The 57,671-nt window shown below is 74.3% G+C and carries 45 protein-coding genes and 1 tRNA gene (2 of these 46 running past the window's edge); 17 read left to right on the forward strand and 29 right to left on the reverse strand.

The annotated features are described in order from the left end of the window. The 3 genes from D7231_RS22540 to D7231_RS22550 all read right to left on the reverse strand — a co-directional run. On the reverse strand, positions 1-54 hold the 5' portion of the coding sequence (locus D7231_RS22540; protein ID WP_120757323.1) for a glycine C-acetyltransferase. 1,146 nt of this gene lie to the left of the window's left edge; 54 of the gene's 1,200 nt are visible here — the first part of the coding sequence; the start codon lies at positions 52-54; the stop codon falls past the left edge of the window. A 49-nt stretch (positions 55-103) separates the two neighbouring features. Further along, a complete protein-coding gene (tdh, locus tag D7231_RS22545) occupies positions 104-1,132 on the reverse strand; it encodes an L-threonine 3-dehydrogenase (protein ID WP_120757324.1) in 1,029 nt (342 codons plus the stop codon). 161 nt (positions 1,133-1,293) lie between these two features. Further along, complete coding sequence (locus tag D7231_RS22550; protein ID WP_241999858.1) at positions 1,294-2,808, reverse strand: D-alanyl-D-alanine carboxypeptidase family protein; 1,515 nt, start codon at positions 2,806-2,808, stop codon at positions 1,294-1,296. A gap of 210 nt (positions 2,809-3,018) precedes the next feature. Here D7231_RS22550 and D7231_RS22560 point away from each other — a divergent pair, with 210 nt between their 5' ends. Further along, on the forward strand, positions 3,019-3,681 hold the full coding sequence (locus D7231_RS22560) for a hypothetical protein (protein WP_120757325.1): 663 nt from the start codon (positions 3,019-3,021) through the stop codon (positions 3,679-3,681). Between the two features lie 48 nt (positions 3,682-3,729). Here D7231_RS22560 and D7231_RS22565 read toward each other — a convergent pair whose 3' ends face one another. Beyond that, positions 3,730-5,262: a glycoside hydrolase family 47 protein gene (locus tag D7231_RS22565; protein WP_120757326.1), complete on the reverse strand. Its 1,533-nt coding sequence runs from the start codon at positions 5,260-5,262 to the stop codon at positions 3,730-3,732. Between the two features lie 432 nt (positions 5,263-5,694). On the opposite strand from D7231_RS22565, the gene D7231_RS22570 reads away from it, so the two are divergent. Further along, positions 5,695-6,192, forward strand: coding sequence for a flavin reductase family protein (locus tag D7231_RS22570; RefSeq protein WP_158673798.1), 498 nt, complete (start codon positions 5,695-5,697; stop codon positions 6,190-6,192). A gap of 168 nt (positions 6,193-6,360) precedes the next feature. After that, complete coding sequence (locus tag D7231_RS22575; RefSeq protein WP_120757328.1) at positions 6,361-7,446, forward strand: polyprenyl synthetase family protein; 1,086 nt, start codon at positions 6,361-6,363, stop codon at positions 7,444-7,446. Between the two features lie 67 nt (positions 7,447-7,513). On the opposite strand, the gene D7231_RS22580 is transcribed toward D7231_RS22575, so the two are convergent. The 3 genes from D7231_RS22580 to D7231_RS22590 all read right to left on the reverse strand — a co-directional run bounded on the left by D7231_RS22580 (position 7,514) and on the right by D7231_RS22590 (position 10,742). After that, positions 7,514-8,512: an SCO0930 family lipoprotein gene (locus tag D7231_RS22580; RefSeq protein ID WP_120757329.1), complete on the reverse strand. Its 999-nt coding sequence runs from the start codon at positions 8,510-8,512 to the stop codon at positions 7,514-7,516. Positions 8,513-8,664: 152 nt separating this feature from the next. Beyond that, positions 8,665-10,176 carry an NADH-quinone oxidoreductase subunit NuoF family protein gene (locus D7231_RS22585; protein WP_120757330.1) on the reverse strand — a complete coding sequence of 504 codons (1,512 nt, stop codon included), beginning with the start codon at positions 10,174-10,176 and terminating at the stop codon, positions 8,665-8,667. After that, entirely contained in the window at positions 10,173-10,742 is a 570-nt protein-coding gene (locus D7231_RS22590) for a hypothetical protein (RefSeq protein WP_241999859.1), read from the reverse strand. Before D7231_RS22590 ends, D7231_RS22585 begins: the two co-directional genes overlap by 4 nt. Before the next feature lie 583 nt (positions 10,743-11,325). On the opposite strand from D7231_RS22590, the gene D7231_RS22595 reads away from it, so the two are divergent. Next, the gene (locus D7231_RS22595; RefSeq protein WP_120757331.1) at positions 11,326-12,471 is read left to right on the forward strand and encodes a PucR family transcriptional regulator; all 1,146 of its coding nucleotides are present in this window, start codon (positions 11,326-11,328) and stop codon (positions 12,469-12,471) included. A gap of 266 nt (positions 12,472-12,737) precedes the next feature. Here D7231_RS22595 and D7231_RS22600 read toward each other — a convergent pair whose 3' ends face one another. From D7231_RS22600 to D7231_RS22610, 3 genes are all read right to left on the reverse strand, one after another. After that, entirely contained in the window at positions 12,738-14,186 is a 1,449-nt protein-coding gene (locus D7231_RS22600; protein WP_120757332.1) for a DUF1996 domain-containing protein, read from the reverse strand. A gap of 6 nt (positions 14,187-14,192) precedes the next feature. Further along, positions 14,193-14,897, reverse strand: coding sequence for a DUF4142 domain-containing protein (locus D7231_RS22605; protein ID WP_120757333.1), 705 nt, complete (start codon positions 14,895-14,897; stop codon positions 14,193-14,195). Positions 14,898-15,119: 222 nt separating this feature from the next. Then, on the reverse strand, positions 15,120-15,926 hold the full coding sequence (locus D7231_RS22610) for an endonuclease/exonuclease/phosphatase family protein (RefSeq protein ID WP_120757334.1): 807 nt from the start codon (positions 15,924-15,926) through the stop codon (positions 15,120-15,122). Positions 15,927-16,146: 220 nt separating this feature from the next. On the opposite strand from D7231_RS22610, the gene D7231_RS22615 reads away from it, so the two are divergent. After that, positions 16,147-16,935 (forward strand): alpha/beta fold hydrolase, encoded by a 789-nt coding sequence (locus D7231_RS22615; protein ID WP_120757335.1) that lies wholly within the window; start codon positions 16,147-16,149, stop codon positions 16,933-16,935. A gap of 49 nt (positions 16,936-16,984) precedes the next feature. On the opposite strand, the gene D7231_RS22620 is transcribed toward D7231_RS22615, so the two are convergent. Continuing rightward, a complete protein-coding gene (locus tag D7231_RS22620; RefSeq protein WP_120757336.1) occupies positions 16,985-17,836 on the reverse strand; it encodes a class I SAM-dependent methyltransferase in 852 nt (283 codons plus the stop codon). Positions 17,837-17,966: 130 nt separating this feature from the next. On the opposite strand from D7231_RS22620, the gene D7231_RS22625 reads away from it, so the two are divergent. Together D7231_RS22625 and D7231_RS22630 are read left to right on the forward strand one after the other, a co-directional pair. Continuing rightward, positions 17,967-18,536 carry a helix-turn-helix domain-containing protein gene (locus D7231_RS22625; protein ID WP_120757337.1) on the forward strand — a complete coding sequence of 190 codons (570 nt, stop codon included), beginning with the start codon at positions 17,967-17,969 and terminating at the stop codon, positions 18,534-18,536. A 124-nt stretch (positions 18,537-18,660) separates the two neighbouring features. Continuing rightward, positions 18,661-19,935, forward strand: a complete 1,275-nt coding sequence (locus tag D7231_RS22630; RefSeq protein WP_241999860.1) for an MFS transporter — start codon at positions 18,661-18,663, stop codon at positions 19,933-19,935. A gap of 58 nt (positions 19,936-19,993) precedes the next feature. Here D7231_RS22630 and D7231_RS22635 read toward each other — a convergent pair whose 3' ends face one another. Beyond that, the gene (locus tag D7231_RS22635) at positions 19,994-20,971 is read right to left on the reverse strand and encodes an ArsR family transcriptional regulator (protein WP_120757339.1); all 978 of its coding nucleotides are present in this window, start codon (positions 20,969-20,971) and stop codon (positions 19,994-19,996) included. A gap of 149 nt (positions 20,972-21,120) precedes the next feature. Between D7231_RS22635 and D7231_RS22640 the strand changes: the two genes are divergently transcribed. Beyond that, on the forward strand, positions 21,121-22,365 hold the full coding sequence (locus D7231_RS22640) for an alpha/beta hydrolase (RefSeq protein ID WP_120757340.1): 1,245 nt from the start codon (positions 21,121-21,123) through the stop codon (positions 22,363-22,365). Between the two features lie 60 nt (positions 22,366-22,425). Here D7231_RS22640 and D7231_RS22645 read toward each other — a convergent pair whose 3' ends face one another. Further along, positions 22,426-24,159: a helix-turn-helix domain-containing protein gene (locus tag D7231_RS22645; protein ID WP_120757341.1), complete on the reverse strand. Its 1,734-nt coding sequence runs from the start codon at positions 24,157-24,159 to the stop codon at positions 22,426-22,428. Between the two features lie 211 nt (positions 24,160-24,370). Between D7231_RS22645 and D7231_RS22650 the strand changes: the two genes are divergently transcribed. Beyond that, positions 24,371-25,075, forward strand: coding sequence for an esterase/lipase family protein (locus D7231_RS22650; RefSeq protein ID WP_120757342.1), 705 nt, complete (start codon positions 24,371-24,373; stop codon positions 25,073-25,075). A 64-nt stretch (positions 25,076-25,139) separates the two neighbouring features. Here the strand turns inward: D7231_RS22650 and D7231_RS22655 are convergent, their stop codons facing one another. Further along, on the reverse strand, positions 25,140-25,865 hold the full coding sequence (locus D7231_RS22655; protein WP_120757343.1) for a VC0807 family protein: 726 nt from the start codon (positions 25,863-25,865) through the stop codon (positions 25,140-25,142). A 67-nt stretch (positions 25,866-25,932) separates the two neighbouring features. On the opposite strand from D7231_RS22655, the gene D7231_RS22660 reads away from it, so the two are divergent. Further along, on the forward strand, positions 25,933-26,772 hold the full coding sequence (locus tag D7231_RS22660) for a PaaX family transcriptional regulator C-terminal domain-containing protein (protein WP_158673799.1): 840 nt from the start codon (positions 25,933-25,935) through the stop codon (positions 26,770-26,772). Between the two features lie 148 nt (positions 26,773-26,920). Here the strand turns inward: D7231_RS22660 and D7231_RS22665 are convergent, their stop codons facing one another. After that, positions 26,921-28,477 (reverse strand): MFS transporter, encoded by a 1,557-nt coding sequence (locus D7231_RS22665; protein ID WP_120757345.1) that lies wholly within the window; start codon positions 28,475-28,477, stop codon positions 26,921-26,923. A 124-nt stretch (positions 28,478-28,601) separates the two neighbouring features. Here D7231_RS22665 and D7231_RS22670 point away from each other — a divergent pair, with 124 nt between their 5' ends. Continuing rightward, positions 28,602-29,624: an Lrp/AsnC family transcriptional regulator gene (locus D7231_RS22670; RefSeq protein WP_120757497.1), complete on the forward strand. Its 1,023-nt coding sequence runs from the start codon at positions 28,602-28,604 to the stop codon at positions 29,622-29,624. 342 nt (positions 29,625-29,966) lie between these two features. Here D7231_RS22670 and D7231_RS22675 read toward each other — a convergent pair whose 3' ends face one another. The 3 genes from D7231_RS22675 to D7231_RS22685 all read right to left on the reverse strand — a co-directional run bounded on the left by D7231_RS22675 (position 29,967) and on the right by D7231_RS22685 (position 31,967). Beyond that, positions 29,967-30,959 carry a MurR/RpiR family transcriptional regulator gene (locus D7231_RS22675; RefSeq protein WP_120757346.1) on the reverse strand — a complete coding sequence of 331 codons (993 nt, stop codon included), beginning with the start codon at positions 30,957-30,959 and terminating at the stop codon, positions 29,967-29,969. 65 nt (positions 30,960-31,024) lie between these two features. Next, positions 31,025-31,366, reverse strand: coding sequence for a hypothetical protein (locus D7231_RS22680; RefSeq protein ID WP_241999861.1), 342 nt, complete (start codon positions 31,364-31,366; stop codon positions 31,025-31,027). Between the two features lie 181 nt (positions 31,367-31,547). Further along, entirely contained in the window at positions 31,548-31,967 is a 420-nt protein-coding gene (locus D7231_RS22685) for a DUF7144 family membrane protein (protein WP_120757347.1), read from the reverse strand. A 126-nt stretch (positions 31,968-32,093) separates the two neighbouring features. Between D7231_RS22685 and D7231_RS22690 the strand changes: the two genes are divergently transcribed. The 3 genes from D7231_RS22690 (at position 32,094) to D7231_RS22700 (ending at position 36,572) form a co-directional block, all read left to right on the forward strand. Further along, positions 32,094-32,167: transfer RNA gene (locus D7231_RS22690), tRNA-Lys, on the forward strand. Between the two features lie 151 nt (positions 32,168-32,318). Then, a complete protein-coding gene (locus D7231_RS22695; RefSeq protein ID WP_241999862.1) occupies positions 32,319-33,086 on the forward strand; it encodes an AfsR/SARP family transcriptional regulator in 768 nt (255 codons plus the stop codon). Between the two features lie 117 nt (positions 33,087-33,203). Further along, complete coding sequence (locus tag D7231_RS22700) at positions 33,204-36,572, forward strand: NACHT domain-containing protein (protein ID WP_158673800.1); 3,369 nt, start codon at positions 33,204-33,206, stop codon at positions 36,570-36,572. Positions 36,573-36,595: 23 nt separating this feature from the next. Here D7231_RS22700 and D7231_RS22705 read toward each other — a convergent pair whose 3' ends face one another. The 8 genes from D7231_RS22705 to D7231_RS22745 all read right to left on the reverse strand — a co-directional run bounded on the left by D7231_RS22705 (position 36,596) and on the right by D7231_RS22745 (position 52,622). Beyond that, entirely contained in the window at positions 36,596-37,870 is a 1,275-nt protein-coding gene (locus tag D7231_RS22705) for a PP2C family protein-serine/threonine phosphatase (protein WP_391472968.1), read from the reverse strand. Between the two features lie 177 nt (positions 37,871-38,047). Next, the gene (locus tag D7231_RS22710; protein WP_120757350.1) at positions 38,048-38,476 is read right to left on the reverse strand and encodes a hypothetical protein; all 429 of its coding nucleotides are present in this window, start codon (positions 38,474-38,476) and stop codon (positions 38,048-38,050) included. 248 nt (positions 38,477-38,724) lie between these two features. Further along, the gene (locus tag D7231_RS22715) at positions 38,725-41,406 is read right to left on the reverse strand and encodes a condensation domain-containing protein (protein ID WP_120757351.1); all 2,682 of its coding nucleotides are present in this window, start codon (positions 41,404-41,406) and stop codon (positions 38,725-38,727) included. 44 nt (positions 41,407-41,450) lie between these two features. Further along, the gene (locus D7231_RS37705; protein ID WP_241999864.1) at positions 41,451-45,266 is read right to left on the reverse strand and encodes an amino acid adenylation domain-containing protein; all 3,816 of its coding nucleotides are present in this window, start codon (positions 45,264-45,266) and stop codon (positions 41,451-41,453) included. A gap of 53 nt (positions 45,267-45,319) precedes the next feature. Beyond that, entirely contained in the window at positions 45,320-46,501 is a 1,182-nt protein-coding gene (locus D7231_RS22730) for an acyl-CoA dehydrogenase family protein (protein ID WP_120757352.1), read from the reverse strand. Continuing rightward, positions 46,498-49,659 carry a non-ribosomal peptide synthetase gene (locus tag D7231_RS22735; protein WP_120757353.1) on the reverse strand — a complete coding sequence of 1,054 codons (3,162 nt, stop codon included), beginning with the start codon at positions 49,657-49,659 and terminating at the stop codon, positions 46,498-46,500. Before D7231_RS22735 ends, D7231_RS22730 begins: the two co-directional genes overlap by 4 nt. A gap of 131 nt (positions 49,660-49,790) precedes the next feature. Then, on the reverse strand, positions 49,791-51,137 hold the full coding sequence (locus tag D7231_RS22740; protein WP_120757354.1) for a condensation domain-containing protein: 1,347 nt from the start codon (positions 51,135-51,137) through the stop codon (positions 49,791-49,793). A 300-nt stretch (positions 51,138-51,437) separates the two neighbouring features. Next, positions 51,438-52,622: an MFS transporter gene (locus D7231_RS22745; protein ID WP_416385355.1), complete on the reverse strand. Its 1,185-nt coding sequence runs from the start codon at positions 52,620-52,622 to the stop codon at positions 51,438-51,440. 348 nt (positions 52,623-52,970) lie between these two features. On the opposite strand from D7231_RS22745, the gene D7231_RS22750 reads away from it, so the two are divergent. The 3 genes from D7231_RS22750 to D7231_RS22760 all read left to right on the forward strand — a co-directional run bounded on the left by D7231_RS22750 (position 52,971) and on the right by D7231_RS22760 (position 55,302). Next, complete coding sequence (locus tag D7231_RS22750) at positions 52,971-53,660, forward strand: ribonuclease H family protein (protein WP_120757356.1); 690 nt, start codon at positions 52,971-52,973, stop codon at positions 53,658-53,660. Between the two features lie 276 nt (positions 53,661-53,936). Further along, positions 53,937-54,584, forward strand: coding sequence for a DUF4360 domain-containing protein (locus tag D7231_RS22755; protein WP_120757357.1), 648 nt, complete (start codon positions 53,937-53,939; stop codon positions 54,582-54,584). A gap of 67 nt (positions 54,585-54,651) precedes the next feature. Continuing rightward, on the forward strand, positions 54,652-55,302 hold the full coding sequence (locus D7231_RS22760; RefSeq protein WP_120757358.1) for a DUF4360 domain-containing protein: 651 nt from the start codon (positions 54,652-54,654) through the stop codon (positions 55,300-55,302). Between the two features lie 59 nt (positions 55,303-55,361). On the opposite strand, the gene D7231_RS22765 is transcribed toward D7231_RS22760, so the two are convergent. The 3 genes from D7231_RS22765 to D7231_RS22775 form a co-directional block, all read right to left on the reverse strand. Next, positions 55,362-56,042 (reverse strand): response regulator, encoded by a 681-nt coding sequence (locus D7231_RS22765; RefSeq protein WP_277875637.1) that lies wholly within the window; start codon positions 56,040-56,042, stop codon positions 55,362-55,364. Further along, complete coding sequence (locus D7231_RS22770; protein ID WP_338419873.1) at positions 56,039-57,304, reverse strand: sensor histidine kinase; 1,266 nt, start codon at positions 57,302-57,304, stop codon at positions 56,039-56,041. Before D7231_RS22770 ends, D7231_RS22765 begins: the two co-directional genes overlap by 4 nt. A gap of 67 nt (positions 57,305-57,371) precedes the next feature. Next, positions 57,372-57,671 carry the 3' end of an acyltransferase family protein gene (locus D7231_RS22775; protein WP_120757360.1) on the reverse strand. Its footprint extends 903 nt past the window's final position, so the window shows 300 of its 1,203 coding nt (coding positions 904-1,203); its start codon lies off the right edge, out of view — the gene reads right to left on this strand; its stop codon occupies positions 57,372-57,374.

Raw genomic sequence — 57,671 nt, forward strand, 5'->3', positions numbered from 1 at the left:
CTCGCGGATCTCGTCGAGGGTGGCGCGGAGGTCGTCGCGGACGGACGCGTACATGCGGGGGACTCCTTAACGGAAGGAAGAAGAAGGGGACGGCCGGCCGGGGTCAGGCGGTCCAGTCGAGGATGATCTTGCCGCTGCGGGCGGTGGAGGCCTCGTCGAAGGCCGCGTCGAAGTCCTTGTACGAGTACTTGCCGGTGATCACCGGGCTGAGGTCCAGGCCGGCCTCCAGTAGCACCGTCATCGCGTACCAGGTCTCGTACATCTCCCGGCCGTAGATCCCCTTGACGGTGATCATCGAGGTGACGATCTTCGCCCAGTCGACGGGGAACTCCTGGGCCGGCAGGCCCAGCATGGCGATCCGGCCGCCGTGCGTCATATTCGCGATCATGTCGCGCATGGCCTCGGGCCGGCCCGACATCTCCAGGCCGATGTCGAAGCCCTCGCGCAGGCCCAGCGTGCGCTGCGCGTCCGCGATCGACGCGCCGGAGACGTTCAGGGCCAGGGTCGCGCCGGCCTTGCGGGCGATCTCCAGGCGCGGCTCGCTGACGTCGGTGATGACGACGTTGCGGGCGCCGGCGTGCTTGGCGACGGCCACGGCCATGATGCCGATCGGGCCCGCGCCCGTGATCAGCACGTCCTCGCCGACCAGCGGGAAGGAGAGCGCGGTGTGCACGGCGTTGCCGAACGGGTCGAAGATCGCGGCGACGTCGAGGTCGACCTTCGTGCGGTGCACCCACACGTTGGAGGCGGGCATCACGACGTACTCGGCGAACGCGCCGTCGCGGCCCACGCCGAGGCCGACCGTGCTGCGGCACAGGTGGCGGCGGCCGGCCAGGCAGTTGCGGCACTTGCCGCAGACCAGGTGGCCCTCGCCGCTGACCAGATCGCCGGCCGCGATGTCCTGCACGTCCGCGCCGACGGCCGCGACCTCGCCGACGAACTCGTGGCCGAGCACGAGCGGGGTCTTCACCGCGCCCTGGGCCCAGCCGTCCCAGGAGCGGATGTGCAGGTCGGTGCCGCAGATGCCGGTGCGCAGCACCTTGATCATGACCTCGTCGGGGCCGTACTCCGGCTCCGGGACGTCCATGAGCCACAGCCCGGGCTCGGCCTTGTGCTTGACGAGTGCCTTCATGGCTGCGGCTCCAGGCGTGGTGAGGCGATCTATTGCGTGTGGATCTACGGCGTGTGGATCTACTACGTGCGCGCACCAATGTGCCCAGTGATGACCGTGAAGTCCATCGAGGTTTTCTTAAGCGGGGCAACAGCAGAACTTCACACGGTGCGCGCGTGCCCTCACCCGAGGCGGGTCAGCTTGGCCCCCGCGCCCGGCGCCGCCATGTCCTTCCGGAGGGCCACCGGCACCTGCGCCCGGCCCGGCCCGGTCCCGACGGCGAGCGCGCCGACCTCCGTACCGGCCTTGGCCTCGCGCGGGATCCCCTTGCCGCCGTCGGTGAGCTCCAGCTGCGCCTTCAGCCCGCCCCAGCCCACGGCCCGCAGGTCCCGCGTCGCGACGACCGGCGTCCGGCCGCCGAGGCCGTCGTCCACGTGCCCGACGACATCACCCTTACGGACCACCGTCGCGGGGACCAGCGCGTCCTGCACCGCCTTGATCATCTTGTAGCTGCGCTCCTTGACCACCTTCAGGTGGGCGTTGGCGTCGTCGCTGCCCGCCTGCCGCTGGGCCATGGTCGCGCCGACGATCAGGCGCTCCTTGCCCTCGATCGTCCGCTTCGCCGCCCACATCAGCGCGCCGCCCGCCGGGCCGCTCGACCCGGTCTTGATGCCGAGCCCGCCCGGGTTGGTGACGAGCAGGTCGTCGTTGTTGTTGTAGATGCGGTCAGGGAGGCCGGGGACGTCGGCGTTGGGCATCTTGACGATCGTCCGGAGGGCGTCGTTCTTCATGACCTCCCGGGCCAGCTCGACCTGGTCCACGGCGGTGCTCACGGTCGACGCGTCCAGCCCGCTGGGGTCGGTGTACGTCGTGTCGTCCATGCCGAGCTCCCGGGCCGCCTCGTTCATCTTCTTCACGAACGCGTCCTCGGACCCCGCGTCCCAGCGGGCGAGCTGCCGGGCGATGTTGTTGCCGGACGGGATCAGCAGCATCTGGAGCATCTGGAACTGCGTGTAGTCCTGCCCCTCCGACACCTCCACCCGCGACTCCTCCTGGGCGCCCGCCTCCTTGGCGGCTGTGGCGTCGATCGTGATCCGCTCGCCCTCCTCGCCGGCCTTGAGCGGGTGGTCCTTGAGGATCACGTACGCCGTCATGACCTTGGCGACGCTCGCGGTCGGCACCGGCTTCCGCTCGCCGTACGTGCCCAGGCTGCCGACGCCCACGACCTCGGCGGCGGCCTGCCCTTCGCCCGGCCAGGGCATCGCGAACGCCTCACCCGTGAAGGTGTACGGGTTCCCCGCCACCACGAACTTCGGGTCCGGCAGGGGCCGGACCAGCTGGACGGTGCCGAGGAGAACGGCGAGCAGCAGGACGAGCGGCGACCAGATCTTCAGCCGCCGCGCCACGGTGCGGGACGCGGACGGCGGGGGAGGGGTGCGGTTGGTCAGCTGCGCCAGCAGGTCGAGGGGCGCGGGCTGCGCGGGGGCGTCTGCCGGCGGCTTCGGGGGCGCTTCCGGCCGGGCCGGGGCCTCCGCGGGCCGGGCCGGCTGCACGGGCTCCGGCCGCTCCGGCTGCGCGGGAGCTTCCTCCGGCCGCTCCGGGGTCCCGGTGGGATCCGGGGCTTCCGGCGCGGGCTGCTCGGGAGTCTCCGCCGGCTCCTTCTGCCGCTCCGCCGTGCCGGGGGACTCTCCTGCCACCGGTGCCTCCTCCAGATCGTCACCACTCGTCTTCGAACCGACGTGCTAGACGAGCGCGACATACCTGCTGGTTCCGTTACCAATCAACTGATCCGATGAGTATGTGTTCGTCACGGAAGCAACCCGTTGGTACCGGCTCGGTCAACGGCCCTTCACGGCCGCTCCGGCGGCAGTACGGTCCCCGTGCGCGCCGAAGCCTTGGGGGGATCCATGCGCAAGAACCTGCTCGCCGCCGCTGCCGTCGTCACCGCCGTCGGCTGCCTCACGCTCACCGCCTGCAACGACGACGACGCGAAGAGCGGCGGGGCGAGCCCGTCGCGGACCGCCGGCAGCAAGCCGGCCACATCACCGGCCGGGTCTCCGGCCTCGGCACGGCCCACCGCCTCCAACGGCCCCAAGGGCGCCGCACTCGCCTTCGGCGAGCCCTCGCGGACCGTGGGAGCGGGCACGGTCGGCATCCTGGAGATCACCCCGACGACCGTCGTCTACGCGACGGCGGCCGGCCGGACGGCCCCGCAGCACGGCACCTTCGCCGTGGTCACACTGCTGGAGAAGTCGCTGAGCGCCAACCCCGCCGACGAGGAGGCGCCCGCCAAGGGCGGCGGCTGGCGGTGGGTCTCCACGGACGGGCAGTCCATCCCCGCGGGCAACGGCAACGCCGCGAAGGTGGTCCTGGCGAAGTACCGGCACTCCGGCGGCATCGCACCGGGGGCGTCCCAGATGCGCGTCAAGGTCTTTGACCTCACGCCCGCTCAGGCCAAGGGCGGCACGATCGTCTACACGGACGGCACGAAGAGCGACGACCGCTGGACGGTCCCGGCCACGGACACCGGGCCGCAGGCCGCCGAGGTGAAGCAGCAGCTCAGGCCCTGACCGTTCACACGCCCTACCCGTCTACTCCGTCTACGCGTCTCATACGTCTCACACGTTCCGGAAGCCGGCGAGGACCTTCCCCTCCGTGCTCAGCCAGCCCCGCTCGTAGTCGAAGCGCGGGGCGTCGGCGAAGGTGAGGTACAGCCACTTGAAGTTCTCGGCGAACACGTACGCCGGGCAGAGGTCGCCCTTGGCCATCGGCCGCCGGGTGACGTCGGTGAGCACCGTGTAGCCGCCCGGCACGCGGTGATGCCGCTTCAGGTTCTGGAAGTAGCGCCACGCCGTCGTCCGGTAGTACGGATCGCCGGTCTGCCAGTACATCTGGAAGGCGCAGTTGGCGTACTCGGGGCGCAGGTCGTTCCGCGGGCTCAGGACCTTGAGCCCGCGGCCGTAGTCGATCTCCTCGGGGACGACCTCGTACTTGTCGAGGACGGCCGTCCAGGAGCGGTAGTGGCCGGCGGCCAGCTCGTTGTCGCCGCCGACCGGCAGCACGGCGACGGACAGCGCGGACGCCCGGCGGCTGATCAGCGCCCCGGTGGTGAAGTCGACGTGCTTGAACCAGAGCCGCCCGTCGACGTGCTCGGCCTGGTGGCGGCGCATGGCGGCCGCGAACATCTTGAACCAGTCCCGGCACTCCTCGTCGCCGAACATCACCCACGCGCCCCACAGGTACTCGTAGAACGAGTCCGCCGGCGGGTTCACGGCCACGCTCTCGCGGTCGGCCCACCGGCCGGTCTCCACGTCCATCCGGGTGGCGAGCAGGTCGAGCGACGACCGCCGCTGCACGACCGCGCGCAGGGCCCCTTCGGCCGCCCGCCGGTAGCGGGCGTCGCCGGTGAGCCGGGACAGCGCCCCGAACTCCAGCACGTTGGTGCCGATCTCGGCCAGCGGCAGCGTGGCCCCGCGGACGCGCCCCGTCCGCAGGTTGACGTACCGGTAGGGCATGCCGGTGGGCGACGCGGTGAAGGCGGGCAGCAGCCGGTCCGCGAGGTCCGTGCAGAGGCCGAGGAGCTCCTTCTCGCCGGTGGCGAGATAGCCCGAGAGGAGGCCTCCCACCAGCCGGATGGTGGACTCGAACACCTGGAAGTCGGCGTTCACGTCGAAGTCCAGGTTGTCCTTGAGCCAAGCGACGCAGCGCTCGACCTCGTCGTCGAGCTCCATGAGGTGGAGGGTGTCGACCGCCTCGATGATCGACAGGCCCACCGGGTGGCTCTGCGCGAAGAACTCGCGGTGGCGGCCCGACACCGGGAGCACCTCGTCGTGCCCCCAGGCGAACCGCTTGTACCCCTCCCACGCATGGCCGAACTCCGCGCGGATCTCCTGCGCCTTCGCCCGGTCCGGCCGCTCCGCGCGCCGCCGTTCCGCCCGCCGCCGCGCGCCGGGCGGCGCGGCCGGGGGCGCGGCACGGGACGTCCCGCCGGGCAGCGGCGCCACGGCGCGCCGCCCGCCGCCGGGCTCCGCGAGGACACCGGGCCCGGCGCCCGCCGTGAGCCCGCCCGTGACGGCGAGCGCGCGGAGCAGGCTGCGGCGGGCCGTGAACCCGCGCAGGGCCGTCCGGGCGCCGAGCGATGCGTACGTCATGACGGGCAGGCCCTCCTGGTCACCGGTTCCCCACCCGGACACTTGACCGCAGTATGCGTCGGCTCCGCCGCTGCGGGCGGCAGGCGCGGCGGTGCTCCTCGCGGAGCCCCGGCGCTTGTGTCCCGGATCACTCCACCGGCCCGTCCGGCCTCCATTGACCTCGATCGGCCGCCTTGGCCAGGATGATCGAAAACCAGGCCTTCGGGGGAAGGGCGTGAGTTCCGGCATGGCGCATCGCGATCCGGGCACGTGCCGCGCCCGCGGCCGCGCCGGCCTCCCCGCCCGCGGCCGCGCCGGCCCTCCGCCCGCCGCGGCGGAACCCCTTCGCCGGCACCACCGGAACCATCGGAGCGCACCTGTGAGCAGCACGAACCGTCGCACGAGGAACCCCGGGCCCGCCCGCCCGGACACCGCCCGCACCGGGGCCGTCCGGTGACCGTCGACGCGGCCACCCTGCGCTCGGTGCTCCGGGCCCACGCGTCGGGCGTGGCCGTCCTCACGGCACCCACCCCGGCCGGGCCCGCCGGGGTGACCATCACCTCCTTCGCCTCGCTCAGCGCCGAGCCGGCCCTGGTCTCCTTCGCCCTCGCCGACTCCTCCTCGACCTGGGCGCGGATCAAGGACGCGCGCTGGTTCGGCATCCACGTCCTGGGCGCCGGCCAGACCGATCTGGCGGAACGATTCGCCGCCCGCGGGACCGACCGGTTCGCGCCGCCCACGCGCTGGACCGGGGGCCTGTACGGCGTGCCGCTCCTGGAGGGCTGCCCGGCGCGGCTCGTCTGCTCCCGCCGCGACGTGATCCGCACCGGCGACCACCACCTGGTCGTGGCCGCCGTCGAGCACGCGGAGCGCGGCGAGCCCGGCGACGGCCTGGTCCACCTGAGCGGGGGCCTCCACGCCGTCGGCCCCACCGCGCCCGCGCGTCCCTGACACCACGTCACGGCGGGCGCCACCGGCGACCCCGGGGGCGCACCCCGGGATCTCCGCGCAGCTGCGACCGGTGCGCGGTGCACCCTTCACGCCCCGAGCGCTGCTGATGAACGGGGCCCGCCCGGAGGTATATTCGCGCTGGGACGCGGCACCGGAGGGGATCGCCTCATGTCGACTCCTGAACTCGCGACCACGCCGTTGGACCTGCCCGTCATCCGGGGCCGGGTCGACGTCGTGCTGTCCGCGTTCCTGGAGAGGAAGGCCCGCGCGGCCGCCGCGGACAGCCATCCGGCCGTGGTCACGGAGTTCCTCCGGAGCTTCCTCTTCTCCGGCGGCAAACGCCTGCGGCCCCTGCTGTGCGTTATCGGCTGGCACGCGGCGGGCGGTCACGGCATCCCCGCCCCCACCCTGAGGGTGGCGGCCTCGCTGGAGATGTTCCACGCGTTCGCCCTCATCCACGACGACCTCATGGACGACTCGGCCACCCGCCGCGGGCGGCCCACCGTCCACCGGGCCTTCGCCGACCGCCACCGCACCGGGCGCAGCGGCGCCGCCGCCGACCGGCTCGGCAGCAGCGCCGCCGTCCTCATCGGCGACGTCGCCCTGGTCTGGTCCGACGAGCTGCTGCACACCGCCGGGCTGCGCTCCGGCCGCCTCGCGCAGGTCCTCCCGCTGATCGACACGATGCGCACGGAGGTGATGTACGGCCAGTGCCTCGATCTGCTGGCCACCGGCCGGCCCACCGCGAGCACCGCCCGCGCGCTCGCGATCGGCCGCTCCAAGACCGCCAAGTACACGGTGGAGCGCCCCCTGCACATCGGCGCCGCCCTCGCCGGCGCCGGCCCGGCCTTCCGGGCCCTGCTCAGCAACTACGCCCTGCCGCTGGGCGACGCCTTCCAGCTCCGCGACGACCTCCTCGGCGTCTACGGCGACCCGGCCGTCACCGGCAAGTCCTGCCTGGACGACCTCAGGGACGGCAAGCACACCACCCTCGTCGCCCTGGCCCTCCAGCGCGCCGACCGCGCCCAGCGGCGGGTCCTGCACACCCTGCTCGGCAACCCGGACCTGGACGAGCAGGGCGCCGACCGCATCCGCCGCCTGCTCGCCGAGACCGGCGCCCACGCGACCGTCGAGCAGCTCATCCAGTCCCGCTGCGCCCAGGCCGAACAGGCCCTCGCCCACGACGCCTTCCCACCCGCCGCGCGCTCGGCGCTGCGCGGCCTGGCCCGGGAGGCCGCCGTACGGACCGCGTGACGGGATGAACGCGCGGTCCGTACTCGGATGTGACGATACGTAAGGAATGACGCTGGGACTCCTCGCGTCAGCCCTGCGGCGCCGAAGTGACCTTCTTGCCCTGGTCGTTCACCGCGAACCACAGGCCCTGCTTGCCCTGCCCCGCGGTGTCGCCGGGCTTCTTGTCGCCCGTGAACCAGTACACCGGCCAGCAGTCGACCGCCAGCTGCTTCGTGCCGTCCGGCCGCGTCACCGTGCTGATCAGCTTGTCGGGCACCCCGCGCACGGCGCTCTTGTCGACGGGCTCAGCCGGCTTCCAGGTGTCCAGGCACGTACCGGTGCAGGCGAACTTCATGGGCCAGGCGCTGTCCTTGTTGAACCGGTACAGCGTACGGCCCTGCCCGTCGACGACGATCTTGCCGAGGGCGGGGTTGTCGGCCACGGAGACACCGGGGGCCTGCGCGTTCGGCTTGTCGCCCTGTGCCCCGCCCTGTTTCTCGCCCTGCGCCTCGCCTTGTTTGCCGCCGCCGGCCTTCTTGCCGTCGGGAGCGAACGCGCTCCACGTGCCCCCGACGCCCTGCCCCTTGGTGTCGCCGGGCGCGGTGTCCTTGGCGTAGCGGTAGACGGGCCACCCCGCCAGGGTGAGCTGCTTGGTGCCGTCGGAGCGCTCCACCTCCCCGACCGCCGCGCCGATCCCGGACGCGGCGGTCGCGTCGCCGGCGGGCACCGGCGGCCAGGCCTTCGCGCAGTCGCCGTCGCACATCGAGGCGGGCGGCTTCGCCGTGTCCTTGTCGAAGCGGTAGAGGGTCATGCCGGTGCTGTCCGCGACGACGGAGCCGATCCCCGGGGCTTCACGCACCGTCATTTCCTTGGCCGGGGCGTTCTTGGCCTGCGTTTGCGAGGAGCCGCCGGAGCCGTAGGAGCCCGCGGAGCCGGACCCGTACCCCTCGCCGATCTTCGAGGAGCTCCCGGCCGGGGCCTTGCCGTAGTCGTCCTTGGCGGACGAACCACCGCCGCCGCAGGCCGCCGTGAGTGCCATGACCGTGATCGCCGCTCCCGCGAGGGAGGCGTGACGCAGCTTGTTCATGAGTCGTCCTTTGCTCGTGTGCCGGCGGCGGTCCGCCGTTGCAGGGGAGATACGGGGCCGGCCCGCCGTACGCTCAGCGGGGCCGGAAACTTGTCATCCGGTGACAGAAATCCGGGGCCGGAAATCCGGTGCCGGAAAGCGGCACCGGGCGTTCAGCCGGCGGCCGCGATGCGCAGGGCGAGGGCCGGGCAGCGCCGTACCGCGCGCAGGGCCCGTCCGCGCATCCGCGCGGGCAGCGGCATCACGGCCCGCTCGGGATAGCCGTCCGCGCCGAGCCGCAGCAGCCCGGGGAGCAGGTCCGCGCACAGGCCGTGCCCGCGGCACAGCGTCCAGTCCACCAGCAGTTGTTCGGCCGGGGCCTGCGCGGAGGAGTCCGTACGGGCACCGGAGACGGCGGTGTGCAGCAGGTCCCCCTCGGGCAGCGGCAGGGCGCCGAGCACCGGGCGGGCACAGCCGTGCCCGAGGGCGTGGGCCGCGAACTCGTCGGCGAAGACCGCGAGGGCCGAGGCCACGAAGCGGGCGCTGCCGTCGGGGTGCCCGCACGCGCCGCGCTGCTCCACGGCGGACATCCGGGCGCGCGCGGCGTCCAGGGCGCGCTGCCCGCCGCCGTCCGCCGCGTCGGCGAGCGCGTCCGCGAGGGAGGGCAGGCCGAGGGCGCACGGCCCGCACTGCCCGGCCGACTGCGCGGCCAGCCACCGGGCCATCCGCACGACCTCGCCCACGGGGCAGGTCGTCTCGGGCAGCGGCAGCACCGCGCCGGCCCCGAGCACGCCGCCGGCCGCGGCGAGCGAGTCGCGCGAGACCGTGGCCGCGCGGGCCGCCTCCGGCGGGAGCCAGCTGCCGTGGTAGCCGCCGACCAGCACGCCCTGGCCCGGCGCGGTCCCGCACAGGTCGAGGATGTACGTCAGGGGAACGCCGGTCGGCGTCTCCACGACGTGGGTGCCCGCCACGGTCAGCATGACGGTGCCGGGCTCGGTGGGCAGCCCGCACGCGCCGTAGCCCGTGGCCCCGAGCCGCGCCGCCGCGGCGAGCTGGGCGAACGTCTCGGTGTTGGAGAGCAGGGTGGGCGCGCCGCCGAGCCCGCTCTCGCTGGTGCGGACCCTGCGCCCGGACGGCAGGGCCGGGCCGCCGTCGAGGCCGCGGACGAGCGCGGAGCTCTCGCCGGTGACGAAGCGCTCGGGCAGCAGCGTCACCTCGGCCTGCGGCCCGGGCCCGCGTTCGGCGAGGGCGCGGCGCACCGACCGCTCGACGTCGGGCCGGGTCACGCCCACGGCCACGCGGTGCGCGCCGAGGGCCTGCGCCGCCATGAACGCGCCGTCGAGGACCATGTGGGGCGCGTAGAGCAGCAGCGCCGTGTCCTTGAGGCAGCCGGGTTCGCCCTCGCTGCCGTTGACGACGACGGACGCCGAAGAGCCCTTGCGGCGCTGCGCCGCGGCCACGGCGCGCAGCTTGCGGGCGAACAGGAAGCCCGCGCCGCCCCGGCCGCGCAGCCCGATCTCCTCGGAGATCTCGGCGAGTTCCTCGGTGTCCGGGCTCGGGGCGGGGCCGTGCACGGCCAGGTGCGCCTCGCGGTCCATCCATGCCGTCTCGTCCAGCCCCGCCAGCAGCCGCGGCGGGCCGACGGTGGCCAGTGCGGGCACGGGCCCGGGTGCGGTGCGGCTCATGACGTGCTCCCGGGGCCGGTGCGCTCCGCGCGTTCCTCGCGCAGCCGTGCCCGCAGGCGCAGCGCCAGCGCGGAGGCCACGCCCGCCAGGCACAGCGCGTACGCCGCCGTGGCCCAGCCGGCCGCGGGCCTGCCCGCGTGCAGGCCGTGCACCAGGGCCGCGCCCCAGGCCGGGTAGGCCGTCATGTGCAGGGCCCGCCACCGGCGCGAGCCGTTCGCGCTGCTGAACGCGCTGCGGAACGCCCCGCTGACGGCCACCGCGACGAAGAGGTAACCCGCCATCGTGCCCAGGCCGATGAGGAGCGGTTGCCCGTTGTCGGTGAACGGAACGGCCGCGGCCGCCGGGCTGGTACGGTCCTCGGCAACCTTGACCCAGATGTGCAGGGCGAGGAAGCCGAGCCCGGCCACGGCCAGCCCGCGGTGCACGCCCTGGGCGAGGAGGCGGTGGGCCGGGCCCAGCAGCCGCCGGCCGGTCGCGGCCAGACCCCACAGGACCGTGGAGGTGAGCGAGACGAGCGCGAGCACTCCCGCGCCGAAGTCGAGGAACTCCTGCGTCCGTTCGGCCACGCCGGCCTGTGCGGCGACGGCGAGGAGCAGCAGGATCGCGGCGGGCAGGGCCGGGCGGGCCGAGGGCCGCGTCTGCGGCCGGCCCCGCGCCCGTCCGGTCCGGCCGGCCCTGCCGGTCCTTGCGGCCCGGGCTCCGGCGGCGGCCCGGGGCCGGCCCCGGGGCCCGCTGCGCGGCCGTGACCGGGGCGGTCGTGACCGCGGACGGAACGGCGGCGGGATGGTTTGCATTCGCGACATGTTCATGCGGGTCTCCGAAAGATGGTCGCCGGTGCTTCCGGCAACCGCCCGTGTTCCTGAGAAATCCGGAAATCCCTCGCATCGGCGTCGTCCGCCGGGAGGGCCCTTGTTGAATTCACACGGTGTGACCGGCCGCCCACCGGAGGTCCGGCGGCCGAATGTGCAGAAGCATCGTCCATCTCCGCAGGATCTTCATAAGGTTTATCGCGCTGTGACAAATTCCCGTACGGCTGTCCCCTCGGCGGCCGCCGACTGCTGATGATGCCCACTCAGGCGAGAGGGACCCGGCCCGCGCATTCCGGTTCCCCGGCCCTCGCGCCCGGTACGGAAGTCCGGAGGTAAGACGATGTGCGAAATCCTGAACCGCATCTGGTCACGGCCGCGCGGCGAGTGGACCCGGGTGGTGAGAAAGGAACTCCCCGCGGTCGCCGCCCAGGTGGTCGAGGAACTCCAGCGAAGTACGCCGGCGTTCTCGGCGGTCTCCCGGCGCATCGGCACGGAAGCGGCGCGGACCGCCGTCGAGCAGGCGCTGCTGCTGACCCTCGGGCTGCGGCCCGCGCCGGACGCGGAGCACCCCCGCATACCGCAGCAGCGGCGAAAACCGGCCCGCGTCGTGACCCCCATGCCCGGCACCCGGGCGCGCCAGGCCCTCTTCGCCGCCCTTGCCGACGACCGGTGCATCCCCGCCGACGTGCTCGCCGAACTCGCCGCCCAGGCGGGCTGGCCGCTGCCGCGCCGCGTCCGGGCCGTCGTCCTCGCCGGCGCCGGCACGGGCGACGCGCCGGTGCCCGCGCCCCACCTCGTGCCCCCGCCGTCCCCGCAGCTCACCTCCCAGCTCGCGGCGGCGCTCGGCCAGGGCCTGCCCGGCACGGTCGAGGCCGACCTGTGCCTGCTGATCCCCGACCCCGGGCCGCGCGCCCGCCCCGCGCTGGAGGCGGCCCTGGACGCGGCGCTCGGCGGCCGCCCGGCCGCCGTCGGCCACTCCGTGCCCGTCGCGGAGGCCGCGGCGTCGCTGCGCTGGGCGCGCCGGCTGCTGGGGCTCGGGGCGGCGGTGTGCGGCCCGGCCGAACGCGTCGCCTTCGTCGACGACCACCTGTCCGACCTGCTGGTGCTTCAGGACGAGTCCCTGGCGCGGGCCCTGTCGGCACGGTGGCTGCGGCCCCTGGACGACCTCACCCCGCGGCAGAGCGAACGCCTGGAAGTGACCCTCCTGGCCTGGCTGGAGAGCGGTGGCGCCCCGGAGGCGGCCCGCACGCTGAACGTGCACCCCCAGACCGTGCGCTACCGCCTCCGTCAGATCGAGAAGCTCTTCGGGCCCGCGATGCGCGAACCGCACAGCCGCTTCGAGCTGGAGCTCGCCCTGCGCAGCCGGCGGCTCATGGCCAGGGCCAGGCTGCTGCGCTCGCGGGCCCACGGCTCCGCCCGGGCCCTCGGTGCCGCCGTCCACCCCATGGGAGCGGCGGGCAGGGCGGCCCGGGTCAACGGCTTGTGAGCTGTGGCGCGGCGCCGCGCCACGGGCACGTGCGGACGCGCCCCGCGCCGGCCGGCGCCGCCGTCGCGGCAGAAAAGACCCGCCGCAACGGCGAGGAGCCGCAGCGGCGGGAGCCCGGCGGAAGGTCGGCCGGCCGCGACCGGAGACCCGGCTGATCCGCCGGAAGGGCGTACGGCGGCCCCGAATCCGGCAGTTCGGGGCCGCCGCCTTCCCGGCGCGGGGTGCAGTGGGGGGTGGGCGCACCCGCGCCGGGGGCCTGGGGAGCGTCAGCAGGTACGGCCGGAGTTGATGCAGGACGCGGCCTTCGCCATCAGGGAGTCCGGCATCACGTTGATGAAGTCGCCGTGGTCGGTGACGGGCTTGTGCAACTGCTCGGGGAAGCTGTCCACGGCGAACGGGACACCCGCCGGCACGTCGTAGGCGATGCGCTGCACCAGCTGCGGGATCGCCCGGAAGCCGCGCGGGCACGAGCCGTCCGCGCGGGCGAACGCGACGTGGGTGCGGTGGTTGGCGCTGTCGGTGCTGCGCCCGTCCCAGCAGTTCTGGAAGGCGAAGGTACGGACCACCTTCGAGCCGTTCGGGCAGATCGGGTATTTGTCCTTCAGCTGCCGGTTCTCGAAGCCGGTGCAACTCCACGAGGCATTCGCGTTGGCGAGTCCGTTCGTGAGCGCTTTGGCATCTCCCGTGATGATGCGGAGGAATCGCGGCATCGCGGTCACTTTCGTCACCGGACTGCCCCGGAACTGGAGGGTCACGGACGCGGGCCGCAGGATGGTCCCCATGTTCCCGTCGTGCCCGCCGCCGGGCGCATTCGCGTCCGGTGCGGCCTTTCCGTTCAGGACGCGCAGCACCGGCCAGTAGTGCGTCGACTTGTCCCCGTTGGCGCAGGTCGTGCCCGCGGCGGCGAGGCTCGCGTCGGTGGAAAAGGCGTCGGTGGATTTGTTGCCCACGTAATCGTGCATATGGTGCGCGCCGTTGCGCACCCCGGGCGTCACGATGACGTTGTCGGGGTTGAAGTGGCCATTCTCATTGCGCCCGCAAACCGTGGTGAAGGTGCCGGTCGACCCGGCCCGGCCGGTGGCGGGGGTGCGCTTCGCGGCGGGGGCGTTCCTGATGTCGGCGAAGTCGGCGCGGGACGGGCCGCCCGGCATGCCCCGGTCGCCCAGCCGGGAGCTGAGGGTCCGGGAGGAGTCGTCGGCCGCGGCCGTGCTGACCTCGCTGGTGGTGCAGCGGCTCAGCCCGGTGAGCCCGTCCGTGGCGGAGCCGGCGTTCCCCGCGGCGCGCATGGAGCCGGCGATGCGGCCTATGGTCTCGGTGCGCTGCTGCTGGAGGTCGCCGAGCACCGTGTCCGTGCCCGCACCCGCGTCCGCATCCGCGTTCGCCCCGCCGTGGCCGCCGGCGCCGTGGCCGGCCCCCGTCAGCCGCCCGTAGGCCCGGGCCACCTGGGCGTCGAGCTGGGACAGCCCCCGGGAGACGTCGGGCTGCGCGGCGGCGGGGACGTCCCGCAGCCGGTCACCGACGTCGGGGCAGGAGATGGTCATGGCCGTCGCCGTCTGCCCGGCGCTCTGCTGCGTGCTTCTGCCGGCGTCCCGGGCGCCGCGGGCCGAGGCGTAGTCGGCGACGATCGCCGTACCGCCTCCGCCGAGCAGCAGCGCCGCGGCCGCGACCACCGCCCGGGTCCTCAGCTTCGAGCGTTTGTGGGCCTGTCGCATCATGTGGGGTCACTTCTTTTCGTTGTCGCCTGGGTGGGGGAAGTCGACGAGTCCGGTGTTCTCGAGGACGGTGATGTGGTCGAGGACGACGGTGTTGGCGCGCGTCGCCAGGGCCCGTACCAGCGCGTTGGAGGTGCGGTCGCGCACGAGGGCCACCAGGCCGAAGACCTTGCCGTGGGCCGCGCGCACGAGGTTCGCGAAGATCCGGTCGAAGGCCGCGCCCCGGGAGCCCTGCAACTGGTCCAGCCAGCCCTGCTGTTCGGCGCTCGGCCGCTCCGGCAGGCTCACGCCCAGGGCGCGGGCCGTGTCCGCGGACCGCTGGTCGAGCTCGGTGTGACCGTCCACGAGGTGCTCGCCGGCCATCCGCACGGCGTCCGTGGTGCCGCGCTCCAGGGCGAGCTTCCCCGCGGGCTTCTCCCAGAGCCCGGCCAGGCGGACCCGCCGGACGAAGTCCCGGTCCAGCGCCGTCAGCGGCCCCGACGGCGTCTGCCGGGTGCCCTCGCCGTCGTCGGTCCACGCGGTGCGCGCACTGGCCGACGCGGTCCCGGCGCCACCGAAGAGGTACACGGGGATCAGCAGCGCCAGCAGGGTCGCGGCGAGGGAGAAGACCACGAGCCCGGTCCCGAGGGTCCGCCGGGACGCGGGCGACAGCGCCCGCAGGGAGGACACGGACCGCAAGGGGCGTACGGATCGCAGGGGACGTACCGGTCGCATGGCACCTTCTTCGCTCGACTCGGCTGCCGGAACGCCCACGGACGCTAACCGCCGCGGGAGCGCGGCGGACGAGGATTCGCACCGGGTGACAAACCCCCGTTCCCGGCGCCCGCACGCTGCTACCGTTCCGCGCGCGCAGGGTGCCGCACGCCGGCCGGGCCTCCCCGGGCTCACGAAGACGAGGGCCGTCGCCTCGGCGACGACCCTCGTGTGCTGTGGCGCTTAAAGCTCGACGAGGGCCTGAACCGGGAGGTGGTCGCTCGGGAAACGGCCGTCGAGGGAGTACGTGTTGATGCCGGCGTGCAGCGTACGGACCGACGGGGACGCCAGGATCCAGTCGATGCGGTCGCCGTCCGGGACCAGCGGCCGGTAGCCGTGGAACGTCGCGTACTGCGGGCCGCGCTCGGCGGCGGTGTCCCACGTGTCGGCCAGGGCCCCGCCGGCGAGCAGCGCGTCGTAGACGGGGTTGCCGTGGGCCGGGACGTTGAAGTCGCCCGTGACGATGCGGGGGAGCGCCGGGTCCAGGGCCCGCAGTCGCTCGGCGATCAGCTCCGCGCTGCGCTCCCGCGCGTACTGGTGGGCGTGGTCGAGGTGGGTGTTGAGGAGGTAGCACCCCTTGCCGGTGTGCCGGTCCGTGAAGCGGATCCAGCTCGCCATCCGGACGACGGTGTTTCCCCAGGTGGCCGAGCCGATGAGGGACGGGGTGGCGGACAGCCAGAAGTGGTCGAACTCCTCCGGCGCGAGCCGCAGCGTGTCGTAGAAGACGGCCCCGAACTCGTCGTGGCTGCCGCCGTGCCGGCCCAGCCCGAGCCAGGCGTAGCGGGGGCCGAGGTCCTCGGCGATGTCGCGCAGCTGCCGGTGCAGGCCCTCCTGGGTCCCCAGCAGGTGGGGCCTCTCGTGGCGCAGGAGCCGCCGCATCACGGGCCGGCGCTGCGACCACGGGTGGGGGTCGGTCTCCGAGGCGTACCGCAGGTTGAACGTCATCACGCGCAGTCCCCACCGGTGGGGGTGCGGAACAGGGGCAGGCATGGCGCCTCCTGATCGGGAAGGCCGTCCGGGAAGGTCCGGAACGTCCCGGAGGATCCTCCCGGGGCGCGCCCGCACGGGCAAGGAGCGGGGCGGCACTGGCCGGTGGATCTCGTGACGCGCGTTACTGCGGCCCCGGTGCCGGTGGTGCTTACTGTGATCGACCCTTGGTGCTCACTGTGACTGCCCGTCATCATCAGGAGCCTGCCGGAAGGATGTGCCCATGCCGTACGCCGGGACCGCGGACGGGATCCGCATCGCCTATCAGGCCGAAGGGGACGGGACCCCGCTCGTCCTGCTGGCGGGCCAGGCCAACAACCACCACTGGTGGGACGGCATTCGCGGCGACTTCCGGGCCGCGCACCGCACCGTCACCCTCGACTACCGCGGCACGGGCGGGAGCGACAAGCCCGACGAGCCGTACAGCACCGAGGGGTTCGCGCGGGACGTGATCGCGGTTCTCGACGCCCTCGGCATCGAGCGCGCCCACGTCTACGGCACCTCCATGGGCGGGCGCGTCGCCCAGCAGCTCGCCGTCCGGCACCCGGACAGGGTCCGCGCCCTGGTCCTCGGCTGTACGTCGCCGGGCGGCCCGCACGCGGTCGAGCGCGGCGACGACGTCCGCAGGTCCCTGGCCCGGCCCGGGCCCGCGGCGGGGCAGGCGCTGCGTGCCCTGATGTACACCCCCGCCTGGCCCGCGGCCCACGGCGGCCCCTCCGGCGTGCTCGGCGATCCGGACATGCCCGCGTACGCCCGGCGCCGCCACTTGGCCGCCAGCAACGGGCACGACACCTGGGACGCGCTGCCCGGCATCTCCGCGCCCACGCTGGTGGTGCACGGCGGCGACGACATCCTCAACCCCGCCGCGAACGCCCGGCTCCTCGCGGACCGCATCCCGGGCGCCCGGCTGCACGTGATCCCCGGCGCGCGGCACGCCTACTTCGAGGAGTTCCGCGCGGTGGCGAGCCCGCTGGTGCTGGACTTCCTCGCGGAGTGCGAACGCGGCGAGTGAGGCGGCGGTCCGGCATCAGGCCGGTGCGCCCGGGACGGCGGCGCCCGGGCTAGTCCCGCGGGCGGCGGCCGAAGTGCACCGTCTTCGCGACCAGCAGGAACAGGTCGGGCCGGTGGTCGATCCCCGCGGGATCGGCCGGATCGAGCAGCCGGTCCAGCGTCGCCACGTCCTCGGCGTCCAGCGCCTCGGCGGCCATGCGGCGCTGCCGCTCCAGCATCTGCCGCAGGAACTGCCGCGTCCCCTCGTCCAGGGGCGCCGGCCGGTCCACGAGGAAGGTCCTGCTCCGCACCTCGGTCAGGCCGGCCGCCCGCAGCATCTCCGACCAGTTCTCGGTCACCGCCACGGACCCGGGCAGCTCCTCGCGCATCCGGGCGAAGCGGTCCGCCATCGCCGCGTCCAGCCGGCTGTGCAGGTCCGGCCGTCCGAAGCCGGGGTCGCGCGGCAGGCACCGGGCCGGCAGCCCGCCCTCGACGACGGCCAGCACGCCGCCGGGCGCGAGCAGCCCGGCGAGCCGGTCCAGGGCGCCCTGCTGGTCGCCGACGTGGTGGACCACCTGCCCGGACCACACCAGGTCCGCGGTCCCCAGGCCGGCGAGCCCCGCCGGGAACTCCGCCGCCCGCGTTCCCAGCCGGACCCCGAGCCGCGCGGCCCGCTTCTCCGCCAGGGCCAGCAGCTCCGGGGAGCCGTCGACCGCGACGACCTCGGCCCGCGGGAACACCGACGCGAGCCGGCAGGCCGCGACCCCCGGGCCGCTGCCGACGTCCAGGATCCGCCCCGGCGCCGGAACCAGCCGCTCCAGCTCCTCGAAGGCCTGCTGCACGTAGGGGCTGTGGGCCTCGCCCTCGAGCTCCAGCATGCCCGCCAGCGCGGTCCAGTCGAAGTCGTTCGTCTCGTGCGCCATCTCATCAGCTCCGTAGCGTCGCGTTCGCCTGTGGTGTCGTGCCCGTGCTTGCGCTCGTGCCCTCCGGCGCAGACTGTGCGGCCGGACCGGACTCCTTGACAAACCTTGTTGCTGTTTCTGCAATAGGGGGATGGAAGAAGTGCTCGCCGCCGTAGGGCCGCGGCTGAGGCGGATCCGCCGGCAGCGCCAGTGCACCCTCGCCGCGCTGTCCGAAGCCACCGGGATCTCCGTCAGCACGCTGTCCCGGCTGGAGTCCGGGCAGCGGAAGCCGAGCCTGGAGCTGCTGCTGCCGATCGCGCACGCCCACCAGGTGCCCCTCGACGAGCTGGTCGGCGCGCCCCCGGTCGGCGACCCGCGGGTCCGCCTGAAGCCGGTCCGGCGCGGAGACTCGACCGTCGTGCCGCTGACCCAGCAGCCGGGCGGGCTCCAGGCCTTCAAGATGGTCATCGGCCCCACCCGCAGCACGCCCGAGCCGCGCACCCACGAGGGCTACGAGTGGATGTACGTGCTCAGCGGCCGGCTGCGGCTGGTGCTCGCCGACCACGACATCGTGCTCCAGCCGGGAGAGGTCGCCGAGTTCGACACCCGCCTGCCGCACTGGTTCGGCTCCACGGGGGACGCCCCGGTGGAGGTCATCAGCGTGTTCGGCCCGCAGGGCGAGCGCATGCACGTGCGCGCCAAGCCGTCGGACGGGACCTGACCCTCGGACGGGACGCGATATTCGGGCGGGATCTGACACTCGCTCAAAAATCCTGTTGCCGCACGCGGACCTCCCTGGCGATGTTGTGGGCTGCCGCCCTTGTGCCCATCCCCGGAGACCTCCCGTGCCCGAAGCTCCTCCCGCCGCCCGGCCCGCGCAGCGCACCCGCTACCTCGCCGACCTCACCCCCCTGCGCCGCTCCGCGGACTTCCGCCGCCTGTGGGCCGGGAACACCGTGTCCTGGGTGGGCCAGCAGATGACCGCCCTCGCGGTCTCCTTGCAGGTCTACGCGATCACCGGCTCCACGTTCTCCGTGGGCCTGGTCGGCCTGTGCTCCCTCGTCCCGCTGATAGCCGCCGGCCTGTACGGCGGGGCCGTCGCCGACACCGTCGACCGCCGGACCCTCGGCCTGGCCAGCGCGTCCGGCGCCACGCTGATGTCCGTCGTGCTGGCCGCCGCCGCGCTGCTCGACCTGCGGCAGGTGTGGCTGCTCTACACCGTCGTCGCCCTCCAGTCCGTCTGCTTCGCCATGAACAGCCCCGCCCGCAGCGCGATGATCCCCAAGCTCCTGCCCCCGGAGCAGCTTCCCGCGGCCAACGCCCTGACCTCGCTGACCACCAATCTCGGCCTCATGGGCGGCCCCATGCTCGGCGGCGCCGTCGTCGGCCTCTGGGGGTTCCAGGCCGCCTACCTGGTCGACGTGGTCTCCTTCGCCTTCGCCCTCTACGCGATGTGGCGCCTGCCCTCCATGCGCCCCGAGAAGGACGGCGGCCGGCCGGGGCAGGGCCGCGCCTCCGTACGGGGCGGCCTGCGCTTCCTCGTCACCCGCCCCAACCTGCGCATCACCTTCCTCGCCGACCTGGCCGCCATGGTCCTGGCCCAGCCCAGAGCGCTCTTCCCGGCCATCGCCGGGCTCTGGTACGGCGGCGACACGAAGACCGTCGGCCTGCTCGTCGCCGCGCCCGCCGTCGGGGCGGTGCTCGGCGGGCTGTTCTCCGGCTGGCTCGGCCGCATCCACCGGCACGGGCTCGCCGTGCTGCTCTCCGTCGGCGCCTGGGGCACCGCCGTCACCGTCTTCGGCCTGAGCCGCAACCTCTGGCTCGGCCTGTTCTTCCTCGGGCTCGCCGGGTGCGCCGACAGCATCTCGGCGGTCTTCCGCACCACCATGCTCCAGGCGGCCACGCCCGACGACATGCGGGGCCGCCTCCAGGGCGTCTTCATCGTCGTCGTCGCGGGCGGCCCGAGGCTGGGCGACTTCCTCGCGGGCTCCGCCGCGGACCTCGCCTCACCGGCCTGGGCGGTCGTCGGCGGCGGCCTCGCCTGCGTGGCGGCGACCGCGCTCATCGCGGCCCAGTGGCGCAACTTCGCCCGCTACGACGCGCGCTCACCGCAGCCGTAGGGCGCTGCCCGGCGCCCGGGCGGGGTGAGCCCGGCCGGGCGGGGCGCGCGGGCAGAGGTCAGCCTCGCCCCCGTACCAGCAGGCTTCCCAGTTCTGTCCGGCGGTGCAGTACTGCTCTTCCCGCGCGCTCCGACGTGATCAGGCCAGCGCCGCGTAGCGCGGCGGCGTGTGCGGAGGCGGTGGCGTTGCTGACGCCGAGACGCCTCGCCAGGCCGGTCGTGGTGTGCTCCTCCGCCAGTGCGGTCAAGGCGTCGACGCGGGTCCGCCCGAGCACCTCGGCCAGTGCACCGTCCCTGTCGCCCGCCCCCTCCGGGGAGAGGGGCAGCCCCGGGCCCGCCGCGTAGCTCAGGACCAGGGGCCGGCCGGGCAGGCCGGCTACGAGCGGGTGGCCGGTCCACTGGAACGCGGGCAGGAGCAGCACGCCCCGGCCGTGCAGCGCGAGCTCCCGCTCGACGGGTGCCGCGAGCTCCCAGACGTCCCCGCGCAGCCGGCTGCCGGGCACGAGCGTGGTGAGGGCCGTGCCGACGCCGTGCTCGGCGACGGCCAGGGCGTACCGGGTGAACTCCGCCCGGTGCAGGTCCTGCACGAGGGGCCACACGGGCCGCACGGCCGTCTCGAAGGCCGCGTGCTGGGCGCGCCGGAGGACCTGCCAGGCGCCGGCGTCGCCCCGGTGCAGGTCGCGGATCCACGGCGGGGGCGGCGCCGGGTGCCCGGCGTACACGCGCTCCAGTTCCGCGCGGACCAGGCCCGGGGGAGCGGCCCGTACAGCATCCGGGCCGTCCTCCGACGCGCTGCCCGCCTCGTCGCCGAACTCGTCGAGGAAGAGCGGCGCCCCGGCCGGAGTGACCAGGTCCCCCAGGGGCTCCACCGCGGCCGGCAGGGAGCGGAGCAGCCGCTGCCGCCAGCGGCCGAAGAGCAGGTGGTCGTCGCCGCGGAACAGCATCATGAAGGCCGTGTTGAGGGCCTGGAGCGGCACGGGTTGCGGCGCGAACCGGACGCGCGCGAAGTCGCCGGCCGAGAAACGGATCCGTATCACTGCCCCCCCCCGCAGACATCCCCGCAGACATTCCCGCCATCGTTTCGGGCAGAGCCTGAACCTTCGACCGCGGCCCCGCCGGGAACCAGCATGCAGGGCGTGCCCCCGAGCACAAGCACCGAGATCACCACGCCTGCAAAGGGAGACCCATGCTGCGCCATCCTGCCGACCGGCGGACCGTCATCACCTCGGCCCTGGCCGCCACCGCCGGAGCCCTTCTCGCGGGCGGCGCCGCCGGCCCCGCCGCCGCGCGGGCGCGGACGACCGCGGACGGCGTCACCCTGCGCCTGCCGGCCCCCACGGGCCCGTACCGTACCGGAGCCGCCGCCCTCTACCTGGTCGACCGCTCGCGGCGCGACCCCCTGGAGCCGCGGATCCCCGTCCGCGAGGTGATGGCCACCGTGTTCTACCCGGCCCGCACCGTACGCGATCGCCCCCGCGCACCGCAGATGACCGCGGGCGCCGCCGCGGACTTCGGCGCGGACGGCCGCAGGAGCCACCCGGAGCTCCCGGCGTCCGGCGTCGACTGGGCGGCCACCACGACCCGGTCCCGTACGGGCGCCCCCGCGGACGCCGCGCGCCGCAGGCCCGTCCTGCTGTACAGCCCGGGAGGCGGCGACCCGCGCACCATGGGCACCGGCGCCGCGGAGGAACTGGCGAGCCACGGCTACGTCGTGGTGACCGTCGACCACCCGGGCGACGCCTGCGAAGTGGAGTTCCCCGTCACCATGACCGGCCGGGACACCGTCCGCCCGACGGTCCTGCGCTACGACCCGAGGACGGCCCCGGCCCTCTTCCGCACCCTGATCGACACACGGGTCGCCGACCTCCGGTTCGTCCTGGACCGGATGGCGGCCCTGGCGGCGGGGCGCAACCCGGACGCGGCAGGACGCCCCCTGCCCGAACACCTCGGCCGGGCGCTGGACCTGCGTAGCGTCGGCGCCTACGGACACTCGGCCGGCGGGACGGCCGTGACGCAGGCGATGTACCAGGACCGGCGCATCGGCGCGGCGGTCAACCTGGAGGGCTACCTGGACCGAGCGCCGGAGACGCCCGGCGGGGAAGGGGAGCTGTACCCGGTCGCCCGCTACGGTACGGACCGGCCGCTGCTCCTGCTGGGCACGGACGGCTTCCAGGACCGCAAGGGGCTGGAGCACTCGTGGCCGGCCGTGCTCGCCCACTCGCGGGGACGCGCCTGCCGCCGGCAGCTCGACCGCGCCGCGCACTGGGTCTTCACCGACTACGCCGCCCTGGTACCGCAGTTGCAGGCCGCAGGGCTGGTCACGGCGGCCGACCGCGCGAAGATGGTCGGCACGGCCTCCCCGGCCGTCTCGGTACCGGCGGTCCGCCACCACTTGCGCGCGTTCTTCGCCCGGCACCTGCCGACGCACTGATCTGACCGGCGCACTGAGCCGAGCGGGCACGGCGACTCGCGGCGCGCGGCTCACGGCCGCTCACAGCTGATGGGCCGTCAGCGCGTGGACCAGCTCGACGCGGGAGCGGATCCCGAGCGCGGCGAAGACGTTGCGCAGGTGGTGGTCGACCGTCCGGGGGCTGACGGCGAGGAGGGCCGCGACCTCGCGGTTCGTGCGGCCCTCCGCGACGTGCCGGGCCACCCGCAGCTGCTGCGGGGTGAGCGAGGCCGCGGGCCGGGGCCGGTCGCCCGGTTCGGCCTGCCCGGCGGCGCGCATCTCGTCGCGGGCCCGCTCCGCCCACACCCCGGCCCCGCACGCCTCGAAGAGCAGCATCGCGCCCCGCAGGTGCGCGCGGGCGTCCGCGGGCCGGCGCAGCCGCCGCAGCGCCATGCCGTACGCCAGCTTCGTACGGGCCTGGGCGAACTCGGAGCCCACGCGCTCCACCAGCGCCAGCGCCCGGCCGAAGCACGGGTCCGCGGCGGCGGGTGCCGCGGTGACCGCCAGCACGGCCCGGCAGTGCAGGGCCGTGGCCCGGGAAGGCCGGTCGCCGGTCACCTCCGCCCACTCCTCCAGGGTCCGCAGGATCAGCCGCGCCTGGCGGCAGGCCCGCTTCCGCGCCGGGCCCGGGAGTTCGGCGACGGCGAGGGCGATGGCCTCCACGAAGGAGGGGATCACCCGCAGGCGCCACGCGAAGTGGTGGACCCCGGACTCCCCGAGGACCAGGGGGCGCAGCAGCTCGACGGCCGCCCGCGGCCGCTGCTGCGCGAGGTCCAGCCGGCCCAGGCTCCACGTGGCCAGCAGGGCGGGGACCATCAAGCCGTGGGCCTGGGCCGTGCCGAGCGCCCGCCGGGCGTGGTCGCGGCAGGCGGCGGCGTCCCCGCGTACCGCCGCGGCCATGGCGAGCGTCCCGTGCAACTGGGCCGCGGTGTTGTGGCGGCCGTCGGCGACGGCGGCCCGGAGGCCCCGCTCGGCGAGGGCCCCGGCGCGGACGTGGTTGTCGGCGACGAGCTCGACGAGCGCGAGCAGGCCGAGGAGCTCCGGCACCGCCCGCTGCCCTCCGGCCGCGCGGGCCAGGGCCCGGCCGGCGAGGTCCCGCGCGTGCGCCACCTCGCCCAGCATCAGGGCGGCGCGGCAGGCCAGGACGGGCGTGGCCGGGTGCCCGTCGGCGGCGGCCGCGCCGCGGCGGGACGCCGCCCGGAGCGCGGGGACGGACCGGGCGTGATCGCAGCGCAGGGCGGCCGCGATGCCCCGGAAGTAGTCGCGCACCGCCTCGGGCGCGGCGCCGTGACCGCCGATGCGCAAGGCCGCGTCCGCGTATCCCGCGCCGTCACCGGCCGTCCAGCTCGCTTCCGCGGCGTGCAGGAGGGCGGTGAGTTCGTCGCCGGGGCGGTCCGCGTGCCGGTACAGCGCGGCGGCGAGGTGCAGTGCTTCCCGCGCGTCGATCACTTCGCCCGCGCGCAAGGACCGGAGGCCGCGGGTCAGTTCGGTCTGCCCGCCGGCGGCGGAGAGGGCCTTCCGGCGGAGGGAGAGGGCGCGCAACGCCGCCGCACGCCAGGGGAGTCCGGCGCGCCGGGCGTGGTCCGCGGCCGCGGCCAGGCGCCGGGCGCGGGCACCGTCGTCGTCCGCGCGCTCGGCGGCCCGCGCGAGCGCGGACGCGCACCGGACGTGCAGGCGCCGCGTCCGGCCCGCCGTGCCTGTCGTGTCCGCCGTGCCTGTTGTGCCCACTGCGCCCGCCGTGCCGGTGCGGCGGGAGCCGGGCTGGGGGTCGCGCACGAGGGCTCCTCCTCGGTGCGGGGCGTTGCCAGCAAGTTACCCGTAAGTAAAACCGTTGGGTAGGCCGCTGGGAGAGCCGGTCACCGCAAAGGCTCCGAGCACCCTGGTGATTTCGCCGATGCGCATCCCCCGCCAGGCGCTGCACGCTCTCTCCGCATCCGTTGCGCACCCCACTCACACCGGGAACACCGGGAAACACCGGGAGGACCGTATGCGAAGGACCATCAGCGCCCTGGCCCTGGCGGCGGCCGTGGCCGCCACCGTGACGGCGGGGCCGGCGGCTTCCGCCGAAGCCGCACCCATGCCCGCATCCGCATCCGCACCCGCCCGTACGCCGGTCGTGTTCGTGCACGGCTATCTCAGCGGCGGCGTGACGTGGGACCCGGCGATCGCGGCGTTCCTGGCGGCCGGGTACAGGCCCGGCGACCTCTATACCTACTCCTACGACTTCTTCGCCTCGAACAAGGCGAGCGCCCAGGGCCTCGCCGCCTTCGTCGCGAAGGTGAAGGCCGGCACCGGGGCGGACAAGGTCGACATCGTCAACCACTCCATGGGCGGCCTGGTCTCCCTCTGGTACGCGAAGGAACTGGGCGGCGCCGCGGACATCAAGCACATGGCGTCGCTGGCGGCGCCCCACCACGGCACGTACATCGCCGGGCTCTGCACCGTGCTGTCCGTCTCCTGCCAGGAGATGTCGCCCGGCTCCGACTTCCTGAAGAGACTCGCGTCGGGCGACGAGACGCCCGGCGCCGTCGACTACCGCACCTGGTACTCGCCGTGCGACGGCGTGATCAACCCCTTCACGAGCACGCCGCTCGCGGGGGCGGTCAACACGCTGGTGCCCTGCGAGACGCACCTCGGATTCCTGACCGACGTCGGACTGCTGACGCAGGTCGCGTCCGTCCTCAAAGCCTGAGCGCCCCGGCCGTCGTGGCCGAGCGCGGCCACGACGCCCGGGGCGCCCCGCAGGTGCGTACTGCTTACGCCATGCTCTGCGCGACGGGCGCGGCCTCCGCCGTCCCCTCGGCCGCCCGCGCGGCCTGTGCCGCGGCCGACCGGGCCCGTCCCCGCTTGCCCATCACCGTCGTCCAGCCGACCAGCGCCGCCACCACCACGAGCGGGAACAGGTTGTTCACCAGCACCATGGCCTTGGTCGGCAGGACGTACGTGAGCGCCACGCGGATCGCCGCCTCCAGCAGGAAGCCGGCGCCCCACACCGACGTCATCAGGTACTGCATGCGGCGGAAGCCGGGGTACTCCCACAGGCCGTTCCAGCGGGCCACGCCCTCGGGAGTGCCGTCCGTGCCGAACTTGCGGCCCAGGTAGAACATGGCCGGCCGGCGCATCGCCAGGCTGCCGAGGAAAGCCAGCCCCAGCAGACCCGTGATCGCCGATTCCTTGATGAACATCAGCTCGGTGCTGTTGTACGCCACCGCGCTCAGCGCGCCGAGCAGCATCAGGGCCAGCATCATCATGCCGAACTCGTCGACCCGGCGCCTGATCGCCAGGTGCAGGAGCGTCTCGACGGCGGGCCACAGCGTGATCAGCAGCAGTGCTTTGACCTGGCTCACGCCGTGGTCGGTGAGCATCCCGTAGGTGACGAACGGCAGGATCACGCCGAACAGGATCGCCGGCCCCCAGTTCATCAGCGCCTTGCCGCCGCCGCTTCTCTTGCCGTTCTCACCGGCGCCGTGCGCGTTCGTCATTCCCGCCCCGTTCATTTTTCTTGGTACCCACATGCATTTCTGATCTGTATCGCATATGCTCACGATCGTGAACGGGAGCGTAACAGGTCGTCAGAACGGTGCGAACGTCTCGCGCGGTGCCAACGTCACCCTGGTGCCGTTCCTCTACGGAGTGGCCGGCCGTGAGGAACTGCCCGGCGTCGCGCTGGTGAAGCTGCTCACGGACGTGGGCCTCACCCCGGCCGCCGCCCGCTCCCTCATCGCCCGCATGCGCCGGGACGGCCTCATCGCCGCGTCCCCGCGCGGCCGCGGCGCCGACTACCACCTCGCCGGCACCTTCCTGGAGTCCTTCCGCCAGGTCCGCCACGGCCGCCCCGAACCCCCGCCCTGGGACGGCTTCTTCCACGCCGTCTTCTACACCGTCCCGGAAGCGCGCCGGGCCTACCGCGACCGGCTGCGCCGGGCCGCCTCCCTGGCCCGCTACGGCCTCATGCAGCCCGGCGTCCTCATCTCGCCGGCCGACCGCCGCGACCACCTGCTCGCCGAACTCGGCGGACCCCCCGAGGAGGGAACCGTCTACTTCGGGCGCGTCGAACTCTCCACCGCCGACGCCGCCCAGGTCGCCCACCGCGCCTGGGAGCTCGCCGAGCTGGACCGCCGCTACCGCGAGCACACCGCGCGCCTCGTGGCCGCCATCGACGAGCACCCGGTGCCGCCCGGGCCGAGCGCCGCGGCCCTCGCGGCCTACGCGCAGCTCTTCGGCGGCAGCCTGACGGACACCCTCCGAACCCCGCCCGGCCTGCCCCCCGAACTCCTCCCGGACGACTGGCCCCTGCCCGCACTCCTGGCCGCGGTCGGCCGGACGTACGCGCACTTCGGCCCACCGGTGATCGCATACGTGCAGGAGGTCGTAGCCGGGGAGGAGTGAACCCCGCCCCTCCCCCAAGAGAAGGGGCCTGCCGCGGCCGGGGCGGCTGCGGCGTCCGCGCCGGGGAGGCCCCACGCCTTGCGGCCGCGCGGCAGGTAACCGGCCGCGCGGCCGCATGAGTCGTTCCGCCAGGCCGCGGGAGTCCGAATCAGCCGCGGGCGGACGCGACCGCCGGGGCCGGTTCGGCGGGCTGAGCGGCCTGCGGCGGGCGGAGCGCCGCGGGCTTCGCGGGGCGGCGGACCAGGGCGAGGGCCACCAGGCCGCCCAGGATGCCCAGCGCGCCGGAGACGAGGAACGTCTCGCGCAGCCCGGTTGCGAAGGCCTCGTGCACGAGCTGTCCGAGCAGGTCCCGCTGCGCGGGGGCCGCGTGGGCGACGACCGCGCCGGCCTGGCCGCCCGCCAGCGCGTCGGCGGTTGCGGAGGGGTCGGCGACGGCCCCCGCGCCGTGGTCGCGGAGCGCGCCCGCCAGCCCGGCGTGGAAGACCACGCCCAGGACGGCGATGCCCAGGGCGTTCCCGAGCTGGCGCGCGGTGTTGACGGCGCCGCTGGCCATGCCGCCGCGCTCCGGCGCGACGGAGGCCATCGCCGCGGACGCCAGCGTGGGCGTGGCGATGCCGACGCCGATGCCGGTCACCGCGAGGCCCGGCACGAGGGCGGTCCACGTCGAGCCCGCGTCCACCGTCGCCTGGAGGAACGCGCCCGCGCCGATCAGCAGCAGCCCGCCGCCGATGGTCCAGCGCGGCGAGACGTCGTGCAGGAAGCGCCCGGCCAGCGAAGCGACGACGAACGCCGCCGCGCTCATGGGCAGGCACGTGAGGCCCGCGGCGACCGGCCCCATGCCGCGGACGGACTGGAGCCACAGCGAGGTGTAGGCGAGGTACGAGAACGCGGCGACGGACATCAGCACCGCGGCCACCATGAGCCCCGAGAACGACGCCCCGCGGAACAGCGACAGGTCCAGCAGCGGCTGCTCGCGGCGCGTCTCGATCAGCAGGAACGCGATCAGCGCGACCGCGGCGAGCCCGAAGAGCCCGAGCGTGGCGGCCGACGTCCAGCCGTAGTCGTTGCCCTTGATCAGCGCGTACGTCGCGGCGCCCGCCGCCACGGTGAACGAGGCCAGGCCGGGCAGGTCCACGCCGCGGCCCCGGCGGGGCGGCGCCGCGGCGACGAACCGCAGCGTCATCACGATGGCCAGCACGCTGATGGGCAGGTTCACGAAGAAGATCCAGCGCCAGTCCAGGTGCTCGGTCAGCAGACCGCCCATGATCGGGCCTGCCGCGGAGGCGGCCCCGCTGACGGCGCCCCACGCGCCGAACGCCACGCCCCGGTCCCTGCCGTGGTAGATGCCGCTGATCAGGGCCGTCGTCGTCGCGAGCATCGCGGCGCCGCCGATGCCCTGGACGCCGCGGAAGACGATCAGCGCCTGCGGGCCGGTGGCCAGCCCGCAGGCCAGCGAGGCGAGGGCGAAGAGCACGAGGCCCGCCACGTACACCTGCCGGTGGCCGATCCGGTCCGCGAGGGAACCGACGCCCAGCAGCAGCGCGGCGAGCGCGAGCGCGTAGATGTCCATCACCCACTGCAAGTCCGCGAACGAGGTGCGCAGGCTCTCGGCCATGTCGGGGAGTGCCACGACGACGATCGTCACGTCCACGAGCAGCATGAACGTCCCCAGGCACACCGCGACGAGCGGCAGCCACTTTCGCATTTTCCTGACCTCCAGAGGGTTTGTTCGAAGAGATCGAAGGTCGCATCCTGTGGCTCTTTCTCAGAACCCAGGGCGGGGGTGATGACGGAATCCGGTGTGGGATGGCTGTGAAATGATGGAAACCATGAACGATGAGGATCGGGTGTTCGACCTTCTCGACCGGCGGATCGTGCAGGCGCTGATGGTCGACGGCCGGGCCGCGTTCAGCAGGATCGCCGCCGTCCTCGGCACCACGGACCAGACGGTGATCCGCCGCTACCGCCGGCTGCGCGGCGCCGGGCTGCTCCGGGTGCTCGGCCTGCCCGAGGGCGAGCGCGTCGGCCTCTACGAGTCCCGGCTGCGCATCCAGTGCGTCCCCGGAGCGGCCGTGGCCATCGCCGAGGCCCTGGCCCGCCGCCCGGACACGGGCTGGGTCAAGATCTTCTCGGGCGGTACGGAGGTGGGCTGCCTCGTCAGCTCGCGCACGCGCGAGGACCACGAGGCGCTCCTGCTCCGCAAGCTGCCGCGCACCCAGCAGGTCACGGGCGTCACGGCGCAGACCATGCTGCACGACTACACCGCGGGCGGGACCCGCTGGTTCGCCCGGGACGGGCTGACGCCGGAGCAGATCGCGGAGCTGACGCCGGCGTCAGTGCCGGCGCCGGTGGACGGGGAGGGCGGCGAAGCCGAGGACATCGTCCGGCTCGACGACGCCGACCACGCGATGCTGGCCGTGCTCGCCCGGGACGGCAGGGCGGGCTATCCGGAGCTGGCCGCGGCGGCGGGCCGGTCGGAGTCCACGGTCCGGCGGCGCATCGAGTACCTGCGGGGGAGCGGCGCGCTCTCCTTCGACGTCGAGGTCCACTCCGTCCACCTCGGCTTCGGGATCGAGGCGGGGATCTCCGCCACGGTCGCGCCGAGCGAGCTGGCGGCGGTCGGGCGGGCGCTGGCCGGGCATCCCCAGGTGCCGTTCGCCGCGGCCGTGACCGGCTCGGCCAACCTCGCCGCCACGGTGCTCTGCCGCGATCAGCGCGACCTGTACCGGTATATGACCGAGGGCATCGGCGCGCTGACGGCCGTGCACCGGCTGGAGGTCCTTCCGGTGCTCCGGCAGGTGAAGCGGGCGGGGCTGCTGAGCGACGGCAGCCGGCTGTACGACGCCTCGTGACCTCGTACGACTCATGCGGCGGCGTATGCCGTTTGACGCATGCCGTACGCCGCGAAGAGTGTTGCCGGCGGTCCCGGCCCAGGGGTAGGCCGGGGCCGCCGGGGGTGTCCGAGGGGAGCGGAGCACCCGAACGGAACGCGCAGGGCCGATGAGGAGGGTCTCGTCCCTGGTGTTCGCCACTGACGCCCCGGGTACTCGCCGTCGCGAGCGCTGCAGGCCCGGGTGCCACACGCAGTAAATATATTTACTGCCCAGTAAGCAAGGGTATGAAAATTTTCATTCGCTACGGGGACCGATCCGGAACTGAAAGTCCCGATATCGGATGCGGGGCCGGCCGCGGGATCAGTCGTCGAGGAAGAAGTCGTGCTGCTCGGCCGCCTGCTCGTACTTCTCCAGCCGCAGCTGCGTGCGCTCCGGGTCGGCGTCGGCCATGGCCTGGAGGAGCGCCGCCGACAGGATCCCGGGCGCCGCGTACGAGTCGAAGACGAGCCGTGACCCGGTGCCGGCCGTGAGCGTCACGTCGGCCTCCTCGGCCAGGGGGCCCAGGCCCGTGTCCGTGATCAGCGCGACGCGCAGCCCCGTGCGGCGCGCGGCCCGCATCGCCGCCAGCATCTCCTTGGAGTGCCGCGGCATGGCGAACGCGAGCACCCACGTGCCGCCCGCCTCCCGGGACTGCAACAGGGCGTCGTAGGCGACGCTGCCCCCACGGGAGACCAGCCGAACATCCGGGTGGATGCGCTTGGCCGCGTAGGCGAAGTACTCCGCCAGCGAGACGGAGATCCGCAGGCCGAGGATGGTCAGCGGGACGGAGCGGGCGAGCTCGCGGCCGACCTCCAGCACCCGGTCGGTGTCCGTGAAGGAGCGGCGCAGGCTCTCCAGGTTGGTGATCTCGGCGTCCACGGCCGCTTGCAGTTCGTTGCGGCGGTCCTCCTCGCGCGCGCCGGGCACGCCCGCGACCGCGCTCAGCGCGATGGGTTGCAGCGCCTCCCGCAGGGCCGGGTATCCGCTGAAGCCCACGGAGGACGCGAAGCGGGTCACCGACGGCTGGCTCACGCCGACCCGCTCCGCGAGGTCCGTGATCGACAGGAACGCGGCCTCGGTGAGGTGGTCGGTGATGTACTGCGCGATGCGCCGCTGCCCGGGGGACAGCCGGTGTGCGCCGAACAGGGCCCGGACCTTGTCCGCAGGGGGCGCCTCCGCCGCCGGCGGCCGTTCTTCGCCGGCCTTTCCGGGGCGGCCCGGCGTGATCGCGGACGCCTGCGCGCGGGCCTGCTGCGACGCCTGGGCGCGTGCCTGCTGGGACGCTCGCGAGCGAGCCTGCTGCCCTGATGGCACCGGTGCGCCTCCTTCTCGTACCGCTTCCGCTCAACATAGCGGATGGGCGCGCCGGGACCCGTTCGTCAGTGCGAACCGAACTTCACGCTCGCGAAGGAGGCGTTCCGGGGCGCGTGGCGGCCCGGGTCGAGGCGCAGCGGCGTGCCCTTGCACTCCTTCTGCGGGTACACCGTCGCCGGGAGCGCCGTGGCGTTGTGCGCCCCCTGGGACTCCTGGCTCATCGTGAGGCACCGGCCGTCCGGCGGGTTCTCGATGAAGAAGGGCGCGCCCTTGGGCCCCACCCAGGCGAACCAGCCCTTTGCGGTGCCGGCCGCGGCCGCGGGTGAGGCCAGGGCGAGCGTGTATCCGGCGGCGGCGATGGTGGCGGTGGCGGCGACGGTGGCGAGTGCGGGACGGAAGAAGCGCATCACTGATCCTTCGACTCGGCTGCGGGAGAATTCCCGGGAATGCCCGGAAAGTCTTCACACGGTGAACGACGCCGGCCGGGCATGGTCACCCGTTACGAGCGCCGGCCGTTACGAGCGGCCTCACCCGTTATGAGCGCCACCCTTCACGAGCAGCCTCACCCGTTGCCGGCGACGTCACTCGCTACGAGTCGGGGGAGTCCTCGGGCTGGACCACGCACAGTCCCCAGATGACGAAGGCGCACAACGCGATGACGACGATCGACCACAGCGGGTAATAGGGGATGGACAGGAAGCTGGCGAGCAGCAGCAGGGCCGCGACGGCCACGCCGAGGACCCTGGCCCACAGGCTCACCCGGAACAGCCCCACGCCCACCATGAGCGCCGCGATGCCGAGGAGCAGGTGGACCCAGCCCCAGCCCGCCAGGCTGAATTTGAAGACGTAGTCCGGGGTGGTGACGAAGACCTTGTCGTGGACGATGGCCATGATTCCCCGGAAGAGATTCATGAACCCCACGACCAGCATCATCACGGCCGCGAAGAGCGTCAGGCCACTAGCGGCGGCCCGGGATCTCTCGGATTGCGGATGGAGGGTGGATGACATGGGACTACCTCCCTTGCCTGTACGACAGCCCGCACGGCGATCCGTACGGCAGGCGGACCCTCACCTCCATCGTGCGGCGTGAGGCCGGTCAGCGCACCCGCGAAAGTCATGTAATATTCATGTCGCGCGCCGCTAGCTCAGTTGGTTAGAGCAGCTGACTCTTAATCAGCGGGTCCGGGGTTCGAGTCCCTGGCGGCGCACAACGAAAAGCCCCCGCCGATGCGTTCGGCGGGGGCTTTTCTTCGGTTCGACACCCTCCCCGGATTTCGGTTCGGCACCCCCTGGGGCTTTGGTTCGGCACCCCCGGGTCTTCGATTCGACACCCCCGGACGCCCACCGCACGATGGGAAAGTGCCGTCATCAGATGAAGGCGCCACCCTCCGCATGGCCCTGCTCGGTGGATTCCGCCTGGCCGGAGCCGGTGGCGGTTGCGTGCGGATTCCCGCGGGCTCCGAACGCCTGCTGGCCTACGTAGCCCTTCGCTCCGGACCGGTCGCGCGCAGTGACGTCGCGGAGAACCTCTGGCCCGGCGCGTCCGAGGCCCGGGCGCACGCGTCGCTGCGCTCGGCGCTCGCCCGGCTGCGCGGCGCGGGCTGCTGCCGGGCCCTCGACATCGGCCCCGTTGAGCTCGCCCTCGCCGGGGGCGTGACGGTCGACCTGCACGAGTTCCGCGCCCTCGCCCGGGAGCTGCTGGACGCCACGGAAACGAGGAGCCTCGGCACCGGGGAGATCGACGGTCTCTCGCAGGACCTCCTGCCGGGCTGGTGCGACGACTGGGCGCTCCGCGAAGCGGAGGAGTGGCGGCAGCTGCGGCTGCACGCCCTCGAAGCGCTCGCGCACCACTTCGCCGGGGCGCGGCGTTACGCCCACGCGGTGTCGGCCGCCGGCGCGGCCGTGCGCGCCGAACCGCTCCGGGAGAGCGCCCACGCGGCCCTGATCAAGGCCCACCTCGCCGAAGGCAACCAGTCCGAGGCGCTCCGCGCCTTCCGGAGCTACCAGGCACTCCTGCGCAGTGAGCTCGGCCTGAGCCCGACACCCGGCCTGCTCGGCCTGGTGGCCGGCCTCCGTCCGGCCGCGCCCCGCATCGGCGGGCATCACGCGACGGTCACGCGGCGGTGACGGCGGGATGGTCATGATGAGGATGGTCATGATGAAGGGGCGACGCGACGGAACGGGCTGACGAGCACGGGTTTACGTCGGGTTTTCGTCCATCACGGGTTGACGTCCATGAATTACGTGATCAAGCATCCTCAAGGCAAGGTCGCACCCCGGAGGGCTCCGCTCCTGGTCCGGCCGCGGCGGTTCGTGTCCCACGCGGCCGATGCCGTCGGGCGCCGCGTCCGTTCGGTGCGGGTCCGGCTGGCCGCCCGGAGCAAGGTCGCACCGGCCCAGCGGTGGTGGACGAGGGGGTCGCCCAAGCGGTACCTCCCCTACCTCGGCACGCTGATCCTCCTGGTCTACGTCGGCTTCGGCGTCTACGCGATCCTCGCGAGCCGGGCCTCTCCCATGGAGAAGTGGTGCCGGGAGACCGGCACCGGCTGCACCGTGGTCTACGGATTCCTCACCCCGTTCCTGAGCCTCAGTCTTGCCACGCTCGTCTTCTTCTACGCGACCTACGGCGCCGTGCGCAGGACTCTCGTCCGGGCGGCCAGGAAGGACCCGCGCGGCATGGTGCCGACGGCCGGACCGGCCATCGCGGAGGTCGTCGGGCGCCAGGAGATGTGCCGGGTCATCGCACGGGCGCTGCGGGACAAGCGCACCAGACGCCCGTACCTGCTCGTGGGCGGCGTGGGCGCCGGGAAGACGACGGTCCTCGTGCAGCTCACCCAGATGCTCGCCGAGAAGGGGGCCGTCCCCGTCCCGATAAGACTGCGGGACGTCGATATGGACGCGGGACGGCTCGACTTCCGCGAAGTGGCCATGAAGCGCTTCGGCGAGATGGCGGACCGCAATGTGCTCTCCGACCGGCACAGCGAGAGGGTGTGGCGCCAGCTGTGCATGGACGACAAGGCCGTCGTCCTCGCCGACGGCCTGGAGGAGACCTTCGCCGACGGCAGGAAGCAGAAGCAGCGGGACGTGCTCATCCGCAGGGCGATCGAGCGGGCGGAGCAGCAGAAGCTTCCCCTCATCATCGCCTCCCGCCCGCACGCACCGCTGGAGCACACCCGGGCCGCGGTCGTCGACCTGGAGCCGCTGAGCGAAGAGGCGGCGCTGGAGTACCTGCGGGAGGACCGGCCGGACCACGACTGCCTCCGCATGAACCGCGTCGCCGAGGCGGCGGGCGCGGCCGAGTCCCCGCTGTACCTGCGGATCGCGCGTGAGCTGGCGGAGCACCCCCCGCGAGATGCCGCGACCGACACCGAGTGCTGGGCGGTGCTGAACCCGCGCGACGGCGACCGGACGGCGACGCAGCGGCGCCTGCTCGACGAATGGCGGGAGGCGCTGGTCACCGGGCGCATCCGCGGCGAAGTGGCGCTGGCCCCGGGCGACCGTGAAAAGGTCATCGAGCTCGTCTCCGCGCTGGCCGGGATCGGACTCCTGCACGATCAGCTGGAGGTCCGGATCGGCGATCTGAGGAGGCAACCGGACCTGCTGAACCGGCTCATGGAACGGCTCGGCGAGGGATGCAGCGGCGACAGGATCGACAGGCAGAGGCAGCGCGAGCTCCTAGCGCTGTGCGTGACGCAGGGAGAGCAACTGGGGCTGATCGAAACCCGGGGAGAGAAGGTCCGTTTCCAGCACAGCATCCTCCAGGCGTACCTGGGCTCCGCATACCTCGACGTCAAGGAGTGCGCGCTGCTGGCCGACGCGCTGGGCAAGGATGCGGGCCCCGGCCGCGAACTCCTCATAGGGCTGGGCCTGGACTCCCGGTCGCAGCAACCCGGTCCGCAGGATGCCGTCGTCGAGCAGCTCATCGAAGCGGCCGGCGCCCGTAAGGACACCAAGGCCCTCGACATGTACGCCGTCGCACTCGACATCGACAGGGCCGCAGGAGCCGCCCGCCACCGTCGCATCGCCGGGACGCTTCGCGAGCGGTGGACGGACATCACGGCCGGCGACCGCAGGACGATCGAAGAGGCGAAGGAACGCCTGGTGCACCGGTTCGGGGAAGTCCTGCGGGCGGTCGAGTGCCCGGCCTACGAGCAGTTCTTCACCATCGCCACCGTCGAGCCCTCGTATCAGATCAGGCTGGCCGTCGCACAGGAGATCGGCGCCGGCGGGGACGAGGCCTTCGATGCCCTGCGGACCATGTTCCCTCTGCCCCGGGACGACGAACGCGGCAGGGACGACCCCTGGCGGCAGTACGAGAAGGAACTCCGCGAGCAGCTGAACGCGGAGCGCTGGACCCGCGAGAACCTCGTCAGACGGGCCGGCGTACTGGGCGACGCCTACGAGAAACAGGCCAAGGAGGCCGCCGCGGCAGGGGATGAGCAGCGGCTGGAGATCTGGCGGAAGTTCGTCATGCGGGCCTGGCTCGTGCCCATGGTGGTCGGATCGGTGAGCAGGAAGCACAGGGAGCAGGCGAAGGAGAGGCTCCAGCTCTGGCTCCGCCACCTGCAACCGGAGCACGGCCGCCCGCACGGGGCGGACCTGCCGATCTCACTGGAGATCGCCCTGGCCCAGGGGTTCATCAGTGCGGCCAACCGGAGACGGCAGCACCCGCAGAACAATCAGGAAGCGCGGGAGTTCCTGGTCGCCCAGGCGGAGATCATGCTGGCCCAGGCCCGCTACTGGTACTCGCAGATGACGCTCATCCAGGCCCTGTGCCTGTGGGAGCTTCCGGAGCCCACGGAAGAATCCCCCCACGGCGATTCCGGAACCGGTTGGTCCGGAACCGGCCGACCGGCGCGGAAGACCGATCCGACGAAGGCGGTGAAGCGCTGGCTGGCTCTGGCGGGCAGCAAACAGGACCCGCGTGCCCTGCACCCGGGGGACCGGACCCGTAAGGGCGATCGCGTGCACCCGTTCGTCGCGGAGGCCGCCAGCCTCGCCGTCTTCGCCCTGGAGAGCGGCAACCCCGAGCGATTCGTCTGGATCGACGAGATCGGCGTCATGAACACGATCGGATCGTCCTCCGCCGATGCCGGGCTCCACCGCAAGCACCGCCTCTGGATTCCGCCGTCGGTGGGCTGGAGCAACCTGCACCCGCGCGCCCAGCGGCTGCTCGGCGACGTCTTCCTGCTGCGCAACCTCACCGAACGGGACTCGCAGCAGCCGGACGAACTGGAGGCGTGCCTGGAGCGCGCGGACCGCACCGATCTGCCGCCCTGTCTCGCCAAGTACCGGCGTACGCTCCGGCCCGGGCGGACCGTGGGCATGGCCGGGGACGCGACACCGGGAAGTGCCTGCCGCTCGGAAAGCGCCTGCCGCGACTGCCCCTTCGAGCTGTGCCCCTACCCCGCCATGGGCGTGCAGCCGCGGGCCGAAGTGCGGGAGGTCTTCTGCCGGCAGCAGCAGGCGCTCCTGCGCCGCTATCGCTGGAGGAGCTACTTCAACCCCTTGTCCTGGACGCGCAGGAAGGCGCCGTGGCAGTTCATGACGGCCCGTGAACTGCGCGAGTTCTGGGGAGCCATGGCGGACCGGTCACGCACCCCCTCCTCCTGAGGGCCGCCCTTACACGGCAGCGCTCACCCCGTTTCCGGGGCCCGCAGGACGAGCAGGGCCAGGTCGTCGTGGCCGTCGCTGGGGCGGGCCTCGGCCACGGCCCGGCCGAGGACGTCGAGCGGAGCCCCCGCGTGGGCCGCGGCGACCTCGGCGATGGCGCGCAGGCCCTCGTCCAGGCCGTGGCCGGGGTGCTCCACCAGCCCGTCGGTGAACATCAGGACCGTGGCCCCCGCGGGCAGCGTGTAGCGGTGGTCGTGGCGCGCGAACCGGGCGTCGACGCCGATCGGCACGTCGGGCTCCGCGTCGAGGAAGCGCGTCGCGCCGTCCGCGGTCACCACCAGGGGCGGGGGATGCCCCGCGCTGCTCCAGACCAGGGACCACGCGTCCCCACGGGGCACGAGGCGGACCAGGCAGGCGGTCGCCATCGTCGGCTCGGCGACCGCCTCCAGGGTGCGGTCCAGGCGGCTCAGCAGCTCGCTGGGCAGGGCGTCCGAGTCGTACGCGAGCGCACGCAGCATGTTGCGGATCTGGGCCATGGTGGCGGCGGCCCGCACGTCGTGGCCGAGCACGTCCCCGACGATCATCACGCGGGTGTCGTCGGGCAGCACCATCGCGTCGTACCAGTCGCCGCCCAGCAGCGCCGGGTCCGCGGCGGGCTGGTATACCGCCCAGGCGTCGAAGGGGGAGAGGTCGGGCAGGCTCGGCAGGAGCAGCCGCTGGAACTGCTCCGCGCCGGAGCGGACGCGGCCGTAGAGGCGGGCGTTCTCGATGGCGACACCGGCCGCGCCGGCCAGCGCGACCACCACGGACTCGTCGTCGGCGTCGAAGGAGCCGCCGCACTGCCGGTCGGTGAGGTAGAGGTTCCCGTAGACCCTGCCCCGTACGGTGATGGCGACGCCGAGCAGCGAACGCATCGGCGGGTGCCCCGGCGGGAACTGAGCCGCCTGCGGGTGGTCGGCGATGCTGTCCACGCGCAGCGGGCGCGGGTCGGAGATGAGCAGTCCGAGCAGGCCCTCGCCGTGCGGGAGCGCCACCCCGGTCAGCCGTTCCTCCTCCTCGCGGTGCAGGCCCACGGGGATGAACTCGGCGAGCTTGGTGCCCTCCTCGTCCAGCACCCCGAGGGCGCCGTAGCGCGCGCCCACGAGCTCCATCGCCGTCGTCACGATGCGGCGGAGCACCACGGGGAGCTCCAGCTCCCCGCTGATCGTGAGTATGGCCTCCAATAAGCCCCGCATCCGCTCCTGGGCGCGGGCGAACTCGGCCAGCTGCTCCCCGAGCCGGTCGAGGTCCGCGTCCAGGCTCGGCCGCCGGCGGGCAGGGCTGCGCGGGGGACGGCCGTCGTGATCTGTCTCGCTTGCTGCCACCGGGCACAGGCTAGTGACTCGGCGTCCGGAGCGTGGCCAATACTCGTATGTCTGTCCCGTGTCGGCTGCACCTGGTCGCCTGCCCGGCTGCCGCCCCGGTCACAGCCCCCGTCACAGCCCCGCGACGGTCTCCTGGCGGGCGTAGCTGAACCCCTCGTCGTCGAAGTAGAAGACCGTGACCTTCACCCGGTCCCCCTTCGCGAAGTGCGAGCCGACGGCGGGGCGCAGGGCCACCCGGGCGGCGTGGCTCGCGTAGTCGCAGGTGAGCTTGTCGACCTTGATCGTCCCGGCGGCGACGGACTCGTCGTGCTCGTTCGAGCTCAGCTTGGCCGCGTTGGCCACCAGCTGGTGGTTCATGCCCGGGTCGCATGAGTACGTGACGTCCACCTGGAGGCCGGGCTCGTGGAGCGCCACCTTCCCGATCACCAGGAGATTGGCCTTGGCGGCAGCGGCCGGCGCGGTGGCGAGCGCACCCGCACCGATCACGAGCGCGGCGGCCGCGGCACCGGCGAGGCGACGCGCGAAGCGGGACGACGTCATCGAGGTTCCTTCCCCCTGAACAGCAGCGGTCCCGGCCGAACCGAGCGCTGCAACGTTTGTTCGCATACGTGCGAGACCAACGGATGCTACGCGAAGCCCCCACCACCCATCAGCACTTTCAGGCCACGCCCGGGTTCGGGGCGTGACGTTTGGTGGGCTTCGTCGTTGTTCACGGTGGGTGCACGTAATACCGTCGGGCCACCAGGGCGATGTCCTGGTGGCCCGACGGTTTTCCGGCGTGCGTGCGGTCAGAGTGCCAGCATTGCGGCGATCGCTGAGCGCCAGTCCTCGCCCGGGCGGGGCACCAGGTCCTCGGCCAGGGCCTCGGCGCGGTAGTGGTGGCGGTGGAGGAGGCCGGGGGCGGGGCCGCCGGGGGTGGTGGTGCTGGGGCTGTCCAGGAGGCGGATCAGTTCGGTGGCGAGCTCTTCCCAGCCGACGTGGCCGCCGATGGCGTTGGCCGTGCCGTGCGGGGGGTGTTCGGCGCACGTCACCAGGGTTCGGGCCAGGGCCGCGGCGTGGATCCAGGGGGCGCCGCACCACGGGTCGCCGGAGGCGGGGACGGCGCCTGCCGCGGGCAGGACGACCGGTTCTCCGGCGCGGGCCGCCTGGTAGAGCGCGCCCGTCGCCCCCCAGCGCAGCTGGTCGCGCAGCCGGGGGTGCGGGCCCCACACGATCGGGGCGCGGACCGCGGCGGCCCCGCCCCGGCCCGCCGTGGCTGCTGCCTCCCACAGCATCCGCTCGCAGTCGAGCTTCGCCCGCCCGTACGCGGTGAGCGGCTCCTCCGGCGCGGTGTCCTCGGCGACGTCGGCCACCGACGGCCGCCCGTACGCGTCCACGCTGCTGACGAAGACGAACGAGCCGCGACGCCAGCCGGCCAGCAGGGCGCGCATCGCCGCGACATCCACCTCCGGTGAGGTGAACGTGCAGGCCGCGTGGATGATCGCGGTCACCTCGTCCGTGACCGCCGCGCGCAGGCTGTCCGTGTCGGCCAGGTCGCCCTCGGCCACCTCCACCCCGTCGGCGGCCACCAAGTGCGCCGACTCGGGCCGTACGAGCGCCCGGACCTGCCGGCCGCGGGCCGCCAGCTCCTGCAACACGAACGCCCCGACGCCGCCGGTCCCGCCCGTGACGAGGACCGTGCCGGCGGCGGAGGGCCGCGCGGCCCCGGTGGACGTACGGGCCGCCGGGCGCTGCCGCTGGGCCTGCGTCCGTGTCCGTTCCCGCTCGTCCAGCAGTGCCCCCAGGGCGCGCGGGGTGCGCTGTTCCAGGACGTCGAGCCCCGTCAGCGGCACCCGCAGCCGCTCCCGGAGCCGCTCGGCGACCCGGACAGCGAGGAGAGAGTGCCCACCGAGCAGGAAGAAGTCCCCGTCGGGGCCCGGTCGCTCGCCGAGCAGCTCGGCGAAGACGTCCACGACGGCGGTGGTGGAGGCGGGGAGGTGCCCGTCGGGCGCAGGAACCCCGTCCGGCTCCGGGACCCGACCGCCACCCGTACGCAGCGGGCGGCTCTCGCCCGCCGCCAGCGACCTCAGCGCCTCCGCGAAGGCGGACAGCAGGCGGCCCGCCGGCCCTTCGCCCAAGCCCGCGCGGTCGTAGCGGACCAGGCAGCGCGGGGCGCTCCCGGCCGTGCCCTCCTCCAGGTAGAGGCCCAGGCCGAACTTGGCGCCGTTCAGTTCGACATCGACGGGCTCGCAGTGCGCCCCGGCCAGCCGCAGGGCGGGCGGCGGGGACAGGACGTCCGCCGTGACGCCCACCAACGGGCTGCCGCCGGCGTCGCGGGCGGCCGTGGCGCCGAGGCGTTCGACCATGAGGTCGAACGGGACGTGGCGGTGGCGCTGCGCCTCCAGGAGCGCGTCCCGCACGCGCGCGAGCAGTGTGCCCGTGTCCGCGGCCCCGGCGAGGTCCGGCCGGACCGGGAGGGTGTTCACGCACAGGCCCACCAGGTCGCGCGCGCCCGCCGTGTCGCGGTGGCTGCTGGCGCAGCCGATGACGAGGTCGTCCTCGCCGGTCACCTCCAGGAGCGCCGCGAACGCCGCGGACAGCACGACCGTGAACAGCGTCGCCCGGTGCGCGCGGCCCGCCGCTCGCAGCCCCTCGGCCGCGCCGGGCTCCAGCGGAACGGACAGCACCCGCGCTTCGCCCCGGCCGCCGGGCTCCGCGCCGTCCCGGGGCAGGGGGACGGGGCGGGCGCCCGCGAGCCGCGCGGTCCAGTAGGCGAGGCCCTCGTCGAGCGCGGCCGAACCGGCCTGCTCCCGCCGGGCGAAGTCCGCGTACCGCGGCGCGGCGTGCTCCGGTTCCGCGTGGCGTTCCGCGACGCGATCCCCGTCACGTTCCGCGTCGCGCCCCTCCAGCTCCGCGCGGTAGCGGTCGCCGAGCTCGCGGGCGATCACGTCCAGGGAGCCGCCGTCCACCGCGATGTGATGGAAGGTCAGCATGAGCGTGTGATCGTTCTCGGCGTGCCGGACGTGCAGGGCCCGCAGTACGGGGCCGGCCGCGAGGTCGAAACCGCGGGCCGCCTCCTCGCCGAGCACCTTGCGCGCGGCGTCCCCGGCGGCGGCGTCCACCGTACGGACCGGAATCCGCCGCGCCGCCGTCACCTCCTGGTACGGCTCGCCGTCCCGCTGCCCGTAGCGCGTCCGCAGGACGTCGTGGCGGCGCACCAGGCCGGCGAGGGCCCGGCCGAACGCCTCCGCGTCGAAGGGGCCGCGCACCCGGGTCGCGAACGGCACGTTGTAGACCGTGCCGTCCTGCCCCAGGCGCTCCATCAGCCACATCCGGTGCTGGGCGTGGGACAGCGGCGCGGTGCCGTCGTCGTCCGCGGCAGGCACCGGACGCTCCTGCCGGCGGGCCGCCCGGGCATCCGCGCTGCGGCGGCGGGCGAGCCGTAGCAGCGCCTCCTGCCGGGCGGCCTCCGAAGCCGTACCGCTGCTCACTGCCCCGCTCACTGCCCCGCTCACTGTCCCGCTCATCGTCCCGCTCACTCTCCCGCCCCGATCCGCTCGGCGTCCGGCTCCGCGCCGCACGTCTCCCCGCCGTACGCCTCCGCCAGCGCCTCCTCGACGAGGGCCGCCTGTCCCGCCACCGTGGGCGCCGCGAAGAACGCGGCCGGCGTCAGCTCCACGCCGAGGTCCTCGCGCAGGTCGTCCACGACGCCCAGCGCGAGCAGCGAATGCCCGCCCAGGGCCAGGAAGTCGGCGTCCGGGTCGCCGACCTCGCACTCCAGCGCCCGGCCCCAGGCGTCCGCGACCGCCCGCTGAAGCGGCGTCAGCTCACGGCGTACGGGCCCGGGCGCGCCCGCGGACCGCGGCGGACCGGGCACCGGCCGCGCCGCGAGGGCCCGGCGGTCCACCTTGCCGTTGCCCGTCAGCGGCAGCGCGCCGACCACGGACCACGTGTTGGGCAGCAGGTGCGCCGGCAGCCGGCCGGCCAGGTGGTCGCGAAGGGCCGCCACCGCGGGCTGCCCTTCGCCGTCGGGCACAACGAAAGCGACCAGGCGCGCGTCGTCCTCGCCGGCCCGTACGACGGTCACGGCGGCGTCCGCCACGCGCGGGTGGTCGCGCAGGGCGTGCTCGATCTCGCCCGGCTCGATCCGGAAGCCGCGGACCTTGACCTGGTCGTCCACGCGGCCGTGGAAGTCCAGCGTCCCGTCCGGGCGCGCCGACACGACGTCGCCCGTGCGGTACAGCCGCCCCGCCGAGGGGTGCGCGACGAAGCGCTCCGCCGTCAGGGCCTCCTGGCCGAGGTAGCCCGCCGCGAGGCGGGGGCCGCCGACCCACAGCTCACCGCGCGTGCCGGCGGGCACCGCCTGGCCGTGCTCGTCCAGGACGTGCGCCGTCGCCCCGGCCAAGGGGCGCCCGATCGGTGGCGGGGCGTCGCAGTCCGCGTCGTCCCGTACGCGGTGGGCCGTGGCGAACGACGTGGTCTCGGTCGGCCCGTAGCCGTTGACCAGTTCCAGCCACGGGTGGGCGCGCAGGACCGCGCGCGCGTGCCGCGCCGACAGGGCCTCACCGCCCACGATCACCGAGCGCAGTACGGAGAAGACCTGCGAGCGGCGCGCCGCCAAGTGGTGGAAGAGCGCCGTCGTCAGGAACGCCACGGTGGCACCCAGCCGCTCCACGTCCCGCGCCAGGCTCTCCAGCGACTGCCGTCCCCCGGTGGAGACGGCCGCGGCCGCGCCGTTGGCCAGGGCCACCCACAGCTCGAACGGCGAGCCGTCGAAGGTCAGCGCCGAGTGGAACAGCACCCGGTCCCGCGGGGTGACCGTCAGGAAGTCCGGGTCGGCGGTCAGCCCCGCGATGCCGCGGTGGGTGATCGCCACGCCCTTGGGGCGGCCGGTCGAGCCGGAGGTGTACATCACGTACGCCGTCGCGCCGGGGTCGTAGGCGGGCGGCTCCGGTAAGTCGCCCTCGGCGGTGTCGGGTCCGCAGCATCCGGCGAGCCCGCCCGCGGTCAGGGCGAGCGTGCGGACGGCCGGTATGCCCGCGGCTTCGAGCAGGTCCTTCTCGCCGACGACGAGGGAGACGCCGGCGTCGGCGAGCATCGCCTCGGTACGGGTGCGCGGGTACGCGGCGTCCAGCGGTACGTAGTGGCCGCCGGCCCACCAGACGGCCGCCTTCGCGACGACGACGCCCACCGAATGCGGCAGCAGCAGCCCCACCGGCGTGCCGCGTCCGACACCGCGGGCTTGCAGGGCGCCCGCCAGCCGGCGGGCGGCGGCGGCCAGTTCCCCGTAGGTGAGGGTGAGTTCGCCGTCGGTCACGGCGAGGGCCGAGGGGTCCGCGGCGGCGTGCGCGAGGATGCGGCCCAGGACGCCTCCGGGGGCGGCGGGAACAGCGGTGTGGTCAGCGGCGCTTGCCGCTTTCGGCGCGCCCGCCGTCGCCGCCGCGCCGTCCTCCCGCCGGGAGTCCACCAGCGCCGCCAAGCCGCGCAGGTCCGGCTGGCGCAGGAGCTGGGGTGCCCGGAGACGGACTCCGAAGCGTTCCTCCAGCGCGGTCAGCAGCCGGGCCGCCGTCAGGGAATCGCCGCCCGAGGCGAGGAAGTTGTCGCCGGGGCCGGTCTCGGGGCGGCCGAGGAGGCCGCGGCACAGCTCCACGACGATCCGCTCCGTGTCCGTGTCCGTACCCGCGCCCGTACCTGCTCCCGAAGCCGCCGCGGCACCCGCACCCGCCCCCGCTCCCGCCGCCGCAGAGCCGGGCGCAGCCGCCAGCAGTCCCGCCCGGTCCACCTTGCCGTTGGCGTCCAGCGGGAACGTCTCCACGTAGCGCAGCGCCGACGGCACCGCCTGCTCGGGCAGCCGGCCGCGCACCGCCTCCAGCAGCTCCGCCGCCGGCACGGCGCCCGCGTCCGGTGCGAGCCGGACGAACGCGATCAGCCGGACGTCGCCCCCGGCGGAGGACTCCGCCGCGACGACGGCCCGCAGGACGCGCGGGTCGTCCTCGAACGCGGCCTCCGTCTCGGCCGGCTCGATGCGCGCGCCGCGCACCTTCACCTGGCCGTCCAGGCGGCCGAGGAACTCCAGGACGCCGTCCGTCCGCATCCGCACCCGGTCCCCGGTGCGGTACACGCGCCCGGTGCTACCGGTCAGCTCCGGGGGCGGGGCGACGAAGCGGCGGGCGGTGAGGGCCTCGTCCAGGTAGCCGGTCGCGAGGCCCGCGCCGCCGATCCGCAGCTCGCCCGGCTCGCCGCGCGGCACGACGTGCCCGCCGGGGCCGGTGACGCACACGACGGTGCCGTCGGCGGGCGTGCCGATCGGCGGGGGAGTGCCGGGCGCGTCGCCGCCGGAGCCGGTGAGACCGTGGGCGGTCGCCACGACGGCGGCCTCGGCCGGCCCGTACGCGTTGTCCACGCGGGCGGTGACGTCCGGCCCGGGCCGGCGGCGCAGCCGGTCGCCGCCGATGCTGAGGTGACGCAGCGCCGGAAGGTCCGGCCAGGGGCGTTCGAGGACGATCTCGGCCAGGGGCGTGGGCAGGATGGCCACGCTCACGCCCGCCCGCCGCCACCACGCGGTGAGGACCTCGGGATCCCAGCGCACGTCGTCCGGGGGGACGGCGAGGGCCGCGCCGGAGGTCAGGGCGGCCCACAGCTCCAGGACGTGCGGGTCGAAGGAGACGCCGACGAGCAGGCTGTGCCGGTCGCCGGGGCGGGCGGCGGTGCGCGCCGCGTACCAGCGCAGCCGGGCGGCGAGCGCGGTGCCCGGCACCGCGACGGCCTTGGGCACGCCGGTCGAGCCGGACGTGAGCACCGCGTAGAACGTGCCGCCGGGAACGGCGGGCCGTCCGGCGCCCGGGGCGGCGGCGGGGAACGCCGCGACGGCCCCGCCGCGCGCGTTGGCGCCCTCGGCGGGCAGCGGCAGCGGCAGCCGCTCGGCACCCGCGTACGCCTCGGGCAGCGCGTCCGGCGCGCCGATCAGGCAGGCGACGCGCAGCCCGTCCGCCACCGCGGCCAGCCGCCGCTCGCCGGGGCGCGGCCCGAGCGGGAGGTAGACGGCGCCGAGCCGGGCCACGGCGACGGCCGTGGCGACGAGAGCGGCGGAGCGGTCCAGGCAGACGGCGACGAGGTCGCCGGGCCGCACCCGGTCGCGCAGCGCGTCGGCCGTCCGGCCGGCGAGGGCGTCCAGTTCGGCGTAGGTCCAGGCCAGTTCGCCGTCCTCGACGGCGGGCGCGTCCGGGGACGCGGAGACGTGGTGCGTGTACCGGGCCAGGACGTCGTCCCAGCCGTCCGCGGTGGCGGTGCCGCCGTAAGCGATGGACAGGTCCGCGGCAACTGATGAAGCGGCAACAGATGAAGAAGTCATGGTTCCTCCGTGATCACGTAGGAAGGAGAAAGGGGAAGAAGCAGCGGGCGCGGTCAGCCCAGCCCCATGGCCCGGGCGACGATCACCTTCTGGATCTCGGAGGTCCCCTCGATGATCGTCATCATCCGGACGTACCGGTAAAGGAATTCCAGGGGATGCCCGCGCACCCACCCCGTCGCCCCGTGCACCTGAAGCGCCCGGTCCACGACGCGGACCGCGGTCTCGGACGACGTCAGCTTGGCGAGCGCCGCGTTCTCCGGGGCCTCCACGCCGTCGTCCACCAGCCGCGCGCACGCCAGCGTCAGCAGCTTGGCCGCCTCCACCTCCGCCCGGCTGCTGACCAGGTGCTCCTGCACGTGCTGGTACGCGCCGATGCGCTCCCCGAACGCCTTCCGTTCACGCGCGTACGCGACCCCGAGCTCCAGCGCGTACTCGGCGATGCCGTTGCACATCGCCGCCACCACGAGCCGGCCCCGCGAGAGGCTGTCGATGCCGTTGCCGAGCGCCGCGCCCACGCCCGCCTCGCCGCCGATGACGGCGCCGGCGGGCAGTCGCACCTCGTCCAGTACGAGCTCGTACAACTCCTCGCCGGACATGCCCTCGTAGCGCTGGCCGATGCGCAGCCGCGGCACGTCCATGCCCATGACGAACGCCGTCGGGCCGCCGTCCTTGCCGTCGCCGTCCACCGCCCGGGCCACGACGATGACGAAGTCGGCGTGCCCGGCGTTGCTCACGAACGTCTTGCGCCCCGACAGCACCCAGTCGCCGCCGTCCGCGTCCCGCCGGGCGGTCGTGGTGAGGTGTAAGGCGTCCGACCCGGCGTTCGGCTCGGTCAGCGCGAGGCAGCGCGTCGCCTCGCCCCGTACGAGCGGCTTCAGGTACTGCTCGATCTGCTGCTCCGTGCCCTGGCGCAGCAGCGGGCTCGGGCCGTCCGACCCGGCGAGCGCGTACGGGGCCAGCGGGCAGCCGCTGCGCCCGGCGGCGTGGTGCAGCATGACCACGGCGCTGAACGGCATGCCGGAGCCGCCGAGCTCCTCGGGGTGGTCGCCGGAGTAGAAGCCCAGCTTGGCCGAGCGGCGGCGGACGTACGCGCGGAGCTCGGCCGGCGGCATGCCCCCGTCCTCGGGGAGCTCGGCGGCCAGCGGCACCAGCTCCCGGTGGACGAACGCCGTGAAGGCGGCGGCGATTTCGCGGTGCTCGGCTTCCAGCACGGATGAAGGGGTCGTGGTGCTCATCGGGCGGTCTCCGTCAGGGCGCGGGCCTGGTCGGCGAGGACGGGGTGCTGGAAGAGGACGCGCAGCGGCGGGCGCGCGCCGAGCCGGGGCTCCAGCCACGCGGCGAGGTGCGCGGCGAGCAGGGAGTGTCCGCCGACCTGGAAGAAGTGGGACGACGGCGAGAACCGGTCGTGCCCCAGCACCTCCCGCCAGCCCTCGGCCAGCAGGGCGACGGCCGGGTCGGCGCTCTCCTCCTCCTGCTGGAGGGGCGCCGCGTCGCCCGCCGCCACCGCTTCGGCGGCGAGCCGGGCCAGCGCGGCGCGGTCCGGCTTGCCGCCGGGCAGTGCCGGCATTGCAGCCGGCCGGAGCCAGCGCGCGGGGACGAGCGCAGCGGGCAGCCGCTCGGACAGTGCCTTGTGCAGCAGGGCCTGGTCCGGCTCCTCGCCGCCGTCGACGAAGCCGGTCAGGCAGGGGCCGCCGGCCGCGTCGTGGCCGAGGACGACCGCGCACGAGCGCCCGCCGAGCACCTCGGACGCCACGGCCTCGATCTCCTCCGGCTCGATGCGGTAGCCGCGCAGCTTGACCTGGTTGTCCCGGCGGCCGAGGAACCACAGCAGGCCGTCGCGGTCCCGGTAGCCGAGGTCGCCGGTCAGGTAGACGCGCGCCCCGCCCAGCGCGGGCACGGCGACGAACCGGGCCGCGGTCGCCGCCGCGGCCTCTTCGCCGCCGAGATAGCCGTCGGCGAGCGCCGCGCCCGAGACGGCGAGTTCGCCGACCGCGCCCACGGGCAGCGGGTGCAGACCCGCGTCCAGGACGTGGACCCCGATCCCCGGCAGCGCGGTCCCCAGCGGCACCTCGCCGCCCTGACCACTGCTTTCGGTCCCCTCGCGGATCACCTCGTGGACCGTGGAGGTGATGGTCGCCTCGGTCACCCCGTACGCGTTGAGAACCCTCGCGTCCGTCGCGGCCAGGACGTCCCGCAGGGCGGCGGCCGGCAGCCGCTCGCCGCCGGCGACCAGCAGCCGCGGCTCCCACATCCCGTCGCGGAGGGCCTCGCACAGCTCCTCCCGTACGGCCAGGAGGTAACTCGTGGGCAGGTTGGCGACGGTGACGCGGCGGGCCGCCAGGACGGCGATCAGCTCGGCCGCCGTCGGCACCTCCCGCTGCGGCACCACCAGGCACGCGCCGGCCAGCAGCGACGGCAGCACCTCCTCCAGCGCCACGTCGAACGAGGGCTGGGCGAACAGCAGCGCCCTGTCGTCGGAGCGCATCCCGAACCGCCCGGCGACGGCCGTCATGTGGTGGGCGAGCGCGGCGCGGCCGACGGCCACCGCCTTGGGCAGCCCAGTCGAACCGGACGTGTGGATGACGTACGCGGCACCGTCGAGGCGCGCGGCCGGTGCCGCGGCGGGGAAGGGCCCGTCGGCGCCGAGCAGCGCGACCGGCGCGGGCAGGCCCTCCGCGGGCAGCGCCAGGGCGCTCTCGCGGTCCGCCAGGACCAGGGCCGGGGCCAGCCGGAGCAGCAGCGTCTCCAGGCGGCTCGCCGGGTCGTTGGGCGACAGCGGGCAGTAGACCGCGCCCGTGCGCAGGCACGCGAGCAGCGTCACGACGGTGTCCACGCCGCGCGGCAGGACCGCCGCGACCGGCTGACCGGCGGTGACGCCCGCCGCGCGCAGCCGCGCGGCCAGCTCCTCGACGAGCCGGCCGAGTTCGCCGTAGGTGACCTTCCGGGCGCCGCTGACGAGAGCGGGGAGGGCGGGGTCGTGACGGGTGACGGGGTCGAGGACGGCGTCGGGGGCGTCCGCGGCCCCGGACTCCGGTGCCTGCGCCGTCCCATGAGCCTGCTGTGCGCCGAGCGCCGCGAGAGGCGCCGCCGGATCCTCCAGATAAGCCCGTACGAGGCCGAGGAAACGGTTCGCCAGCAGCCGGGCGGCGTCCTCGTCGAACAGGTCCCGGTCGTAGTCCCAGACCAGCGTCATGCCGGCCGGGCCGCGCCGCGGGCCGACCGTGCGCCGGTCGTCCGGGAGCAGCACCAGGTCGAGGTCGAAGCGCGTGGTGCCGGTGTTGAAGCCCTCGAACAGCGCCACCTCCAGGCCCGGCACCTCGATCTCCGGCAGCGCCGCGTCGTGCGCGCTGAACATGACGCTGAACAGCGGGTTGTCCGCGCCGGACGTGTGCAGGCCCAGCTCGCGGGTGAGGACCTGCACCGGGACGTCCTGGTGCGGCAGCGCGCGGATGAGGCTGTCGGTGACCTCGTCCACCGTCTCGTCCGCACCGGCCGCCGGGTCGAGGCGCAGCCGCAGCGGGATCGTGTTGACGAACATGCCGGTGGCCGACTCGAAGCCCTCGGGGCGGTTGCCGACCGCGGTGCCGACGACGAGGTCGGCGCGCCCGCTGTGACGGCGCAGCAGCTCGGCGAAGAGCGCGAGGAGCGTGGAGAACGGCGTGTGGCCCTGGGTGCGGCTGTGGGCGCGCAGACGCTCGGCGAGCTCCGCGTCCACAGCCTGGCGCAGCTGCCCGCCCGCGTGCCGGCGCCGCGCCCCGGGCCGGGCGAGGCCGGGCAGCGGCAGGCCGAACGCCGCGTCGCCCAGCTCGCGCCGCCAGTACGCCAGGCCCGCCGCGCGCCGCGCCTCCCGCTCGGGGCTGCCGGCGGCCTCGATGTGATCGGTGTACGAGGCGGCGGGCGGCAGCACCTCCCGCTCGCCGAGCACGCGCGCCCGGTAGACGGTGAACACGTCGTTCAGCAGGATCGCGAACGAGTGCCCGTCGTGGACGAGGTGGTGCTCGACGTGAACGAGCCGGTGGTGGTCCGGGCCGAGCCGGACGAGGCTCCAGCGCAGCAGCGGCGCCTCGTACACGTCGAGGGGCGTCTCGGCCTCGGTGCGCAGCAGCGCGGCGAACGCCGCCTCCGGGTCCGCCTCGCCGCCGAGGTCGGCCGTCCGCAGCCGGGGCGCGCACTGCTCGCGCACGCGCTGGCCGGGCAGGCCGCCGGGGGAGTCGACGAGTTCGAGGCGCAGGCCGGGGTGCCGGCCGAGCGCGGCCGCCAGGCCCTCGCGGAGCGCGTCCTCGTCGAGGGTGCCCCGCAGGTCCACGGTGGCGGTGAAGTTGTAGGCGCGACTGCCGGGCAGCATCTGCTCGTGCAGCCAGACGATCTCCTGGGATGTGGAGAGTCCGAACATGGCCAGCCTTTCGGGTTCTGGTTCGGTGGTTCACGGGCCGGGCGGCCGGGTGGGCCGGTGCGGCCGGTGGGGGCGCCCCGCAGGCCGCGCGCCGGTCGGGCGGCGCGGCACGGGGCCGGTGTGCGGGGGAGTCAGCCCGCGGGAGCGGGGTGCACCGCCGGGGGCGCGGTCCGCGGGCCCAGCGCGCCGGTCAGGCGGTCGAAGGCCTCTTCCGCGCGGTGGTCCGGTACGGCCGACCGGTCCCAGGCCATGCGGACGAGCAGATCGGTGCCGTACGAGACGGAGACGGCGAACGGGGCCTGGACGGGGCGGCCGTCGACGTGGGTCTCGTGCCCCGTGGCGCCGCCGAGCCGCAGCGGCGGGCGGCGGCCGAGGTCCTCGAAGGTGAGGAGGCCGCCGAGCCGCCCGGACCAGGGCGCCCCGGCCCGCCTCGCCGCGTGGACGACCTCGTCGAACGGGGTGTCGGCGCGGTCGAGGTCGTCCCACCAGGCGGCGGCCCGACCCGCCGGGTCGCCGGCGTCCGCCGGGTGGGCGACCGTGTTGAGGAAGCAGCCGAGGACCGGGGCCGCGGCGGGCGGCCGCCCGCCCCACGGGTAGCCCAGCACCGGCACGGAGCCCGGGCCGTGGACCGTACGGGCGGCCGCCGCGCAGGCGTCCAGGAGGACGGGGAAGGCCGTGGCCCGCCCGCCGTCCGAGCCGATGGGGATCCGGCGCAGAGCCGTACCTGTACCGGAGTTTGGCGAAACGTCAGTCGTAGCAGGGCTGTTGCCGCGTATGCCGGACAGGCGCTGCGCCCAGTACGCGAGGGCGTCCGGGTGCGACGCACGCTCCTCGGCGGCGAGTTGCAGGTGGACGGCGTCGCGGTACGCGGCGAGGCCGTCGGCCGCCGCGTCCGCCGGTACGTCCCGGGGGCCGAGCCCGTCGCGGTAGGCGTCGGTGAGGCCGGCGGTGATCAGGCCCAGCGACTGCTCGTCGCAGGCGGCGTGGTCCAGGACCAGCGCGAGGAGGTCACGGTCGCCGCCGCCGGCTGTGCCGGCTGCATCGGTGGCGTCGGTTGCTTCGGTGGCGAGGAAGAACCGCAGCGGCGGCCCGTCGGCGGACCACTCGCTCAAGGTCCGCAGGAGGGCGTCGCGCGCCGTCTCGCCGGGGCGGGGCCGGACGCGCTCGACGTGCCCGGCGGGTGCGCCGGGCACTTGCAGCGGCACCCCGCGCAGCACCAGCTGCCGCGCCCGTAACGCCGGGTGCAGGGCGGCGAGACGGCCCGCGGCCGCCCGCAGCCGGTCCGGGTCGACCGACCCCGCGGGGAACGCGAAGAACAGCGGCACGAGCGTGGGCCGCCCCGCGGGGTCGAGCCGCCGGGCGAGCAGGAACCGGCGCTGGGCACCCGTGACGGGCAGGGCGCTGTCCTGGGCACCGGCGCCGTCGGTGAGGTGCCGGTAGCGGGCGAGGTAGGACGAAGTGATGTTGCCGGGTTGCACGATGACCTCCCGTGCGGGTGGGTAGTTGTCGTTGCTGTTGCCGTACGACGGCGGAGTTCTGGTGCCTGGCCCGAGTCGTACGGGGCGGCGCCTTCGGCCGGTCGGGGCGTGCGTACAGCGGGAGGCCGCTCGATGGGGCGGGGCCGGCGGATGCACCCCGAGCCGGCCGGGCCCCGCCCCGCCGCCGGGCGCGTCCTTCGCCTCGCCTGCGCGACCACTGCGGTGGTTCCCGGCGCTCCCCGGCCGACGTCAGGCGCCGGCCCGAGGACAAGGTTCCCGGCGGTCGGCGACCGCGCCCCGTCAGCCCGTGGCCGCCTGCGCGGCCGGCAGGTCGCGCAGGCCGCGCAGCGGGGACGCCAGGAGCGGCACCGGCACCAGCAGGATCCCCGCGGCGCACACCCACACCGCCGTACGGGCCCCGGCCGCCTCCGCGACCGCCCCGCCCGCCAGCGCGCCGAGCGGCATCGTGCCCCACATCGTGAAGCGCAGCGTGGCGTTCATGCGGCCCAGCAGCTCGTCCGGGCAGAGCAGTTGGCGGAAGCTGACCTGGGCGACGTTGTAGACGACGGCGCCGAAGAAGACGACCGCGGACGCGAGGGCGAACCAGGCGGCGGACGCGCCCCGCCCGGACAGCGGCCACAGCAGCGCGAACGGGCCGGTGACCACCGTCGACAGCCAGATCACTCTCGCCTGGCCGACGGCGCGTGCGAGCGTTCCCGCGCACAGCGCACCGGCCAGGCCGCCGACGGCCGCGGCGGACATCATCAGGCCCATGACGCCCGGCGGCAGCTCCAGTACGCGCACCAGGAACACCGTCTGGACCGCCATGAGCATCGCGGTGAAGAAGTTCGCGAGCGCCGTGGCGCAGGCGATCATGCGCAGGACGGGGTGCCGGAAGACGAAGGCGAGCCCTTCCGCGACCTGGGCGCGCAGCGGCACGCCCGGCGCGGGGGCGGGCTCCGGCTCGCGGGCCCGTATGCCGCGCAGGAAGACGGCGGACAGCAGGTAGCCGAGCGCGTCGGCGAGCAGGGCGAAGGGCGCCCCGAGGAGCTGCACCAGGGCGCCGCCCAGCCCGGGGCCCGCCACCTGGGCGGACGAACGGGCGGTCTCCAGGGCGCCGTTGCCCGGGACCAGCTGCTCGCGGGGGAGCAGGGACGGCAGGTAGCTCTGGTGCGCGATGTCGAAGAAGACGGTGGCCACGCCGGTGACCAGGGCGACCGCGTAGAGCTGCGCCATGGTGAGCGCTCCGGCCCAGGCGGCGAGCGGCAGGGTGGCCATCGCCGCGGCCCGGACGACGTCGGCGCGGATGAGGACCGGCAGCCGGCGCATCCGGTCCAGCCACGCCCCGGCCGGCAGGCCGACCAGCAGGAACGCCGCGGTCTCGGCGGCCGTCAGCAGGCCGGCCTCCAGGGGGGAGGCGTCGAGCACGACCACGGCGACCAGCGGCAGCGCCACCACGGTCACCTGAGCGCCGATCTGGCTCACGGCGGCACCGGTCAGAAGTAGACGGAAGTCCCCATTCCGTAAGATGCCACCGCCATGAGTCTTCATTGACAACATTTGGCAGACATTTGGGCATGACGTGGCCCTCAGTCAAAAATGACGGGCATTTTCGGTCATTACCATTCTCAATATGGACAACTCCCGTCGGCCGTCCGGTGAACCGCCGATGCCTGTGATCTGAACGGCACTCGCTGTGACCTGCGGCGGCCCGGCCGGGCGCCCGGCGGGCACGGCACGGGGGGCTCCGCGGGGCTCACAGGACGAATGTCCGGTATTCGGTGTCCGCACACCGCAGAACGGCGCCCTCCGGATCCCTGGCATCATCGAGGGATGTCTGAACTGATCATCGCCGCCTGTGACGGGGCTTCGAAGGGCAACCCGGGGCCCGCCGCCTGGGCCTGGGTCGTCGCCGACGCGACGGGCGCGCCCGAGCGCTGGGAGGCCGGCCCGCTGGGCAGGGCGACCAACAACATCGCGGAGCTGACCGCCCTGGAGCAGCTCCTGGAGGCCACGGACCCGGCCGTTCCGATGCAGGTGCGGATGGACTCGCAGTACGCGATGAACGCCGTGACCAAGTGGCTGCCCGGCTGGAAGCGCAACGGATGGAAGACCTCGTCCGGTTCGCCGGTCGCCAACCGCGAGCTCGTCATCCGCATCGACGAGCTCCTCGCGGGCCGCTCCGTCGAGTTCCGCTACGTGCCGGCCCACCAGGAGAACGGCGATCCGCTGAACGCGATCGCCGACCAGGCGGCCAGTGACGCGGCGGTGCAGCAGCAGGCGGCGGGCACCGCGCACGGGGCCGAGAGCCTGCCGGTGCCGGCGCCGCGCGAGCCCTCGGCGGCCCGGCGCACCGGGCCGCCGAAGAACCGCAAGCCGCGCTCTTCCGGGGCGGCCGGCGCGCCGACGATCAAGGCGAAGTTCGCGGGCCGCTGCCCGTGCGGGCAGTCCTACGCGGCCGGCGAGAAGATCTCCAAGAGTGAGCGCGGCTGGGGACACCCCGCCTGCGCCGCCACCGCGTAACCCCTCGCGTCCCGCGCAGGCCGCTATCGCCGCCGCCGCGGCGGACCGGCCGCGCCGGCGGTACGCCCGCCGCGGCTTCCGGGAGATCGGCCGCGTGCACGTCTTCGAGCGCGCGTAGGTGCGAGCCCGGTGGTGCGCGTGGGTCTGCCCGGGTTCCCGGGGCGACCCGGGCGCACCGCCGGGGTGGCTCAACCTGACCTATACATGTCCCCCGCCCGGTGGTGGCATGGGCCGCGCGCACCGCATCCCCGTGCACGGCAAGGGAAGGGGAATCCCATGTTCAGACCGGTGTTGACCGCCGGCGCGGCAGTGGCCCTGGTGGCCGCCGCGTCCTTCGCACCGTCGTCCGCATCGTCGGAGGGGGTGCCTCCGCCGGACAGGGTCGTCATCGACGTCGTGGCGGTCAACGGCTCGGGCTGCCCCGCGGGGACCGCCGCCGTGGCCGTGGCCCCCGACAACACGGCCTTCACGGTGACCTACAGCAAGTACCTCGCCCAGGTGGGCGTCGGCGCCAGGCCGACCGACTTCCGCAAGAACTGCCAGCTCGGCCTGAACGTCCACGTCCCGCAGGGCTTCACGTACGCCGTCGCCCAGGCGGACTACCGGGGCTTCGCGCACCTGGAGAGCGGCGCCACCGGCATGGAGCGGGCCAGCTACTACTTCCAGGGCATGTCCCAGACGACCTCCGTGAGCCACCGCTTCGCGGGCCCGGTCAGCGACGACTGGGAGACGACGGACGTGACGGGCGCAGCCGACGTCGTCTACGCCCCCTGCGGCACGCAGCGCATCCTCAACGTCAACACCGAGCTCCGCGTGGGCTCCGGCAGCTCCGACCCGGCGACGACCACCAGCTTCATGACCATGGACTCGACCGACGGCAGCGTCAGCACGGTCTACCACTTCTCGTGGAAGGAATGTCCCTGACCGCTGACCGGCCGCCGCCGGCGGCCCGCGTCCGTCCGTGGAACCCGAAGCAGGGGGAGGTACCACCATGTTGGGACCGGTGGCGATCGGCTGGGCCGCCGTAGCAATGCTCGCCGCTCCGGTGGCACCGTCACCGGCCTCCCCGTACGGGGAGCCTCCGCCCGACCGGATCGTGATCGACGTCGTGGCGGTCAACGGCTCGGGCTGTCCCGCCGGGACGGCGAACGTAACGGTCTCTCCGGACAATACGGCGTTTACTATGACATACAGCGCATATTCCGCGCAGGTGGGCGTCGGCGCGAAGCCGACCGACTTCCGCAAGAACTGCCAGCTCAGCCTGAACGTCCACGTCCCGCAGGGCTTCACCTACGCGGTCGCCAGCGCGGACTACCGGGGCTTCGCCCACCTGGAGAAGGGCGCCACCGGCCTGGAGCGGGCCAACTACTACTTCCAGGGCATGCAGCAGACCACGTACGTGAACCACCACTTCACCGGACCGCTCCACGACAACTGGCAGGCGTCCGACACCACCGACATCGACGCACTGGTCTACGCCCCCTGCGGGGCGATCCGCTACTTCAACATCAACACGGAACTGCGCGTGGACGCCGGCACGTCGGACCCCACGCGCACCACCAGCTTCGTGGCGATGGACTCGACGGACGGCAGCATCAACACGCTCTACCACTTCGCCTGGAAGCAGTGTCCTCGCGGATGAACGGCCGGTCGCCGATGACGGACCGGTCGCGGACGACCGGTCGCGGATGACGCGCGGCCTCAGCAGCTCGCCGGCCGGACCAGCCCCGTCTCGTACGCGAAGACCGCGGCCTGCGTCCGGTCGCGCAGGCCCAGCTTGACCAGGATCCGGCTCACGTGGGTCTTCACGGTCTGCTCGGCCAGGAAGAGCCGGCCGGCGATCTCCGCGTTCGACAGGCCCTGCGCGACCAGGGACAGCACCTCCGTCTCGCGCTCGGTCAGGCTCCCCACCCGCGCCTTGAGCGGCGCGCGCGGGGCGCTCGTCATCCGGGAGAACTCGGAGATCAGCCGCTTGGTGATGCTCGGCGAGAGCAGCGCGTCGCCGGCCGCCACCACCCGCACCGCCTGCGCGAGGTCCGCCGCCGAGGCGTCCTTGAGCAGGAACCCCGACGCGCCCGCGCGCAGCGCCTCGTACACGTACTCGTCGAGGTCGAACGTGGTCAGGACGAGGACCTTGGCGGTCGCGTCCGGCGCGCCGGTGATCCGGCGGGTCGCCTCGATGCCGCCGAGCTCCGGCATGCGGATGTCCATCAGGACGACGTCGGGCGCCAGCGCGGCGGCCTGGGCGACGGCGTCGAGGCCGTCCACGGCCTGGCCCACCACCTCGATCCCGGGCTCGGCGCCGAGCAGCACCGTGAAGCCCTGGCGGACCATCACCTGGTCGTCGGCTATCAGGACGCGGATGTCGCGGTCGGTCTTCACGGAGTGTCCTCGGCAGGGTCGACGGGAAGGACGGCGGTCACGTCGTAACCGCCGCTCGGGGTGGGGCCCACGGCCAGGTCGCCGCCCAGCATCGAGGCCCGCTCGCGCATGCCCAGCAGCCCGTGCCCGGCACCCCTCGGCGGCGGAACGGGCCCGTCCGGGGCGGAGTTGACGACCCGTACGGTCAGGCTGTCCGCCCCGTACCCGATCCCCACCTCCACCGACGCCCCGGGCGCGTGCCGCATCGCGTTGCTGAGCGCCTCCTGGACGATGCGGAACGCGGACAGCTCCACGCCCGGCGGCAGCGCGCGCCGCACCCCCGTGACCGAGACGGCGACGTCCGGACCGGCCGCACGGACCTTGCCGACCAGTTCGTCAAGCCGGTCGAGCGTGGGCTGCGGCGCGTGCCGCACCCCGTCGGCCCGGGCGTCCTCCGCGCGCAGCACGCCCAGGACCCGCCGCAGCTCCGCCAGGGCCTCCACGGCGTTCTCACGGATGCCCGCGAGGTTCTCCCGCAGCTCCGGCGTCGGATCCGCCACGAGGTGCGGGGCGACCTGCGCCTGAATGGAGATCACCGACATGTGGTGGGCGACGACGTCGTGCAGCTCGCGGGCGATCCGGTTGCGCTCCTCCAGCAGCGTGCGCCGGGCCCGCTCCTCCGCGGTGAGCACCTCCTGCTCGACCAGCCGCTCCTTGGCCGTCCGGCTGCTGCGCCGCGCGGCGCCGATCACCACCGCGATGACGAAGGCCATGGCGCCCCGGCTGACGACCTGGTTGTGCTCCTGCGTCGCCAGGAGCGTGTCCGCCATGCCCGACAGGACGGTGATGCCCAGCGCCACGACCGCGCTCTGCGGGCGGACGCGCAGCGCGAGGAGGAACAGCACGAGGGCGTGCAGGCTGATTCCGGCCACGTTCCAGGGCCACACCCTGCCGTGGTCGATCGTGTCCTCACCGATCAGCGCGGAGGCGGAGAGCAGGGCCGTCGACAGCCACCAGGCGGGCACCGGGCGCACCATGGCGAGGAGGACGACCGCCGTCTGGAGCACGATGACCAGCAGCCCGAGCTCCGTGTCCGCTCCGAACCTGCCGCGCTGGGCCTCGTTGGCGTTGAGCAGGCCCAGGAGCGCCGCGAGCAGGGCCAGGTGGAGGTGCGGCAGCCGGCCCAGGTACTGCCCGCGCGGCATCGGGTCGCGGGCCACCGACCAGAGGTCCTCGGCAACGGAGCGCGGGCCTTCCGCCCATGCCCTCCGCAGCGCTCTCAACAGTCGTCTTCCCACGTGCTTTCCGCCCCCCGTACGCTCTGCGCCTTCGGCGCTCAAAAGATCCATTCTAGTGACGGCGCGCCGCCGCGACCGGCGCCGGCCGGTGCTCCCGCACGACCAGCGAACGCCCCCGGCCCCGGGGACGCCCGTGCTCGAAGCGGCGGAACAGCGCCCAGAACCCGAGCAGCGCCGCACCGAAGACCGGCAGCCACGCGAGGCGCGCGACGATCCAGAGGGGGCCGCCGGGGGCGGTGTGCAGGCCCGGCAGGTGCGCGCCCGTGAGCAGTCCGGCCATGGTCACGGCCATCATCGAGGTCTGGTGCCAGAGGAAGACCGTCATGGCGAAGAGGTTCACCACGGCCACCGC

It is taken from the genome of Streptomyces klenkii, from assembly GCF_003626645.1.
GTDB classification, from domain to species: Bacteria; Actinomycetota; Actinomycetes; order Streptomycetales; family Streptomycetaceae; genus Streptomyces; species Streptomyces klenkii.

Excerpts from the sequence above, each read along its gene's own strand:
- D7231_RS22665 (WP_120757345.1), bottom strand. The coding sequence starts at position 28,477 with ATGCGAAAGTGGCTGCCGCTCGTCGCGGTGTGCCTGGGGACGTTCATG.
- D7231_RS22750 (WP_120757356.1), top strand. The coding sequence starts at position 52,971 with ATGTCTGAACTGATCATCGCCGCCTGTGACGGGGCTTCGAAGGGCAAC.
- D7231_RS22680 (WP_241999861.1), bottom strand. The coding sequence starts at position 31,366 with ATGCGCTTCTTCCGTCCCGCACTCGCCACCGTCGCCGCCACCGCCACC.
- D7231_RS22735 (WP_120757353.1), bottom strand. The coding sequence starts at position 49,659 with ATGTTCGGACTCTCCACATCCCAGGAGATCGTCTGGCTGCACGAGCAG.
- tdh (WP_120757324.1), bottom strand. The coding sequence starts at position 1,132 with ATGAAGGCACTCGTCAAGCACAAGGCCGAGCCCGGGCTGTGGCTCATG.
- D7231_RS37705 (WP_241999864.1), bottom strand. The coding sequence starts at position 45,266 with ATGACTTCTTCATCTGTTGCCGCTTCATCAGTTGCCGCGGACCTGTCC.
- D7231_RS22670 (WP_120757497.1), top strand. The coding sequence starts at position 28,602 with ATGAACGATGAGGATCGGGTGTTCGACCTTCTCGACCGGCGGATCGTG.
- D7231_RS22620 (WP_120757336.1), bottom strand. The coding sequence starts at position 17,836 with ATGGCGCACGAGACGAACGACTTCGACTGGACCGCGCTGGCGGGCATG.
- D7231_RS22575 (WP_120757328.1), top strand. The coding sequence starts at position 6,361 with ATGTCGACTCCTGAACTCGCGACCACGCCGTTGGACCTGCCCGTCATC.
- D7231_RS22655 (WP_120757343.1), bottom strand. The coding sequence starts at position 25,865 with ATGACGAACGCGCACGGCGCCGGTGAGAACGGCAAGAGAAGCGGCGGC.
- D7231_RS22615 (WP_120757335.1), top strand. The coding sequence starts at position 16,147 with ATGCCGTACGCCGGGACCGCGGACGGGATCCGCATCGCCTATCAGGCC.
- D7231_RS22595 (WP_120757331.1), top strand. The coding sequence starts at position 11,326 with ATGTGCGAAATCCTGAACCGCATCTGGTCACGGCCGCGCGGCGAGTGG.
- D7231_RS22640 (WP_120757340.1), top strand. The coding sequence starts at position 21,121 with ATGCTGCGCCATCCTGCCGACCGGCGGACCGTCATCACCTCGGCCCTG.
- D7231_RS22600 (WP_120757332.1), bottom strand. The coding sequence starts at position 14,186 with ATGATGCGACAGGCCCACAAACGCTCGAAGCTGAGGACCCGGGCGGTG.
- D7231_RS22580 (WP_120757329.1), bottom strand. The coding sequence starts at position 8,512 with ATGAACAAGCTGCGTCACGCCTCCCTCGCGGGAGCGGCGATCACGGTC.
- D7231_RS22730 (WP_120757352.1), bottom strand. The coding sequence starts at position 46,501 with ATGAGCACCACGACCCCTTCATCCGTGCTGGAAGCCGAGCACCGCGAA.
- D7231_RS22565 (WP_120757326.1), bottom strand. The coding sequence starts at position 5,262 with ATGACGTACGCATCGCTCGGCGCCCGGACGGCCCTGCGCGGGTTCACG.
- D7231_RS22710 (WP_120757350.1), bottom strand. The coding sequence starts at position 38,476 with ATGACGTCGTCCCGCTTCGCGCGTCGCCTCGCCGGTGCCGCGGCCGCC.
- D7231_RS22685 (WP_120757347.1), bottom strand. The coding sequence starts at position 31,967 with ATGTCATCCACCCTCCATCCGCAATCCGAGAGATCCCGGGCCGCCGCT.
- D7231_RS22560 (WP_120757325.1), top strand. The coding sequence starts at position 3,019 with ATGCGCAAGAACCTGCTCGCCGCCGCTGCCGTCGTCACCGCCGTCGGC.
- D7231_RS22650 (WP_120757342.1), top strand. The coding sequence starts at position 24,371 with ATGCGAAGGACCATCAGCGCCCTGGCCCTGGCGGCGGCCGTGGCCGCC.
- D7231_RS22760 (WP_120757358.1), top strand. The coding sequence starts at position 54,652 with ATGTTGGGACCGGTGGCGATCGGCTGGGCCGCCGTAGCAATGCTCGCC.
- D7231_RS22625 (WP_120757337.1), top strand. The coding sequence starts at position 17,967 with ATGGAAGAAGTGCTCGCCGCCGTAGGGCCGCGGCTGAGGCGGATCCGC.
- D7231_RS22610 (WP_120757334.1), bottom strand. The coding sequence starts at position 15,926 with ATGCCTGCCCCTGTTCCGCACCCCCACCGGTGGGGACTGCGCGTGATG.
- D7231_RS22605 (WP_120757333.1), bottom strand. The coding sequence starts at position 14,897 with ATGCGACCGGTACGTCCCCTGCGATCCGTACGCCCCTTGCGGTCCGTG.
- D7231_RS22755 (WP_120757357.1), top strand. The coding sequence starts at position 53,937 with ATGTTCAGACCGGTGTTGACCGCCGGCGCGGCAGTGGCCCTGGTGGCC.
- D7231_RS22585 (WP_120757330.1), bottom strand. The coding sequence starts at position 10,176 with ATGAGCCGCACCGCACCCGGGCCCGTGCCCGCACTGGCCACCGTCGGC.